This window comes from Streptomyces gardneri, from assembly GCF_006539185.1.
Taxonomy (GTDB): Bacteria; Actinomycetota; Actinomycetes; order Streptomycetales; family Streptomycetaceae; genus Streptomyces; species Streptomyces gardneri.
In genome coordinates this window covers 1-56,999 of record NZ_BJMN01000038.1, presented here as the reverse complement: position 1 = coordinate 56,999, position 56,999 = coordinate 1, and the positions used below count along the sequence as shown (strand labels likewise).

The following is a 56,999-nucleotide window of genomic DNA, read 5'->3' as shown; positions in this document are numbered from 1 at the left end:
CTGACCCCGGCGAGCTCGGCGAGCTCGACGCTGGACAGGAAGGGCACGTCGGCGGCGCGCCGCACCATGCAGTGGGCGATCCGCCGCTGCGTCGGCGTCAGCCGGTGCCCCTCGAAGAGCGCCTGCAGCCGTCCGGCCGGGCTGTCGCTCATGCCGCCCCCTCACCTATTCACCCGCCAATGACTCTGCATAAGGATATGCAGTCGGGCGGAGGGAGGGAAAGGGAAGGTGTAGCGCGGGGACCGCCGCACCCCCGGTGAAGGGGGGCGGGACGACGGCGGTCCCCGCGAGGGACACGGGCCCGGGTCAGGGCCGGTCTCCGCGTCCGCGGCGTCCATGGAGGCCCGGGAGCCGCTCCGGAAGTCCTTGACGCCGACAAGCACCAATGTGCCGGACGCGTGTTAAGCGGGTGCTGCGCGTACGTGTCACGCTCGTACCGGTTGTACGAAGTACCGGTTTCACGTCCGACGGAGCACCCGCTCCCCGTCCTACTTCGAGCCGCCGTTGGCCAGGAAGGCCAGCAGGTCCTGGCGGCTGACGACGCCGGTCGGCTTGCCCTCGACGAGGACGATCGCCGCGTCGGAGGACTCGCCGAGGACGGTCATCAGGTCGGCGACGGGCTCGCCGGAGCCGACCTGCGGCAGCGGCGCGCTCATGTGGCGCTCCAGCGGGTCCTCCAGGGAGGCGCGCTTCGTGAAGAGCGCGTCGAGGAGCTCGCGCTCGACGACCGAGCCGACGACCTCGGCGGCCATGACGTCGGGGTGACCGGCGCCGGGCTTGACGATGGGCATCTGGGAGACGCCGTACTCGCGCAGCACCTCGATGGCCTGGCCGACCGTCTCGTCCGGGTGCATGTGGACGAGGGAGGGCAGGACGCCCTCCTTGTGGCGCAGGACGTCGGCGACGGTGGCGGAGGAGGTGTCCTCCAGGAAGCCGTGTCCCGCCATCCACTCGTCGCTGAAGATCTTCGACATGTACCCGCGGCCGGAGTCCGGCAGCAGCACGACGACGACGTCGTCCGGGCCGAGCTCCCGGGCGACCTCCAGGGCGGCCACGACGGCCATGCCGCAGGAGCCGCCGACGAGCAGGCCCTCCTCCTTGGCGAGGCGGCGGGTCATCTGGAACGAGTCCTTGTCGGACACGGCGACGATCCGGTCCGTGACGTTCCGGTCGTACGCGGTCGGCCAGAAGTCCTCGCCGACGCCCTCGACCAGGTACGGCCGGCCGGAGCCGCCCGAGTAGACGGAGCCCTCGGGGTCGGCGCCGATGACCTTCACGGAGCCGCCGCTGACCTCCTTGAGGTAGTTGCCGGTGCCGGAGATGGTGCCGCCGGTGCCGACACCCGCCACGAAGTGGGTGATCTTCCCGTCCGTCTGCTCCCAGAGCTCGGGACCGGTGGTCTCGTAGTGGGAGCGCGGGTTGTTCGGGTTGGAGTACTGGTCGGGCTTCCAGGCACCGGGGGTCTCGCGGACGAGCCGGTCCGAGACGTTGTAGTACGAGTCGGGGTGCTCGGGATCCACGGCGGTGGGGCAGACGACGACGTCGGCGCCGTACGCCCGCAGGACGTTGATCTTGTCGAGGGACACCTTGTCAGGGCAGACGAAGATGCACTTGTAGCCCTTCTGCTGGGCCACGATCGCGAGGCCGACGCCGGTGTTGCCGGACGTGGGCTCGACGATGGTGCCGCCGGGCTTGAGCTCTCCGCTCTGCTCGGCCGCCTCGATCATCCGCACGGCGATCCGGTCCTTGACCGAGCCTCCGGGGTTGAAGTACTCGACCTTGGCCAGGACGGTCGCCTGGATGCCCGCTGTGACGTTGTTGAGCTTCACCAGCGGGGTGTTGCCGACGAGGCTGATCATCGAGTCGTGGAATTGCACCGTAATCTCCGGGGTCTCCGTAATGGTGTGGCCAGCGTATGCGTAGTCGGAGCGGGTTACGGGGCAGTTAGACCCTGAACGGCTTGAAGGGTCTCTGCGACCCGGAGGAGGTGACGGCCCCCATGTCGAGGGCGAGGGTGGCACGGCGGATCGCGGCGGGTGCGGCGTACGGCGGCGGGAGCATCGGTCTCCTCGGTGTGGCGGCGGTCGGACTTCTGCTGACCGAGATGCAGCTGGCGAAGCGGTCCGTGGGGAACGGGACGGCGCCCCTGCCGCCGGTGGCGGACGGCCTGTACGGCCGGGCCTTCGGTACGGAGGAGCCCCTGCGGCTGGCCCTTCTGGGTGATTCCACGGCGGCGGGCCAGGGCGTGCGCCGCACGGGGCAGACGCCGGGCGCGCTGCTCGCCTCGGGGCTCGCGGCGGTCGCGGAGCGGCCGGTGGTCCTGCGGAACGTGGCGCTGTCGGGGGCGCGCTCGGACGACCTGGAGCGTCAGGTGTCGCTGCTCCTCTCCCAGCCGATGGCGCCCGACGTGTGCGTGATCATGATCGGGGCGAACGACGTGACGCACCGGATGCCGCCGACGGAGTCGGTGCGGCACCTGGCGGCGGCGGTGCGGCGGCTGCGGACGGCGGGCGCGGAGGTGGTCGTCGGGACCTGTCCGGACCTGGGGACGATCGAGCCGGTCTACCAGCCGCTGCGCTGGCTGGCCCGGCGGGCCTCGCGGCAGCTGGCGGCGGCGCAGACGATCGTGGTGGTGGAGCAGGGCGGGCGGACGGTGTCGCTGGGCGATCTGCTCGGCCCGGAGTTCGCGGCGAACCCGCGCGAGATGTTCGGGGTGGACAACTTCCACCCGTCGGCGGAGGGGTACGCGACGGCGGCGATGGCGGTGCTGCCGACGCTGTGCGTGTCGCTCGGCGCCTGGCCGGAAACCGACCGGCTGGAGCCGGCGCGCCGGGAGAACATCCTGCCGGTGGCGAAGGCGGCGGCCGAGGCGGCGAAGGAGGCCGGCACCGAGGTCACGGGCGCACGGGCGCCGTGGGCCCTGCTGAAGCACCGGCGGCGGAGGCGGCTACCCCTGCCCACCGGAGGCGGGCCGGAAGGGACGGCGGAGGACGAGGCCGAGGGGACGGCGGAAGGGACGGCCGTGGGTACGGCCGAAGGAGCGGCCGGCGTCACGGCCGAAGGGGCCGCCGCGAGGAGCGCCGAGGGGCCGACCGGGACCACCGCGACAGCAGCGCCTCCCACCAACTGAGCGTACGCTTAGAAAAGAGGTCCGCATCACATGCCCGGGCCGGTGACCCCGTGCGGTACGTACGGGTAACTTCCCTTTCAGTCCGCCCCCTCCGCACCCTCATGGAGCCGTGATGCCCGAAGCCGTGATCGTCTCGACCGCCCGCTCGCCCATCGGCCGGGCCTTCAAGGGCTCCCTCAAGGACCTGCGGGCGGACGACCTCACCGCGACCATCGTCCAGGCCGCCCTGGCGAAGGTGCCGGAGCTGGACCCGCGCGACATCGACGACCTGATGCTGGGCTGCGGTCTGCCCGGCGGCGAGCAGGGCAACAACCTGGGCCGGATCGTGTCCGTGCGGATGGGCATGGACCACCTGCCGGGCTGCACGATCACCCGCTACTGCTCCTCCTCGCTGCAGACCTCCCGCATGGCGCTGCACGCGATCAAGGCGGGCGAGGGCGACGTCTTCATCTCGGCCGGTGTCGAGATGGTGTCCAGCTTCGTCCGCGGCAACTCGGACTCGCTGCCCGACACCCACAACCCGTTCTTCGCCGAGGCCGAGGCCCGCACGGCCGAGGTCGCCGCCTCCGAGGGCTCCACGTGGCACGACCCGCGCGAGGACGGCATCGTCCCGGACGCGTACATCGCGATGGGCCAGACCGCCGAGAACCTGGCCCGCCTGAAGGGCATCAGCCGCCAGGAGATGGACGAGTTCGGCGTGCGGTCGCAGAACCTCGCCGAGCAGGCCATCAAGAACGGCTTCTGGGAGCGCGAGATCACCCCGGTGACGCTGCCGGACGGCACCGTCGTCTCCACGGACGACGGCCCGCGCGCCGGCGTCACCCTGGAGGGCGTGCAGGGCCTCAAGCCGGTCTTCCGCCCCGACGGCCTGGTCACCGCCGCCAACTGCTGCCCGCTGAACGACGGCGCCGCGGCGCTCGTCATCATGTCGGACACGAAGGCCCGCGAGCTCGGCCTGACCCCGCTCGCCCGCATCGTCTCCACCGGCGTCTCCGGCCTCTCCCCCGAGATCATGGGCCTCGGCCCGGTCGAGGCCTCGAAGCAGGCCCTCAAGCGCGCCGGCCTGACCATCGGCGACATCGACCTGGCGGAGCTCAACGAGGCCTTCGCCGCCCAGGTCATCCCGTCCTACCAGGAGCTCGGCCTGGACCTGGACAAGGTGAACGTCAACGGTGGCGCCATCGCCGTCGGCCACCCCTTCGGCATGACGGGCGCCCGGATCACCGGCACGCTCATCAACAGCCTGCAGTTCCACGACAAGCAGTTCGGCCTGGAGACCATGTGCGTCGGCGGTGGCCAGGGCATGGCGATGGTGATCGAGCGCCTGTCCTGACGACCCGGGGCTAACCCCGCCGCGTCCGAGCCGTGACCGAATCTCCCCCAGGATGTGACCTACGTCCCGGGGGAGTTCGTTTTCCCAGGTCAGAGCCGTTTCGGGACTAAACGCCTGGCAGAAATACCTGTCCAATTCGTGACGTAATGCACTGACAGCGAGCACCACCCCAGGACAAGCTGATGTAGGAAGTCGGGGGATCGACTCGGAATCGGGAGTACGTCAGTGAGCGCCATGTCTCTTGCCCTGCTGCTGACCACGGCCGCTGCCACGGCCGTGGGCGCTGCTGCCCTGCACGCCGTCCACGGTCTCCGCAAGGAGGTCACCGGCCTCCGCACCGAGCTGGCGGCCGCCCGCGGCGTCACGGTCCCCGCGGCGCGCGCCACGCCCGCCGCGGAGATACGGGCCGCGGTCGCCGAGGCGCTGGCCGAGGAGCGCGAGCGCGAGCTCGCGGAGGCCCGTGCCTTCTGGGCCGCCCAGGAGGCCCGTGACGCGGCGGACGCCCCGTCCCTGCTCGGCGGGCTCGGCGGCCCGGCCGAGGACGGCACCTTCTTCGTCCCGCGCCAGGCCGACTTCGCCGGCCTGGAGGCGATGGCCCTGGAGGCCATGGAGGCCGAGGCCGCCGCGCTCGACGGCGTCGCCGACCTCGCCGACCCGCTGGACGAGTTCCCCGAGGACTCCGCGGAGCTGGCCGCGGCCCGCCGCCGCCACCCCTCGCACCCCGACTTCGTGCCGGTGCAGACCCCGGTCGTCACCGACCACGAGCGGACGGTGGCCCGCCTCGAAGAGCTCGCGGACACCCGTACGGCACTGACCGACGTGCGCCCCGGCCCGCTGGGCACCCTGGACGTGTACGTCTTCGCGGACGGCACGACGCTCTGTATGACCCCCGGGCACCGCGAGACCGCGGAGCGCCTCGCCGAGGCCCTGCGCTCCGGCCGCTCCCCCGTGCTGCTCGGCGGCTCGGGCGTCTCGGGCGCCTTCGCGCTCACCTTCTCGTACGGCGACACGGACGAGGAGAACGTCTACATCCTGGCCGACCGCGTCATCGCCTCGCTGTAGCCCCCACAGGCCCCATAGGGCCCCGCAGGACACCCTCCCGGCGCCCCGGTGGTCGCGCGCCGGACCGGGTCTAGAGCCCCGAACGCTCCCCGGCCTCCCGTACCAGCCTCACGGCCTCGTCCAGCTCCCCCTCGCGGGAAGCGGCCGGGGCCGTTCGCAGGATCTCCGCCAGGTCGTTCCCGGCGACGACGAGCTGGTCGGCGACGGTGAAGACCCCCGCGTCCGGCATCGTCAGCGGCTCCCGCTCCGGGTTCTCGGCGCGCTGGGCGCGCACCGCGAGCTCCCGGGCGAGCGCCAGCCCCTCGGCCGCCGCTCCGCGCTGGAGGCGGCTCTGCGGGGCGGCCCGCAGCCGGTCGGCGAAGCGCTCGACGGCCGCGGTCAGTTCACTCGTATCACGCACCCCGCGACCCTACGTCACTTCACGTGCCGGCCGAGGAAGTCGCGGACGAGCGCGGCGATCTCCTCCCCGTGGGTCTCCAGGGCGAAGTGCCCGGCGTCCAGGAGGTGGATCTCGGCGTCCGGCAGGTCCCGCGCGAAGGCCTCGGCGCCCGCGGGTCCGAAGATCTCGTCGCCGCGCCCCCAGGCCGCGAGGAGCGGCGGCCGGTGGGTGCGGAAGTACTCCTGGAAGGCCGGGTAGCCGTCGAGGTTGAACTGGTAGTCCCAGAAGAGCTGGAGCTGGATCTCCTTGTTGCCGGGCCGGTCCAGGCCGGCCTGGTCCAGGGTCCAGGTCTCCGGGGCGATCCGGTCGAGCCGGTCCGCGGGCACCCCGTGGGTGTACTGCCAGCGGGTGGCCTCGGCGGTGAGCAGCTCCCGCACTCCGGCCTCGTTCGCCGCGCGGTCCTCGGCGTGGGCGAAGAGCACGTCCCAGAAGGGCGTGAAGCCCTCCAGGTAGGCGTTTCCGCTCTGGCTGACGATCGCGGTGACCCGCTCGGGGTTCCGGGAGGCGATCCGCAGGCCGATGGGCGCCCCGTAGTCCTGGATGTAGAGGGCGAACCGCTCCACGCCCAGCCGGTCGAGGAGCCCGAGGGTGATCTCGGTGAGCTTCTCGAAGCCGTACGCGAAGTCCTCGACGGCCGGGGCCGCGGAGGCGCCGAAGCCGATGTGGTCCGGGGCGATGAGGTGGTACGAGTCGGCCAGCTCGGCCATGAGCCCGCGGTACATGTGCGAGCTGGACGGGAAGCCGTGCAGCAGCAGGAGCGTGGGGTTGGCCGGGTCGCCGGCCTCCCGGTAGAAGACGTCGAGCCCGTCGACGGTGACGGTGCGGGCGCGCAGGGCGAAGGCGGACATGGTGTTCCCCGTTTCCGGTGCGGTGTTCCCGGACGGGAGAACGATCGTTCTCCCGATGCCCTGTAGGCTACGAGAACGATGGTTCTCTACGCAAGGGGTGATCGGCAGATGGACGCGGAAGCCGCCGAACTGAAGGTGCTCGACACCGCCGAGCGGCTCTTCGACGAGCGCGGAGTGCAGGCGGTCGGCATGGACGCGCTCCGCACTGCCTCAGGGGTCTCGCTCAAGCGCCTCTACCAGCTCTTCCCCTCCAAGGACGTCCTGGTCGAGGCGGTCCTGCGGCGCCGCGACGGGGCCGTCCGAGACGCCCTCGCGGCGCACGGAGCGCGGGTCGCCGACGGCCCCTACGAGCGGGCGCTCGCGGTCTTCGACTGGCTCGGCTCCTGGTTCGCCGAGCCCGGCTTCCGCGGCTGTGCGTTCATCAACACCTTCGGGGAGCTCGGCGGCGTCGCCCCGAACGTCACCACGCTCGCGCGCGACCACAAGGAGGCCCTGCGGGCGTACCTCGCCGCGCAGACGGACGCCCTCGGCGCCCCGCCCGCGCTCGCCGACCAGCTCGCCCTGCTTGCCAACGGCGCCATGGTCGTCGCGGGCATCACCGGTTCCCCGGAGCCCGCCGCCCAGGCGAAGGCCGCGGCCCGCGTCCTCCTCGACGCCGCCGCGCGGTAGGCCCTGTCCGGCGGACAGGACTTAGGGCCCGTCCGGGAAACGCGGAAAGGGCCCGCCCGGCACGAAGCCGGACGGGCCCTTCCCCCGAGCTCAGACGCGTCAGTCGTCGCCCTGCAGGATCGACAGCAGACGCAGCATCTCCAGGTAGATCCACACCAGGGTCATGGTGAGACCGAAGGCGGCCAGCCAGGCCTCCTCGCGCGGCGCGCCGTAGTTCACGCCGTCCTCGACCTGCTTGAAGTCGAGGGCGAGGAAGCAGGCGCCCAGGATGACGCCGATGACACCGAAGAGGATGCCGAGGCCACCGCTGCGGAAGCCGAGGCCGTCACCGCCGGCGAAGACGGCGAACAGCAGGTTGACGACCATGAGCAGCATGAAGCCCATGGCGGCGGCCATCACGAAGCCGTAGAAGCGTCGGTTGACCCGGATCCAGCCCATCTTGTAGGCGATCAGGACACCGGCGAAGACCGCCATCGTGCCCAGGACCGCCTGGATGACCACGCCGTCGGCGATGTACGTCGAGACGGCGGCCGAGATCACACCGAGGAAGACGCCCTCGAAGGCCGCGTAGCCCAGGATCAGCGCAGGAGACGGCTTGCGCTTGAAGGACTGCACCATCGCCAGGACGAAGGCGACCAGGGCGGCGCCGATGGCGATGCCGTAGGACTTGCCCAGGTTGGCCGAGTCGACCGGCAGCAGGAACCAGGACAGGACGGCGGTGAGCACGACCGTGCCGAGCGTCATGGCCGTACGGCTCACGACGTCGTCGATCGTCATCACGTTGCCGCGAGCCTGCTGCGGGGCGCCGACCTGCGCGTCCTGCGGGGCGTACGGGTTGGTGGCGTAGGGGTTCGTCGCGCCCTCGGCGTACGGGTTGCCGGTGGCGTACGGGTTGGTTCCTACGGCGGGGCCCCCGGCCTGCGGCTGCTGGCCGAAGCCCGCGGTGCCGTTGTCGCGGCTGAACCCCCGTCGCGAGAAGACCGGGTTACTGCTCCTCATCTCACTCCTCCATGGCGGACCGCACGGCGCGGCCTTGCGTCAAGAGTAATGCGTAGGCAAAAGAAACTCCCTAGTGCTCGGGGAGGATCTTTTCCCGCCCGCCGGGAAGGCCCGTGAGGAGAACCGTCGGGGGAACCGAGCGGGACCGAAGCCACCGGGCCCCAGGCACTCGCCTGCGGCCCGGGTTGGTGCCCGGAACCGGACTTGAACCGGTACGGCCCGAAGGCCAGCGAGGTTTAAGCTCGCCGTGTCTGCGTATTCCACCATCCGGGCGTTGCGCGAAGCTCCGCGTTGGCACTGGAGCCTATCGGGGCCCTATCCCTCGTTCAGCGGAACATCGACCCGATGTTGTCTTATTTTATTGACGCCTGAGGGTGCGTCAGTGCAGGTGAGGGGCTTTTTCGCCCAACTGTGACAGGGGTCGCAGGCGCAAAGCCGAGCCCATCGGAATGACGAAAAGTCGCCGAACGTCTGTCACCTCGGCTCGATGCCGACTCTCAGGGACGCCGTCATACCTCAGGAGGAGGGGAGAGGGCTCCGGTCCGACTCGAGACTGCCCCGAGAACGGGCACGTGGACGGACGTCCCGGGCCGGAACGCTCGAGACGATGGAGTGGTTCCCGCAGCAGCCCCGCAGTGACAGGAGTCCCCCTCGTGACCACCACCCCCACCGTGTCCCGCGCCACCGCGGTGGCCGCCCGCGCCACGGATCTCTCGAAGGTCTACGGCCAGGGCGAGACCCAGGTGGTCGCGCTCGACCACGTCACCGTCGACTTCCGGCAGGGCGAGTTCACCGCGATCATGGGCCCCTCCGGCTCCGGCAAGTCGACCCTGATGCACTGCGTCGCCGGTCTGGACTCCTTCTCCTCCGGCTCGGTGCGGATCGGCGAGACGGAGCTCTCCACGCTGAAGGACAAGCAGCTCACGCAGCTCCGCCGGGACAAGATCGGCTTCATCTTCCAGGCCTTCAACCTGCTGCCGACGCTGACGGCGCTGGAGAACATCACGCTGCCGATGGACATCGCCGGCCGCAAGGCCGACAAGCAGTGGGTCCAGCAGGTCATCGACATGCTCGGCCTCTCCGCCCGCCTCAGCCACCGCCCCACCGAGCTCTCCGGCGGCCAGCAGCAGCGCGTGGCCGTCGCCCGCGCCCTGGCCTCCCGCCCCGAGATCATCTTCGGTGACGAGCCGACCGGAAACCTGGACTCGCGCTCGGGCGCCGAGGTCCTCGGCTTCCTGCGCAACTCGGTCCGCGAGCTGGGCCAGACCGTCGTCATGGTCACCCACGACCCGGTCGCCGCCTCCTACGCGGACCGCGTGATCTTCCTCGCGGACGGCCGGATCGTCGACGAGATGCTGAACCCGACGGCCGACGGGGTGCTCGACCGCATGAAGGCCTTCGACGCCAAGGGCCGTACGAGCTGACGCCTCAGGGGGTGCCTTGCCGATCAGGCCGGGCTCGCGACGCCTGGCACCGCACCTCGCCGCGTTGTCGTCACTCGCCGACGTCCCCCGTAGCCCTTCGGGCACGGGAGGTGCCCCCACCGCGTCGACTCCCTCCTCCGCCTTGCGATGCACGGCACCAGACGCCGCTCCCTGATCCGGCCTGATCGACAAGACACCCCCTAGCGCGGCCTCCGACCCCTCCGTCCGCCCCACCCTCCTTCAGGACACACCCATGTTCCGTACCGCCCTGCGCAACGTCCTCGCGCACAAGGCGCGGCTGCTGATGACCGTCCTCGCCGTGATGCTCGGCGTGGCCTTCGTCTCCGGCACCCTCGTCTTCACCGACACCCTCGGCCAGGCCTTCCGCAACCAGTCGGCCAAGAGCTACGACGACGTCGCCGTCGCCGTCGAGATGTACCCGAACCCCGAGCAGGCCCGGAAGGCCCCCGGCCTCTCCCAGAAGGACGTCGACAAGGTCGCCGGGCTCGACGGGGTCGCCTCCGTCACCCCCCGCGTCGACGGCTTCGCCGGTGTGCCCGACAAGAACGGCAAGCTGATCGGCGTCGGCTGGTCCAACAAGGGCACCAACTTCGCCCCCGGCAAGGACGGCAAGGACCGCGCGTACACCTTCGCCACGGGTGCGGGACCCGTCCGGGACGGGCAGGTCGCGCTCGACAAGGACACCGCGGACAAGGGCGGCTACAAGGTCGGCGACACCGTCCGCGTCGCGACCACGGGACCCGTGAAGGAGTACGAGCTCTCCGGCGTCTTCACCACCGAGGACGGCGCCGTCAACGCCGGCGGCAGCCTCGTCGTCTTCGACTCCTCCGTCGCGCAGCAGCTCTACCTCAAGCCCGGGTTCTACCGGAGCCTGACCGTCACCGCCGCGCCCGGCACGAACGCCGACAAGCTCCTCGACGAGGTCCTCAAGGTCGTCCCGAAGGCCGCCACCGCGCAGACCGGCGAGGCCCTCGCCGAGCAGCAGGCCAAGGACATCGAGGCCGGCCTCGGCGCGCTCAACCAGGTGCTCCTCGGCTTCGCGGGCATCGCGCTCTTCGTCGGCATCTTCCTGATCTCCAACACCTTCACCATGCTGGTCGCGCAGCGCACCAAGGAACTGGCGCTGATGCGCGCCGTCGGCGCCTCGCGCAAGCAGATCACCCGCTCCGTCCTCGCCGAGGCCGGTCTGGTCGGCCTGGCCGCCTCCGCCGTCGGCTACGTGTTCGGCATCGGCCTGGCCGTCGGACTCCGCTCGGCCATGAGCGCCTTCGAGATGAAGGTCCCCGGCGGCGATCTGGTCCTCACCGCCACCCCGGCCGTCAGCGCCTTCGCCGTCGGCGTCCTGATCACGATGCTCGCCGCCTGGCTGCCCGGCCGCCGCGCCGCGAAGATCCCGCCGGTCGCCGCCATGAGCAGCGTCCACGCCACCGCAAGCACCAAGTCGCTCGTCGTACGGAACTCCATCGGCGCCGCGCTCACCGCGCTCGGCGCGGTCCTGATCGTGCTCGGCGCCGGCCAGGGTGGCGACGAGGGCCGCATGCTCATCGCGGGCGGCGCGTTCCTCACCCTCATGGGCGTGATCGTGCTGATCCCGTTCCTGTCCCGGCCCGTGATCGCCGTGATCCGCCCGCTCTTCGTGAACGTCTTCGGGGTCTCCGGCAAGCTCGCCGGCCTCAACGCGGTCCGCAACCCGCGCCGCACCGGCGCCACCGCCTCCGCGCTCGCCATCGGCCTGACCCTCGTCACCGGCCTCTCCGTGCTCGGCGCGACCGTCGGCACGGCCCTCGACAAGGCGACGACCGACCAGGTCAAGGCCGACTACATGGTCTCCATGGCCAGCGGCAACAGCCTCAGCAAGGAGGCGCTGACCGCCCTGGAGAAGGCTCCGGGCGTCACGGCGATCTCCCCGCAGCAGGCGGGCGCGCTCGACATCAAGGGCTCGTACGTCTCGGCCTCCGGCGTCACCCCCGGCGACGTCGAGAAGGTCCTCAAGCTCACCGTCGTGGACGGCTCGCTGTCCTCCCTCGGCAAGGGCGGGATCGCCGTCGACGAGAAGACCGCCACGAAGCGCGGCCTGAAGGTCGGCGACACCGTCCCCGTCGAGTACCTCGACAAGCAGAAGGGCAAGCTCACCGTCGGCGCGGTCTTCGAGCCCAACGAGTTCCTCTCGCCGGTCCTCATCGACCACAAGCTGGTCACCGCGCACGAGGAGCGGGCGGAGATCCGTCAGATCTTCGTCTCCACCGAAGGCGGCGCGAGCGCGGCCAACGAGCGGGCCCTGGCCAAGGCCATGGGCGACAACCCCGACATCACGGTGCTGGACCACAAGGGCATCCGTGACTCCTTCGGCGGCCCGATCAACCTGCTCCTCAACATCATGTACGGGCTGCTCGGCATGGCCCTGATCATCGCGGTCCTCGGCGTCGTCAACACCCTCGCGATGTCCGTCTTCGAGCGCCAGCAGGAGATCGGCATGCTGCGGGCGATCGGCCTCGACCGGCGCCGGGTGAAGCGGATGGTCCGTCTGGAGGCCGTGGTCATCTCGGTGTTCGGCGCGGTCGTCGGCATCGGCCTCGGCTCGTTCCTCGGCTGGGCGATCGGCGAGACCATCAAGGAGCAGATCCCGGGCTACGCCCTGGTCCTGCCCTGGGACCGGATCGGGATCTTCCTGATCCTGGCCGCCCTGGTCGGCGTCCTCGCCTCCCTGTGGCCGGCCCGGAGCGCGGCGAAGCTGAACATGCTCTCCGCGATCAAGGCCGAGTAGTCCCGTACGACAGGAAGGGCCGGTCTCCCCGCTCGGGGAGACCGGCCCTTCGCCGTATCCGCGTCAGGCCGTCTTCTCGTTCCAGACGCGCGGCCGCAGCGCCGTCCCGCTCCTCCCCGATACCGGCGTCTTCACCGCGAGGAACTGGTTCACGCCGATCCGGTTGCGTTCGAAGGAGACGGCGGAGGCCGCCATGTAGAGCCGCCAGATGCGGGCCCGGCCGGGCGAGGTGAGCCGGACCGCCCGGGTCCAGTCACGCTCCAGGTTGGCCACCCAGCGGCGCAGCGTCAGCGCGTAGTGCTCGCGGATCGCCTCGACGTCGCGGACCTCGAAGCCGGCGTCCTCCAGGGTGGACAGGGTCCGGCCCATGGGGGCGAGCTCGCCGTCGGGGAAGACGTACGCGTCGATGAAGGGGTCGATCTCGTAGGCCGTCTCGTCGGGTTCGGGGCGGCGCGAGATCTGGTGGTTGAGGAGCCGTCCGCCGGGCCTGAGGAGCCCGTACAGGGTGTCCGCGTACTCCCGGTACTTCACGGCCCCGACGTGCTCGGCCATGCCGATCGAGGAGATCGCGTCGTACGGGCCGTCCGTGACGTCCCGGTAGTCCTGGACCCGGATCTCGACCAGGTCCGTCAGGCCCTCGTCGGCGACGCGCTTGCGGGCGTACGTCGCCTGCTCGCGGGAGAGGGTGATGCCGACGACCTTGGCGCCGTACTCGCGGGCGGCGTGGATGGCCATGGAGCCCCAGCCGCAGCCCACGTCGAGGAGCCGGTCGCCCTCCTTCAGGTTCAGCTTGCGGGCGATGAGGTCCAGCTTGTCGCGCTGGGCGTCCTCCAGGGTGCCGTCCGCCGTCCAGTAGGCGCAGGAGTAGACCATGGACGGGCCGAGGACGATCTCGTAGAAGTCGTTGCCCACGTCGTAGTGGTGACTGATCGCCTGCTTGTCGCGGCGTCTGCTGTGGCTGTGCCCGCTGCGGCCGCGCATCTCCTCGGCGGGCGGCGGCGGGGGCGGCAGGGGTCCGGCGAGCCGCAGCAGGGCGCGGGCGGCGGAGCGGAGCTTCGGGTCGCGTACGGAGTCGCGCAGGGCCGTGAGGCGGCTCCTGGTGTCCTCGGGGCGCTCCCAGAGGAGGCCCGAGATCCGGTCCAGTACCTCGTACAGGTCCCCGTCGACGTCGAGCTCTCCGGCCACCCAGGCGCGGGCCAGGCCCAGTTCGCCGGGCTTCCAGATCATTCTCCGCAGGGCGCGGCGGTCGCGGACGATCAGTACGGGGGCCCCGGCGGGGCCGGCTTCGCTGCCGTCCCAGGCTCGCAGTCGCACCGGGAGCGGTCCTCCGAGGAGCTCCTCGGCGAGAGTCGTCAGCCGCGACGCGGCGTCGGCCATGATGCACACCTCCGTGATCTCGTGCCCCAGAAATGCTCGTCACCAAGGGAACACCCTGTGTAGGTGTTTCCCATCCCGGCACAGCGCAACGCGTTGGCAAAACACGCGAAGGGCCGTCCGCACCACGGATGGCGGACGGCCCTTTGCGGGGTGTTGCTGTACTGCTGGTGGTGCTGGTGCTACTGGTCCTACGAGTACGGCGAGTGGTGCGGGTACTGCTGTGCCTCAGGAGGCCTTGGCCTTCTCCTGCGCCGGGGCGGCCGGGGCGGGAGCGGGCTTGGCGGCCTCGTAGAACTCCTCGCGCGGCGTCTCGATGGCGCCGAGCGAGACGACCTCGCGCTTGAGGAACATCGCGAGGGTCCAGTCCGCGAAGACGCGGATCTTGCGGTTCCAGGTCGGCATGGCCATGCCGTGGTAGCCACGGTGCATGTACCAGGCGAGACGGCCCTTGAGCTTGATCTTCACCTTGCCCATGACGATCATCGCGACGCCCTTGTGCAGGCCGAGACCAGCCACCGCGCCCTTGTTGGCGTGGCTGTACTCCTTCTGCGGGAAGCCGCGCATACCGGCCACCACGTTGTCGCCGAGGACCTTGGCCTGGCGCAGCGCGTGCTGGGCGTTCGGCGGGCACCAGGCGTTCGGGTTGCCGGCCTTGCGGCCGACCATGTCCGGGACCTGGGCGTTGTCGCCGGCGGCCCAGGCGTAGTCCAGGCCGTTGATCTGGAGCTTCTCGTTGCAGTCCACGTGGCCGCGGGGGCCGAGCGGCAGACCGAAGCGGGAGAGCGCCGGGTTCGGCTTCACGCCGGCGGTCCACACGATCGTGTTGGAGTCGACCTCGAGGCCGTTCTTCAGCACGACGTGGCCGTCGACGCAGGAGTCCATCGAGGTCTCGAGGTAGATCTCGATACCGCGGCCCTCGAGGTGCTCCTTGCCGTACTGGCCGAGCTTGGGGCCCACCTCGGGGAGGATCTTGTCGGCCGCGTCGACCAGGACGAAGCGCATGTCCTCGCGCTTGACGTTCTGGTAGTACTTCGACGCGTCACGGGCCAGGTCCTCGACCTCGCCGATGGTCTCCGCGCCGGCGAAGCCGCCGCCCACGAAGACGAAGGTCAGCGCCTTGCGGCGGACCTCCTCGTCGGTGGTCGAGTCGGCCTTGTCGAGCTGCTCGAGGACGTGGTTGCGCAGGCCGATGGCCTCCTCGATGCCCTTCATACCGATGCCCTGCTCGGCGAGGCCGGGGATCGGGAAGGTGCGGGAGACCGCGCCCATCGCGATGACGAGGTAGTCGAAAGGCAGCTCGTACGCCTCGCCGACGAGCGGCGAGATCGTGGCGACCTTGCGGTCCTGGTCGATGGTGGTGACCCGACCGGTGAGCACCTCCGCTCCGCGGACGACGCGTCGCAGCGGGACGACGACGTGACGCGGCGAGATGCTGCCGGCGGCGGCTTCGGGCAGGAAGGGCTGATAGGTCATGTACGACCGCGGGTCGACGACCGTGACGGTCGCCTCCGCGTAGCGCATCTTCTTGAGGATGCGCCGAGCTGCGTACAGGCCTACGTACCCGCCGCCTACTACGAGGATCCTGGGACGCTCCGTGGTGCTCATGGGATCGAGTATCCACCCAGCACTGGGGGGGTGCTCGTGCGCCCCTTCACAAGGTCCTGGCGGACCTCTGCTACACTCCGCCGCCCACGTGATCCATGTCATGGCGCTGCAAAGGAACCGGGGTGCGGCGGTGAACGTTGTTCACCCCTTGTGAACTGGCCTGGAGAGCCCTCGTTAACGCCGAACCACCAGATGCGTTCACGCGATGGAAACAACGAGCGAAGTGGCCTCCGGACCTGCGAAAGGGCCCCGAGACACCCCTCGGAGGGGCTAAAGACCCTCCTCGGGCGCCCTCAGGGCCCTTTTCCTTGTGAAGAACTTCACGAACCTTTTCCGACAGGCTGTCGCCGGAGGGCTCGATAGGCGCCCACTATGCGACGGATAGGGCGATCCCATCGAGAATGTCGTGCTCGCTGACGACGACCTCGCTCGCTCCGACGCGCTCCATGATCTCCCTCAGGACCAGCGCACCGGCGATGATCACGTCGACCCGCCCGGGGTGGATGACGGGGATCGCGGCCCGCTCGTCGTGCGTGGAGGCGAGCAGCCGGTCGGTGACCTCGGCGACGCGCTCGGCGGAGATCCGGGAGTGGTGGATCTTCTCGGAGTCGTACTCCGGCAGCCCGAGGGCGATCGCGGCGACGGTGGTGACCGAGCCGGCGAGCCCGACGAGGGTCTCCGCCGTGCCGATCGGCACGGTCTCCGCGGCCAGGTCGAGCGCGGCCCGGATGTCGGCGCGGATCGCGGCGACCTCCTCGGCGGTCGGCGGGTCGTGGCGGACGTGCCGCTCGGTCAGCCGGACACAGCCGATGTCGACGGAGCGGGCGGCCTCGACGTGCTTGTTGCCGGTGACGAACTCGGTCGAGCCGCCGCCGATGTCCACGACGAGGTACGTCTCCGTGCCGTGCAGCTCGCCGGTGGCACCGGTGAAGGAGAACGCGGCCTCCTGGTCGCCGGTGATCACCTCGGGCTCGACGCCCAGGATCTCCACGACCCCGTTCACGAACTCGTCGCGGTTCTCCGCGTCGCGCGAGGCGGAGGTGGCGACGAAGCGGAGCTTCTCGGCACCCAGCTCCTTGATGACCTCGGCGTACTCGCGGCAGGCCGCGAAGGTCCGCTCCAGCGCCTCGGGCGCGAGGCGCCCCGTCTTGTCGACGCCCTGGCCGAGCCGGACGATCGTCATCCGCCGGTCCAGCTCGACGAGGTCGCCCGTCGACCCCGCGCCGGAGGCGCTATCGGGCACAGTGACGTCGGCGACGAGGAGGCGGATCGAGTTCGTACCGCAGTCGATTCCGGCGACCCGGGTCATTCCGCGGACTCCTTCTCTTCCTTGTCCCCGCAGGCGGTCACGCACGCGCCCTTCGCCCACCACTCCGGCAGCATCGCGAGGGCCTCGTCGCCGAACGGGTTGACGCCCGGGCCCGCGACCAGCGAGTGGCCGACGAGGACGTGCAGGCACTTCACGCGGTCCGGCATGCCGCCGGCGCTCGGGAAGCCCTCCAGGACCTCGATCGCGTCACGGCGGGCGAGGTAGTCCTCGTGCGCGGCCCGGTAGGCGGCGGCCAGCTCCGGGTCGGTGGCGAGCCGGGCCTGCATCTCCTTCATGACCCCGTTGGCCTCGAGGGTGCCGATGGCGGAGGCCGCCCGGGGGCAGGTCAGGTAGTACGTCGTCGGGAACGGCGTGCCGTCGGGGAGCCGCGGCGCGGTCTCGACGACGTCCGGGTTGCCGCACGGGCAGCGGTGCGCGATGGCGCGCAGGCCGCGGGGCGGCCGGCCGAGCTGCAGCTCGAAGGCGGCGATGTCCGTCGCGGTGGGCTCGGTGCGTTCGGTCTGCGGAGGGGGCGTTTCCATGTCTTCGGTTGCCTTGCTCGTTGTCGCGGAGGAGGGGTCAGGGGCGGTCGGCGTGGTCGACGCCGTCCCAGAGGTTGTCGTACCAGGGGCGCTCGGCCGCTCCCTGGTCGTCGCGGGGCCGCTGCTCCGCGTCGGGGTCGTTCACGGTGAAGCCGGTCTCGCCGGGCAGCAGGTAGTGCAGGTGCTCGCGGGCGAGGCGGCGGACGTAGGCGGGGTCCTGGAGGCGGGCCTTCTCGTCCCGCAGCTCCTCGACCCGCTGGGCGGTCTCGGCGGCCCGGCGCTCCTGGTCCTCGATCTCGCCCTGCTGGGAGACGTAGCTCCGCATCGGGTAGGCGAGCGCCACGACGAGGGAGCAGACGACGAGGGCGAGGAAGGCCGCGCGGCCGGTGAGCCGGGAGCGGCGTGCCTGACGGCGGGTCTGGGAGCGGTAGACACGAGCGGCGGTCTGCTCGCCGAGCAGTCTGATCCGGGTCGCGGTCGAGAACCGGTCCCGGTCCTTCGCGGCCATGTCGTGTCGCCTCCCCTGTTCATACGTACGTCCCCGCACACGGTACGGGACCGAGTACGGGGACGTACGGAAGCTGCCCTACGGGGCCGGTGTCAGCCCCTGGGGTCGGGTCAGCCCTTGAAGCGCGGGAACGCGCTGCGGCCGGCGTAGACCGCGGCGTCGTCGAGGATCTCCTCGATGCGCAGGAGCTGGTTGTACTTGGCGACGCGGTCCGAGCGGGCCGGGGCGCCGGTCTTGATCTGGCCGCAGTTCACCGCGACGGCGAGGTCGGCGATGGTGACGTCCTCGGTCTCGCCGGAGCGGTGGGACATCATGCACTTGAAGCCGTTGCGCTGGGCCAGCTCGACGGCGTCCAGGGTCTCGGTCAGCGAGCCGATCTGGTTGACCTTGACCAGGAGGGCGTTCGCGGTGCCCTCCTCGATGCCGCGGGCGAGACGCTCCGGGTTGGTGACGAAGAGGTCGTCGCCGACGATCTGGACCTTGGCGCCCAGCTTGTCGGTGAGGACCTTCCAGCCCGCCCAGTCGTCCTCGAACAGCGGGTCCTCGATGGAGACCATCGGGTACGCGGAGACGAGCTCCTCGTAGTACTCGGTCATCTCGGCGGCCGAGCGGGACTTGCCCTCGAACTCGTACTTGCCGTCCTTGTAGAACTCGGACGCGGCGACGTCGAGCGCGAGCGCGACATCGGTGCCCGGGGTGTAGCCGGCCTCCTTGATGGCCTCGACGATGAGGTCGAGGGCGGCGCGGTTCGACTCCAGGTTCGGGGCGAAGCCGCCCTCGTCGCCGAGGCCGGTGGAGAGGCCCTTGCGCTTCAGCACGCCCTTGAGCGTGTGGTAGATCTCCGCACCCCAGCGAAGGGCCTCGGAGAAGGACTCCGCGCCGATCGGGGCGATCATGAACTCCTGGATGTCGACGTTGGAGTCGGCGTGCGACCCACCGTTGAGGATGTTCATCATCGGAACGGGCAGCAGGTGCGCGTTCGGGCCGCCGAGGTAGCGGAAGAGCGGGAGGTCGGAGGCCTCGGACGCGGCGTGCGCGACGGCGAGGGAGACACCGAGGATGGCGTTCGCGCCGAGCGAGCCCTTGTTCTCGGTGGCGTCCAGGTCGAACATGGCCTGGTCGATCAGGCGCTGCTCGGTGGCGTCGTAGCCGACGAGCTCCGGGCCGATCTGCTCGATGACGGCGAGGACGGCCTTCTCGACACCCTTGCCCAGGTAGCGGTTGGGGTCACCGTCGCGAAGCTCGATGGCCTCGAACGCACCGGTGGAGGCGCCGGACGGAACAGCAGCACGGCCGGTGCTGCCGTCGTCGAGGCCGACCTCGACCTCGACCGTGGGGTTGCCTCGGGAGTCCAGGATTTCCCGGGCTACGACGACGTCGATGGACGGCACGAGCATCTCCTTTTTGGGATGTGACGCTGGATGTGACGCATGGCCGGTGCAGGGTCGATCGGCCTTGCGACATGAGCCTAACCGGCTCGGGGGCTCCGGTCGGCCGCGCGCCCGCCCCCTGGGACGAAAAAGGACCCAAGGGCATGCAATAAGGGACGAAGGGCCCCAGATCTACTGGACGGTAACCGTGAAGTCGCCCCTGACGGGCGGAGCTCCGGCCCGATAAGCGGAACCATGGATACGCGAAACCCCGGATGCGCGGAACCCCGGTCCGGCGCGCACGGGGGAGAGTGCGCCGGACCGGGGTGGTCACCGCGGGAGGGTCGTCGGGGTCGGGCGAGCCGCCGGACTCACCCGAGCCGCCGGGGTCACTTCAGGTGGAGCTGCTGGCCCACGTAGATGAGGTCGGCGTTCTCGACGACGTCCTTGTTCAGCTCGAAGAGCTCGGCCCAGCCGCCCTTGACGCCGTGCGCCTCGGCGATCTTGCTGAGGGTGTCGCCGGCGACGACCTTGTACTCGCCGTCGCCCTTCTTGACGACCTTGCCGGTCGGGGTGGTGACCGTCTTCTTGGTGGCGGCCTTCGGCGCGGCGTACTGCTGCGTCGACTTCTTCGGGGCCTGACGCTGCTCGCTGCGGGTGGTCGGCTGCTCGGCCTTCCGCTCCTGGCGCGGCTGCTGCGTCTGCTGCTGCGGGGCGCTCTGCTGCTGCGGCGCGCTCTCGGCGGAGCCGCCGTCGTACGAGGCGCCGGAGAGGCCCACGCCACAGCTCGGCCAGGCACCCTTGCCCTGGCCCGCGAGGACCTTCTCGGCGATGGCGATCTGCTGGGACTTCGACGCCTGGTTGGCGGTCGAGGCGTAGGCGGTGCCGCCGTACGCGGCCCAGGTGGAGGCGGAGAACTGCAGGCCGCCGTAGTACCCGTTGCCGGTGTTGATGGACCAGTTGCCGCCGGACTCGCACTGGGCGACGCGGTCCCACTCGGAGGCCGTGGCGGCCGAGGCGGTGCCCGCGGTCATCAGCGGGGCGGCCACGGCGACACCGGTGACGCCGACGAGCGTGGCGACCTGGGTGGCCTTGGAGGGACGGCGGTGTTTGCCCTTGCCGGAAAACAGCATGGAGATTCTCCTCACCGACGCCTGTGAGGTGAGCTGTCGGGTTCGGGCCGGAAAGTTGCCCGGCCGCGTGTCCTAGCACGCGGCTTCACCCCAAGCCGGTCTTCGGCCGTCTGTCTCAACGGCCGGGACCGGCACTTACCTTGGGTCCCCCACTCCTGCCTTCGGCGCTTACGCGACGACTGTTCCCATCGGCCGACGGCAGGATTCGGCGTTTCGGTCGACGGGGCCCGCGGTGGCGAGCGGTTACGACCGTAGACACAGACCCACCGGAAGTTCAAAGAGGCGTATTGCGGAAATATCGCCCCTACTTGCCTTCCGGTGGGGGGTGTTTGTGCAGGTGGGAGGTGACGGAAGCAAAGTTCGCGGACGTGACACGCCAGTTGGGGCGAAGAGACCCATGTCTCACTTACCCAGAACCGGACATAAGCCCTCGAACTACTCCGCCGCCGCTTCCGAACCGACCGTCAGGTCGAGGCTCTGACCAGGGACGATGAGGTCCGGATCGACGCCCACCGTCCCGCGGTTGGCGTCATAGAGGGCGTTCCAGCCGCCGGGGAGTTCGTTCTCCTGTGCAATCTCGGACAGGTTGTCACCGGGCCGCACGGTGTACGCGCCCGAAGTGTCCTGACTGTCCGTTGCGCCCGAATCCTTCGCCTCGTCAGCCACGGGCTTGGCGTCGGAGTTTTCCGCCAGCTTGTCCGTCGATGAAGCGTGTCGACCCGATTCAGCCGGAGTGTCCGCCTTGCCGGTTTCCTCCGGAGCTGCCTCACCCCGGTGCTTGCCGGTGCCGGGCGCGGCCGACGAGGTGTCATCCGTCGGCGTCTCGGGCGATACGGGCGTAAGGGACGAGTCGGGCGTGACCGGCGTGGTCGGGGTGCCCGGCGTGCCCGGCGTGGTCGGGCTCACCGGCGCGGTCGGGGCGACCGAGCCGCCCGGGGTGGTCCCCGTCGTCGGCGCGGTCGGGCTGACCGGCGTGGCGGAGCCGTCGGGGGTGGCGGGCGCGGTGGGGGCTTCCGAGGCCTTACGGGGCGTCTCGGCGCCCGGGGCGACCCGCGTGGGCGCGGCGGACTTCTCCGCCGCCTTCTCGGCGGCCTTCTCGGCAGCGGCCCCCGAGGGCGCGACCGGGGTGCCCGCGGTCCGGTTCGACTCCGCCACGGGCCCCGTGGGCGCCTTCGTGGCGGTGGCCGGGCCGGGGTTGACCCCGGTGGCCTTGCCGTCGTCGGTCAGACCGGCGATGGGCGCGCAGGTGGCCCAGTCGGTGCCGCCGGCGGTGAACGCCTTGTCGGCGATCGCGATCTGCTGGGCGCGGCTGGCCAGATCGGGGCTGGGCGCGTAGGCGAGGCCGCCGTTCCGCTCCCAGCTGTCCTGGGTGAACTGGAGGCCGCCGTACATGCCGTTGCCGAAGTTGGCACTCCACTGGCCGCCGGACTCGCATTCGGCGACCCGGTCCCAGGTCGCGCCGTCGGCGGCGGAGGCGGAGCCGGTGGCGAGCAGCGGCAGCGCCAGGGCGGAGCCGGTCACACCCGCGGCGACGACGATGGCGGGGGCCTGACGGGGGCGGCGGTGTCTTCCGTTCCCGGATCGCATAGGAACGCCTTTCGCGTGACGGCTGGAAACTGCCGGGAAACGTAGCGGCATTCGAACACTCATCACAAGTCGATGGACCCCCGATCACGTGAAGATCACATTTCTGACGGTCCGTCAACTCACAACAGGCGTACGGAAGGGGTGAAATCCACCGGAAGTGTGCGCAATCCCCGCATGATGAGCCCTCCGCGCCACCGCAGTTCGGCCGGATCTGCCGCAAGTCGCAGGTCGGGCAGACGCGTCAGCAGGGTGGCCAGCGCGGCCTGACCCTCCAGGCGGGCGAGCGGCGCCCCCAGGCAGTAGTGGATGCCGTGCCCGTACCCGAGGTGCTGGCTGTCGCGCCGCGAGAGGTCCAGCGTGTCCGGCTCCGCGAAGCGCTCCGGGTCCCGGTTGGCCGCGGCCAGGACCACGAGCACCGGGTCGCCCGCCGGGATCTCCTGCCCGCCGACGGTCAGCGCCTGCGTCGCGTACCGCCAGGTGGCCATCTCCACCGGTCCGTCGTACCGCAGCAGCTCCTCGACGCCCGTCTCCAGGAGCCCGGTCTCCCCCGCCGCGATCGACGCCTGGAGCCGCTCGCGCTGCTCGGGGTGACGCAGGAGCTGATAGGTGCCATTGCCGATGAGATTCACGGTCGTCTCAAAACCGGCGAAAAGGATGATGAAGGCCATCGCCGCGGCCTCGTTCTCGGTGAGGTGCTCGCCATGGTCGGAGGCCCTGATGAGCCCCGAGATGAGGTCCTCGCCGGGCTCCTCGCGCTTGCGGTGGATCAGCTCCGCGAGGTAGCCGCGCATCTTCTTCACCGACCGGGCGACACCGCCGCGCGGCCCGCCGCCGTGCCGGATCATCATCCCGGCCCAGTCACGGAAGTCGTCCTGGTCCTCCGGCGGCACGCCGAGCAGGTCGCAGATCGCGTAGATGGGGAGCGGGAACGCGAACTCGTGGATGAGGTCGGCGCTCCCCCTCTCCACGAAATCGTCCATGAGCCGGTCGGTCAGCTCCTGCACGCGCGGCGCGAACTCCGCGACCCGGCGCGGGGTGAAGGCCTTCGACACGAGCCGGCGCAGCCGGGTGTGGTCGGGCGGGTCGATGTTGAGCAGATGCGTCATCAGCTCGGCCTTGCGCTCGCCCGGGATGCCCGTCTTCCCCTTCGCGTGCGGGGACTCGTCGTGGTGCGCCGGGTTCTTGGACAGCCGCTGGTCTGCGAGGGCCTGCCGGGCGTCCGCGTACCGGGTGACGAGCCAGGCCTCGACGCCGCTGGGCAGCTTCGTGCGGTGCACGGGCGCGTGCTCCCGCAGCCAGGCGTAGGCGGGGTAGGGGTCGCTGGCGAACTCCCAGGTGAAGAGCTCGGGGGCGGGGCTGGTACTCACTCCCCGACCGTACAGGGAGGACTTGACCCCTCAGCCGGGGCACGGGCGGGGCGCGTGCGAGGCGCCGACGGGGCTCGGGCGGGACCCGGACGGGCTCGGGCGTGGCCCATGTATGGAGAACCTGTGATCAAGTAATGCCGGACGTGCCCTAGATTCATGCCAGTGGATCCCCAGCTGATCAGAAGCACGTTCGCGATCGTCGAGAGACGGGCCGAGCATGCCGTCACCTTCTTCTACTCGCACCTCTTCTGGAACAACCCGGGAGTGCGCGAGCTCTTCCCCGAGGACATGGTCCCCCAGCGGGACCGGCTCTTCGCCGCGCTGACGCATGTGGTGACGCACCTGGAGGATCCCGCCCTCGCCGCCTATCTGGGGCACCTGGGCCGCGACCACCGCAAGTTCCTGGCCTCGCCCGCGCTGTACGCGGCCGTCGGCGAGAGCCTGATCGGCGCCTTCGCGCACGCCGCGGGATCGGCGTGGACCATCGAGGCGGAGAAGGCCTGGACCGAGGCGTACGGGCTCGTGGTCGAGCTGATGCAGGCGGGCGCCGACGAGGCCGCCGGGGCCGGGGAGCCCGCCTGGTGGGACGCGGACGTCGTCCGCCACGAGCGGTACGGCGACAGCCTGGCCGTCCTGACCCTGCGGCCCCGGCAGCCCTTCCCCTATGTTCCCGGCCAGTACGTCAGCGTCAGCTCGCTGCGCGTCCCGCGCGTCTGGCGCACCTACTCCGTCGCGAACGCGCCCCGCGACGACGGCACGCTCGACCTCCATGTGAGCCGGATCCCCGGCGGCGCGATGAGCACGGCGCTCGTCGAGGAGACCGGTCCCGGCGAGGTCCTGCGGCTGAGCGCCCCCGGGGGCGGCCTCACGGCACGGACGCCCGCGGGCGGACTCCGCACGTATATATGCGCCGGTACGGGCTGGGCCCCCGTGCGCGCCCTCCTGGAGGAGGCCGCCGAGGCGGAGCCGGACCTCGAAGGCCGACTGTTCGTCGTGGCCCGCGCGAAGGACCACCTGTACGGACGTCCCGACGCCGAGGCCCTGAAGAACCGACTCCCCGGTCTGAACGTCACCTACATCACCGCGGCCCCCGGGCGCCGGCGCGACCAGGCGACCGAGCGGCTGATCCACGCGCTCCAGGCCTGCGAGCAGTGGCCGGCCCACGAGGTCTACCTCGCCGGGCCGCCCGGCTTCCTGACGGAGACCGTCGAGGTCCTGACGGAGCTCGGTACCGACCCGGACCGCATCCGCCACGACACGCTCCCGGCCGTGGGCCGCTTCACGGTCCGCCCGAGCACCTCGGCCGAACGCCTCCTCGGCCCGCCCCAGCTCCTCTGGCACAACCCCGAGGCCCGGGCCCCGCGCGAGGACTGAGGCAGCCGGCTTCTCAGGCCCGGCGGAAGCGGGCGACGCGGGCGCGGACGCGCGGCACGACGAAGGTCCCGAGAAAGCTCCCGAGGAAGGCGAGCGCCAGCAGCCCGCAGACGACCCGCGCCCACGCGGGCGAATCGTCGCGCACCGCGATCCCGCCCATCAGCAGGACGAAGAGGGACGCGCCGAGCGGAGTGTCGGGGAACTCCGGCTTCCGGCCGCGCGGACCCTTCACGCGAGCCCCTCCGCCGCGCGGATCGCGTCGCGGTACGTCCGGGCCGCCGCGCGCAGCGCCGCCTCCGGGTCCACGCCGGCCTCCTCCGCACGGGCGGCGAGGCCGAGGAGCTCGTACCCGATGCCCTCGCCCTCCGGCAGGGCCACGTCGAGCCCCGCCGTCCGCACGCGGCCCGCCAGCTTCGTGGCGAGCGCGAGCCCCGGCTGACCGAGCGGCACACCGTCGGTCACGGACTCCCGCTGCTTCTCGACGGCCTTGGTCCGCAGCCAGTGGGCCTTGACCTCCTCCGGCGTCTCGGCGGTCGCGTCCCCGAAGACGTGCGGGTGCCGGTGGATCAGCTTCTCGACGATCGTCCCGGCGACGTCGTCCACGGAGAACGGCTCCTCCGGGTCCTCCTCGGCGATCCGGGAGTGGAACACGACCTGGAGCAGAACGTCCCCGAGCTCCTCGCGGAGCTCCTCGCGGTCACCGGCCTCGATCGCCTCGACGAGCTCGTACGCCTCCTCGATGCCGTACTTCGTGAGCCCCTTGTGCGTCTGCTGCGAGGACCAGGGGCACTCGCGCCGGATCCGGTCCATGACCTGCACCAGGTCGAGGAAGCGGGAGCCGGGCAGGTCGTACGAGCCGGGGAGCAGCTCCAGGTCGGGCATGGAGACCCGGCCGGAGCCGGCGAGCCGGGCGAGCCCGTCGGTCAGGGCGCGGTCGCCCTCGCCGGAGGGCAGCAGCACGATCGTCCGGCCCCCGGCGCAGTCCTCGACGAGCTCCTGCGCGGTGGGCAGGACGTGCTCGACGACGACCCCGGCGTCCTTCAGGTACGGCAGCTGGGGGTGGTGCTCGTCGGGACAGAGCACCCGGTCCGCGCCGTGCAGTGCCTGCCACGCGGGCCAGGACAGCAGTCCGGGCGCCACGCGGTGGCTGGCGGTCAGCAGGACGATGCGGCCGGGGCTCTCAGATGTCACCCCTCGAACCTACCGCCCCGGGCGTCGGCGCCCGGGGTCGGCCTCGGGCCTCAGGCCCCGGCCTGGGCCGCGCCCGGGTCCTGGCTGACCTGCCGCAGCCACGGTCCTCCGTCGTAGCCGCCGTCGAGCTGGACCTGCGCGTCGTCCCAGGCGCCGAAGCGCGGGTTCACGTCGATGTCGAGGGACCTCGAGGCGGCGGTGAAGACGTCCGTCAGCTTCTTCTGGCCCTCGGGGGTCTCGGTGATCCCCAGCTTGGTGGCGATCTTGTTCATGAGGACGTTGCGGCGTACGACGTCGTCGATCTGGTCGGGGGCCACGCCCTGCTCCTGGAGCAGCACGGCCGCCAGCTGGTCCTCGCCGCCGCTCTGGCGGACGAACGCCTCGCGGGTCTGCTGGAGCTCGGCGCGGGTCGCGGTGACGCCGTTGTCGGCGGCGACCTTGTTCACGACCCGGTCGAAGATCAGGCCGTTGAGCTTGCGGCGGTTGAGGTCGCCGCTGGTGCCGAGCAGCTGGGCGGCCTGCGGCGAGGCGGCCTGCGCGGCCCGCACGTCCTTGACCTGCGCCTGGAGCGTCGAGACCTCGATCCGTTCACCGCCGACGACGGCCGCAGCTCCTGGATGGGCGTCGCTCCCGCAGGCGGTGAGCAACGGCGCCGCGAGGAGCGCGGCGGAGACGGAGAGAGCAATGCGGCGATCGCGGCGGTGCACAGGAGCCTCCCGGGCGGGTCGTGCGTCAGTTGGACGACCTTGCGGTGATCGATGGTAGGGAGTCGCCGGGGCCGTAGCCACTACTTCGGAGCGACTGTTTCCCACAACGAGTCACCGGACCGCCGGGTGTCGGCCCGCAACTCCTTCTCCTCCTGCCCCGTCTCCGTCTCCTGCACCAGGTAATGGGGGCGTCGCTTCACCTCGTAGTAGATGCGGCCGACGTACTCGCCGATGAGGCCGACCATCACCATCTGGACGCCGGCGAGCGCGGTGACGGCGACGAGGAGCGTGACGTAGCCGGGCGTGTCGACGCCGCTGACCAGGGCGTCGACGACGATCCAGGCGGCGTGGACGGAGGCGAGGGAGACGAGGAGCAGGCCGAGGTAGACGGCGGCCCGCAGAGGCTTGTTGTTGAAGGACAGGAGGCCGTCGAGCCCGTAGTTGAGGAGCTTGCCGAAGGTCCACTTGGAGCGGCCCTCCTCGCGCACGGCGTTCTCGTAGGAGAAGGTCGTGGTGCGGAAGCCGACCCAGGCGAAGAGGCCCTTGGAGAAGCGGTTGTACTCGCCGAGGCCGAGGAGCGCGTCGACGGTGCGGCGGGACAGCAGCCGGAAGTCGCCGACGCCGTCGACGAGCTCGACGTCCACGAGCCGGTTGATCGCCCGGTAGTAGAGGCGGGCGGTCAGGGTGCGGGTGACCCGGTCGCCCTCGCGGGTGCGGCGGGCGACGACCTGGTCGTACCCCTCGGCGTGCAGGGCGACCATGCGGTGCACGAGCTCGGGCGGGTGCTGGAGGTCGGCGTCCATGATGACGACGGCGTCCCCGACGGCGTGCCGGAGCCCGGCGAGCATCGCGGCCTCCTTGCCGAAGTTGCGGCTGAAGGAGACGTAGCGGACGCGGCCGGGGTCGGCGGCGGCCAGCTCCTGGAGGAGCGGGAGGGTCCGGTCCCGGCTCCCGTCGTCCACGTAGACCAGCTCGAACTCCCCGTCGAGACGGGAGAATTCCTCGGTCACGCGGGCATGGAAGCGGGTGAGGACGTCGTCCTCGTTGAAGCACGGGACCACGATCGAGAGCAGCACGCGGACCACGACAACGGAGCCCGGTGACCCGGCCGGTCCGGGTGGATGGCGGGCAGGCGACGATTGAGTGAACTGGCCTGCCGGGCCCGGTTCTTCCCGGGGACTCGCTGGCATATTCGACCCGTCATGCCGAACGCCCCGCGCTCCCTGTCGCTCTCCGCCCTCCTCGCCGCGGCCGCCGTCTGCGCCGGTGACGCCGTGGCCCGCGTCTTCCCCTTCGGGCCGCGGCACCGGGCCGTCAACGACCTCGCGAACCAGTTCGTGCCGTTCCACGCGCACCTCTGGGACCTGCTGCGGGGCCGCGCGGACGGCGGGCTGCTGCTCGACTGGCGGGCGGGCTGGGGCACGAGCTTCCTCCCCGACTACGGCACCTATCTGTCGAGCCCCTTCGCCCCGCTCGTGGCGCTCCTCCCGCGCGCGGACATCGAGTACGCGGTGTACGGGATCACCGTCCTGAAGACGGCGGTCGCGGCGGCGGCGATGACGTTCCTGCTGCGCCGGATCGGGCCGGGGGGCGTGTGGTGGTGGGCGGCGGTGCTGGGCGCCGCGTACGCGTTGTGCGGCTGGTCGCTCGCGGAGGGCACGTACAACCCGATGTGGCTGGACGGCCTGATCGCCTTCCCGCTGCTCTGCCTGGTCGGCGAGTGGGTACGGGAGGGCCGCAGGCCGCTCCTGGGGCCGCTGGTGGTGGCGGTGTGCTGGCTCGCGAACTTCTACACGGCGTACATGGCGACGCTCGGCGCGGCCCTCGTGCTCCTGGTCCGCCTGGCGACGACGGGAACTTCGGCACGGGCTCCGGTACGGACGCTGCTGCGCGCCGCGCTGACGACAGCGCTCGGCATCGGTCTCGCCGCCCCCGTCCTCGTCCCCGTCTTCCTCGGCTCCCGCCACGCGTACCCCGGTGTGGTCAGGGAGTTCGACCCGGCGGCCGGTACGGACGTCCTCGCCCGGCTGCTCCCGGCGACGTACAGCTTCGCCACCCCCGCGGCCTTCGTCTGCACGGCGGTGCCGCTGCTCGCGGCCACGCTCCTCTTCCGCCGGGACGTCCCGGGCCGTGAGCGGTGGCTGTGGACGGGTCTGTGCGGGGCGGTCGCGCTCTCGATGCAGTGGGGGCCGACCCATCTCGTCTGGCATGTCTTCGCCACCCCGAACGGCAGCCCGTACCGGCAGACGTTCGTCCTCTCCGGCGTCCTCGTGCTCGCCGCCTGGACGGCCGTCTCCCACGGCCTCCCGGACCGGCGGTCGCTGTCGGCGGGGGTGGCGGTCGTCCTCGCCCTCGCGGCCGGGGCCCTGCCGAGCCGCCTCCTCACCCCCACCTCACTGCTCCTCGCGGGCGCGGGCCTCGCGGCGGTGGCGGGCGCGCTCCTCCTCCCCCGCCGGGGCCGGTACGGGATCCTGGCCGCGCTCCTGGTCACGGGCACGCTGCTCGGGCAGGCGGCGGCGACGACGGCCCACGCGGACCGGGAGCGGGCGGCCCGGCTCGACGACTACCCGCCGCTGGGGGCGGAGCAGGAGCGGCGGGCGGCGGCCCTGACGGCGGCCGACGGCTGGCCCGCGTACCGCACGGACCCGGGTCTGCCCCGCTTCGCGGGCAACGACCCGCTGCTCCTGGGCGGTCAGGGCGCCGCGTACTACAGCAGCCACACCCCGGCGGTCCTCACGGAGACGCTGACCGCGCTCGGCGGCGGCTGGACCTCACGGGGCCGGAACCTGCTGAGCCTGGACAACCCGGTGACGGACGCGGTGTTCGGGGTGGGGGCGCGCTGGCGGGACGGCTCCGTGGAGCGCACGGAGACGTACCTCCCGCTCGTGACCGTGCGCCCGCCGGGCCCGCCCCCGGTCTACGGCCCGTCGCCCTTCCGCAACCAGGAACTCCTGCTGGGCGCCCGGGTGTACGAGGCTCCGCGCGCGGGCGCCTGCCCCGTCGGCACCGAGGTCTTCCTGTGGGCCCCCGACGCCACGGGCCCGGCCCGTCTGGGCGGGCGCACGGCGGACCTCCTGGGCGGCCGGCCGAAACGCAGCGCGGCCATGACGTCGCTGGGGGTCCAGCGGACGGCGGGCACGAGGGTGGAGGTGCCGGGCGGCGGGCGGGGCGAGGTCGGCTGCCTGGACCACGCGCGGCTGCGGGAGGCGGTGGCGTCGCTGCGCGCCGAGGCGGCCACGGCGGTCCGCCCCACGCCGGACGGCATCAGGGCGACCGTCCCGGCGGGCGCGGGCACGGTGGTCATGGCGGCCCCGCACATCGCGGGCTGGTCCTGCGCGGACTCCGCCACGACCTCGTACGGCGGCCTCCTCGCCCTCCCGGTGCCGGCCTCCGGCACCGTCGACTGCGCCTTCCGCCCACCGGGGCTGCGGGCCGGCCTGGCGGTGGGAGCAGGCGCCCTGGTGGCGCTGATGCTGTCCCGCCTGCCCTCCGCCATCAGGCGTTTCCGGGAACGGCCTTAAGGTCGTCGCATGCATCTGGACGAGGGACGAAAGGCCGCCGAGGCCGGGGAGTGGGTGGCGGCCGGGCACGCGTTCGTGCGGGCCGCCATGGAGGGCAGCGCGGAGGGCGCCGAGCTGGCGACGCAGGTGACCGTCGGCCTCGTACCGCTCGCCGACGCGGGGTCGGCGGAGGCCGCAGCGCTGCTGGCCGGGATCTACCTGGAGTACTTCGACGAGTCGGCGCTGCCCGACGCCGTGCGGTACGCCCGCGCGGCGGCCGGGGCCGGACACCCGGCCGGGCAGCGCACCTACGGGTACATGCTGCTCGAAGGGATCGGCGTCCCGGAGGACCACGAGCGCGCCGAGGGGCTGTTCCGGTCGGCGGCCGAGGCGGGGGACGCGTACGCCTGCCTCAACCTCGCCCAGCTCGTCGACGACCCCGACGAGTCCCGGCGCCTCCTGGAGAGGGCCACCCGCGAGGGGATCGACATCGCCGGCGCCCTGCTCGCCGACCGGCTGTCGGAGCTGGACCGCGACGAGGAGGCGCTGACCTGGTACCTCTGGGCGGCCGAGCGCGGCCACACGGGCGCGATGCACGCCGCCGCCTGCTGGTACCGCGACGGCTTCGGCACCGATCCCGACCCGGTGCAGGCGGTGCGCTGGTTCCTCGCCATGCTCGCGCACGACGAGGGCGACGGCGTCCACGAGGCGATCGAAATGGCGAAGTCCGGGGCCCTGGACGCGGACCAGGTCCGCGAGGCGGGCCGCCTGGCGGGGGCCCCCGAGGCGGCGAAGTCCCTCATCGCGACGGTGTGGGGCGAGAAGTAGGCGCCCGACGCCAGGTCACTCAGGTCACTCAGGTCACTCAGGTCACTCGGGTCACTCAGGTCACTCGGGTCGCTCGGGTCGCTCGGGTCGCTCGGGTCGCTCGGGAAGGTCCAGCCGCCAGCGGACCTCCCCGTCCTGCTCCTCCCCTGTCGGGGCGAGTCCGGCCGCGCGGGCGACGGCGGCGGAGGCCGTGTGCTCGGGGTGGACGTGCGCGAGGACGGTCCGTACGCCCTGGTCGGCGAGCAGGCCGACGAGCCCGCCGGCGGCCTCGCGCGCGATCCCCCGCCCCTGCCAGTCCGTGCCGACGACCCACGCGATCTCGGCGACCCGCCCGCCGTCGGTGACCGTGGCCTGCACCGTCCCGGTGAGCCGGTCCTCGTCGCGCAGCCGCACGACCCAGTTGCACCAGACGACCGAGGGGTCCGGTGACCCGGTGGCCAACCGCTCGTAGCGGGCGTGCAGTTCGGGCGCGGTCAGCGGGGCGCCCCCGATGAAGGCGTGCAGGGCCGGATCGGCCAGGACGCCGGCCATCTCCTCGGCGTGCGCGACGTCGAGCGGTTCGAGGTCGAGCCGCTCGGTCCGTACGGTCGTCCCGCTCACAGCGCCCCCAGGAATCCGGGGTCGACCTCGTCGAACTGCACGCTCGTCTCCCTCTCCAGATCCAGCAGCTCGGCCATCTCCACGACCCGCCGGCTCGTGGCCCCCAGGTCCTGGTGCGCCTCGGCGGACCACAGCGGCGGGTAGAGGGTGAGCCCCCGGTCCGCGTCCAGGTCACGGACCTCGTCGCGCCAGCCGGGCCAGCGGAGGTTCTCGTAGAACTCCTCCGTGCCGCCGGCGAGCATCCACGAGAGCCAGGCCCCGTACCCGGAGCCCAGCGCCTCCCACCGGAGGGAGTCCGGCGCGAAGTAGATCACTTCCCCGGGCTGTCCCGGCAGACCGACCTGCTCGGCGGGCCCGCCCTGGACGACGAACGCCCCGCCCAGGATGTCGTGGGCGACGATGAGGCCGGACTGCGGCCGCCAGTCGGGGACGGTCACGGGCGGGTAGTTGTTGACCCGTGCGAGAGAGGGCAGCCGCCGGGAGTTGTCCGCGGCCGGACTGCCGTACACCCGCAGCCAGCCGTCGTCGACGAACGCCCCGCCGGTGCGCAGCAGGAACGCGCCCAGGAACGACCGCACGGTCACCTGCGTCTGCACCAGCGCGGCGGCCCCACGTCCCGGATCGGCGTCCAGCACGTCGACGGGCACGGCCGCGCCCCGCAACTCCTCGCCGAGCACCGGCCACGCCGGGTCCTCGACCTCGATCAACTCACTCAGTTCACGCACCGCAGCATGCTCGCACGCGCGACGCCGGGCGGCGTTGCGCGCGACTCGGCGCCGGAAGCGGCGGACCAGGAATCCCTGCCCCGGAACCGGGTCACCCATCGAACTGGTGAGCGGCTGTACCATCCGGCGGATGATCAGTCAGGGGTGGCGGGCAGCCGTGCTGACGCTGGGCCAGGAGCCGCGGCACCGGGTCGCCGCCGCGCTCCTGTGGGCGGCCGGGATCGCGGCGCCGCTCGTGCACCGGTTCTGGGGCCGCCACCATCCCGTCCGGGACGCCGCCTGAGGCACGCGGCACGCGCGCCCCGGCCGCCGAAGGGCCCGTTCACGTTTCCGGACACGCCCGATGTCGCCGCACGCGAGAAGGGCCGGGACCCCTTGGGGGTTCCGGCCCTTCTCGGTGCGCACGTCCGCCGTGTTACTTCGCGGGGACCTCTTCGAGGCACAGCACGAACTTGATGGTCTCCAGCTGCTGCGCGAGGGCCGACAGCTCCTCGCCGCACTTGGTCACGTCGAAGGTGTCGTCGACGACCTTGACGACCTTGAAGGTGTCCGCCTTGCCGGCCGCGCAGTCGACGGTGTCGACCTTCGGGTCGTTGTCCGGACCGGTCACCGTGACGCACTCGCCCGCCTCGGCGTGCACCGGGGCCTCGCCCGTGAGGTACGGGACGCCGAACTTCCAGGCGAGGACGGCGACGATCGCGACGAGGACGGCGCCGATCTTCTTGAGGATCTTCTTCCCCTTCGAAGGAGCCTGGGGGGCGCCGAAGTCGGCGGGCTGCTGCTCGGGGGTGAGGGGCGCGGACGGCGTCGTCATGAGGATTCCTTGCGGGACGTGGACATGATCAGACGCGAACCATACATTTGCCAAAACGCGCAAAAAGGATGCGGAAGATCCACTTCCCTATGAGATGCCGAGTCGTGATCCTGGCGCCCCGTCAGGGTCACGCCCGGATCACGTCAGGGGCGTGGGCCCAGCTGGCGATGGCGCTCCAACGCCCTTCGCAAGTCCACCGGAAGCGGGTGATACGGGCCGTACGCGCGCTCCGCGTCGAACAACAGCCGCTGGAGCTCCGCCTGTCCGACCGCGTGCTCCCCCGTCGCCAGGTGCAGCAGGCCCGTCCGGTGCCGGATGTCGAAGGCCCGGGCCGGGTCGGCGGCCTGTTCGTAGAAGGGCAGGACCGCGCGGAACTCCGTGAGCGCCGCGGCCGTCTCGCCCAGCTGCTCCAGGCACACCGCCGCGTCGTACCGGAACTGCAGCGTCTGCGGGTCCGCCGGGCCCGCCTCCGCCGCGCGGTCCTCCGCGAGGCGGCGCAACTCCGGCAGCGCGCGCCGGTACTGGCCGTCGTCCATCAGCGTCGACGCGTACTGCTTGCGCAGGATGCGGACGACCGGCGAACCCTCGCCGTGCTCGGCCGCGGCGGCGGGCAGGATGCCGCCGAGGATGTCCACGGCCCGGGTCAGCGAGCCCTCCGCGAGCAGCCGCTTGACCTCGTCGACGGCGGCGGCGACATCGGGCCTGGGAGGCCGGGGCGGCGGGGTCGTCGCGTACATCCGGGGGTCGGCGGGCGCCGGCGGCTGTACGGGCACGGGCGGAAGTACCGGTCCCGGCAGGGCGGTCCGCGGCGCGGGAGGCGCCTGCGCCGCGCTCCGGTCCGGCCAGGGGGCGTGCGGGCGCAGGAACGGACGGGTCGGGTCCATCGGTCCCGCCGGGGCACCGCGCGCGGGCAGCAGCGGGAGGAGGTGCTCGTACACCTCCTGCGCGCCCGACGGCCGGTCGCGCGGGTCCTTGGCGAGGAGGCGCAGCACGAGCGCTTCGAGCACCTCGGGGACCTCGGGGCGCAGCTGGCGGATCGGGCGCGGCGGCTCGTACAGATGCCGGTGCAGCACGCCGAGTGCGGTCGAACCGGAGAAGGGCACGTCCCCGCTGAGGAGTTCGTGGAGGAGGGCCCCGAGCGCGTACAGGTCGGTGTACGGGCCGACGGCGCCGCCCATGGCCTGCTCGGGCGCCATGTACGCCGGGCTGCCGATGGGGGAACCGGTGTGGGTGAGGCGGGTGGTGTCCGTGTCGAGGACGGAGGCGACGCCCAGGTCGAGGACGGTGACCGTGCCGTCCGGGCGGATCATCACGTTCCGCGGCTTGAGGTCGCGGTGGACGATCGGCACCGCGTGGACGGCGGCGAGGACCGCGCACAGCTGCGCGGCGACGCAGACGGCCCACTCCCAGGGGTACGGGTCGTTCTCGGCGAGGTGGTCGGCGAGGTCCGCGCCCTCCACGTACTGCATGACCAGGTACAGGTCCTCGCCGTCGCTGCCCGCGTCGTGGACGGTGACCAGGCCCGGGTGGTCGACCTGCGCCGTGACCCGGCACTCGCGCACGAAGCGGCGGCGCAGCTCGTCGGCGGCGGTCGCGGGCCCGGCGATGCCGGCGGGGTGCAGCAGCTTCACCGCGACCCGGCGGTCGAGCCGTCCGTCGTACGCCGTCCAGACCTGACCCATGCCGCCCTGCCCGATGACGGTGGCGAGCTCGTAACGCCCGCCGATGACACGTCCGTTCACCTGCGGCCTTCGCCTTCCCCGCCGTCCCTGCCGTCCCTGCCGTCCTTGCGCAGCAGATCGCTCAGCTCGTCGAGCTCGGCGCGGACCTGCTCGATGCGGGGTGCCGTGGGCGGCTGGACGGGCTGCGCGGGCTGAGGGGCGGCGCAGATGTACGGGGCCGGGGCCCCGCTCGGTGTCGTCGTGGCGGCGGAGCCGTTCGGCCCGTACACGTACCCGGGCGGCCCGTACGGGGGCGGCACCGGCATCGCACGGCGGCGGTCGTAGTACCGGATCTCCCCGACCAGGTAGTAGGCGACGGAGCCGGCGCCCAGGGCCAGGATCGCGCCGACCCCGATGACGGCCTCCAGGTCGGTGGTCTCCTTCTCGCCCGTGACGCCCATGTAGACGAAGAGCGCGGTGGCCGCGACGAAGGCCAGCCCGAAGAACACCCAGTCCCGCACCGCGCGCGTGAGGATCGCGAGGCGCAGCATCGGCGCCCAGGCCAGGAAGCCGCAACTGAGCAGCGGCAGGGCGACGAAGAGGACGCGCAGCGCGATCAGGCCACCGGAGGCGGGGCCGTTCTGGGGCTGCGGGGCCTGCGGGGGGCCGTACATCTCGGCTGCTGCTCCTGCTCGAACGGATCGGAACGGATCGGGACGAGCGTATACACCGTCGCCGACAACGGTTCCGGGTTGTACGGAACCGTTGTCGAACCGATCAGGCCGATCGGGCCCTCAGGGCGCCACCGTGCCGTCCGACAGGCCGTCGTACAGGCCCTGGACGAGCTGCTCGCCGAGCCGGGAGGCCTGCCGCAGGGTCTCCTCGAACTCCGCGAGGGCGCGGAACCGCTCGCCGAACCGGCGTTGCTCGGCCAGGGGCAGCCGCGGCAGCTGGAGGCGGCGCACGTCGAGCCGGGTCGCGGTGGAGGCGTAGCTGCTGGCCTGCCGGGTGTTGGCGGTGGCCCGGAGGAATCCGGCCAGGAACCACGGGTCGAGGGCGGCCGGGTCGGGGCGGAGGAGCTGGAGGTTGCGGCCGAGGGCGGCGCCCGCGGCCGGGGTGTCGACGACGCGGACGGCCGCGCCGCCGCCGAGGACCGGGACGACGACGTCACCGGCGGCGAGGAGGACCGGATCCTCGGGCGGGCCGTCGGGGAGCGTGCCGGAGGGCGGCTGGGCGGCGAGGACGTCGTGGTCGGTGAGGACCGCGACGGGGGCGCCGGCGGGGGCCGTGCCCGTGCCGCCCGCGTGCAGGGTCAGGGCTCCGGCGCGCGCGAGTTCGCCGACGGTGGTCGTGCCGGCCGTGGCGCCCGCCGGGCCTCCCCCGGCCGTGGCGGGCTCGGTCACGGGCGCGGGCGTCAGCTCGCGGGTCCGGTGCAGGGTCTCGGCGAGCCGCTCGCGGACCAGGGCCAGTTGGGTCGCTCCCTCGGCGGCGGCCCGGGGCGGGAGGTGGCGGGCGGGGGCGAGGTCGACGTCGTCGTCGAGGAGCTCGATGACGGGGACGGCGCGGCTCTCCCCGGGGGTCGCGGCGAGGGTCCCGTCCCGGTCGAAGGCCGTCCAGGCGTCCAGTACGGCGGTGTGGACGGCCGGCCAGTCGAGGCGGTCCCTGCTGTCCCTGCCGTCCCGGCCGCCCTGTCCGTCCCGGCCGCCCTGGCCCGTGTGCTCGGACGCGGTGTCGACGAGGAGGAGTTCGCCGGCGGGGCGCTCGCCGGGGACGGGCCTGCGCAGGACCCAGAGGTGGAGCGGGATGCCGTACGGGGGCGCGGCGCCGGCCGGGAGGGCGACGACCGCGCGGAGGGCGCCCCGGCGGAGCAGGTCGGCGCGGATCCGGCGGCCGGAGCGGCGCGAGGCGGCGGCGGGCGGCATGAGGAGGACGGCGGTGCCGCCGGGGCGGAGGCGGGCCAGGGCGTGCTGCACCCAGGCGAGCTCGGACTCCGTGCGGGCCGGGAAGCCGTACTCCCAGCGGGGGTCGTAGGCCAGTTCGTCGTGGCCCCAGTTGCGCTCGTTGAACGGCGGGTGGCAGAGGACGGCGTCGGCGGCGAGCACCGGGAACGCGTCGGCGCGGAGGCTGTCGCCGGAGCGGACGCGGATGTCGGCGGCGGTCTCGGCGGAGAGGGCCAGGCGGAGGGCGGTGAGCGCGGCGAGGTCGTGGTCGGCGTCCTGGCCGCAGACCGCGCCGGGCCGCTCGACCGCGCTGAGGAGGCCGCCGGTGCCGCAGGCGGGGTCGAGGACGGTGAGCGGGGCACGGGTGTCGTCGGCGGCCGGTGACGCCGTGCCGCCGGTGGCGAGGGCGGCCATCAGGGAGGCGGGGCCGGGCGGGGTCAGCGTGTACTGCCGGGGATTGGCGTCGAGGTGACGGCCGAGCAGGAACTCGAAGGCCGGGCGGACCCCGTCCATCTCGGCCGCGAGCTCGGCGGCCCCGCGGAGGAGGGAGACGGAGGGGGCGAGCGCGGCGACGGTGGGGGTGAGGACGGGCCGCTCGGGGCCGAGGCGCTCCGTGAGCGTCTCCTCCAGGGCGACGGGGAGCACGCCCGCGAGCCGCTCGTCCGGCAGCGCGGCGAGCGCCGGCCAGGCCGCCGACCTGTCCCGTACGAGAAGGAGGGCGCAGCCCGCGTGGACGAGGGCGGTGACGGCGCCGGCGGGGTGGCCCGCGATCTGCTGCCAGACGCGCTCGCGCAGGGGGACCTCGGCCAGCTTGCCCTGCTCGCGGAGCCACCGCTCGACGTCGGCGAGGGCGAAGGAGGGGCTGGCCTCCGTGCCGCCCACGGGCTTGGGGAAGTCGGCGTGGCGGCGGCGCCAGTTGCTGACGGCGGCCCGGCCGACGCCGGCGAGCCGGGCGATCCCGGCGGCGGTCACCTCTGCCGAGCCGATGTCGCCCGTGTCTCCGGTCTCTCCTACGTCTCCTGCGTCTCCCGCGCGCTCCTCTGGCACCTGACTCATCTCCCCTGACTCGCCTCGCCCACGTCCTGGTGTGACATCGATCTTACCGAGGAACACGCGCGGCACCACTTCACAGCGTGAGCGGACTCGTTTTCCGTGAACCGTGTTGACTCGGTTCACAAGCTCTGCTGTGATTGACCCATCGCTTCAGACAGCTTCTCTGTCCGGGAGGACACACCCATGTCGTACGACACTCAGGTCCCGGCCGCCGCCCCGCGGCAGGTCATGCGCAACGGCCTCGGCACCGCGGCCCTGATCCTCGGCATCATCGGCACGGTCTCCGGCCTCATCCCGCTGCTCTTCTGGCTGGCCGGCACGCTCGGTGTCATCGCCCTGGTCCTGGGCCTCGTCGGCAAGGGCCGGGTGAAGCGCGGCGAGGCGAGCAACAAGGGCGTGACGATCACCGGCGCGATCCTCGGCCTCGTGTCGCTGATCCTCGCCACGGTCGGCCTGATCATCACGGTCACGGCGGTCAGCGACGCGGTCGAGGAGATCGACAAGACCATCAAGGACTCGGCGCCGAAGGACCCGACGAAGGCCGGGGCCCCCTCGGGTGACGCCGGGACCTCGGACAAGGGGACGGCGGACAAGGGGAAGGGCCTGGCGGCCGGCGACACCTCGGTCTACGACGACGACCTGAAGGTCACGGTCTCGGCCCCGAAGCCGTACACCGCCGGCGAGTACGCGGTCGGCCACACCAAGGGCAACAAGGCCTACCAGGTCACCGTCGTCGTCGAGAACGGCGGCAAGAAGAAGTTCGACGCCGTCGGTGTCCTGATGAGCGCGCGGGCCGGCGCCGAGGGCGTCGAGGCCGAGCAGATCTTCGACGAGAAGGTCGGCGCGGGCTTCCAGGGCAGCGTCCTGCCCGGCAAGAAGGCCACGGTCACCGTCGCCTTCGACGCCCCGAAGGACGCCAAGAGCCTCACCGTCGAGGTGAACCCCGGCTTCGACTACAACGCCTCGCAGTGGGAGCTGAAGGTCGGCTGACCACGCGGCACACGCCACGCACCACCACGCACCATCAGGACCGGGGGCCCCACGGGGCCCCTTCCTCCGTTCCTCCCCCTCGGAGAGACTGCCCCCCATGCGCGCCTTACTCCGCCGCCCCGTCGCCGCCGTCTTCCTCTGCACGGCCCTCACCCTCTCCGCCACCGCCTGCGGCCGGTTCGTGGGGGACCTGACCAGACCCGAGATTCTCGGCAAGGCGATCAGGGCGACGGAGTCGGCGGATTTCGTGACCGTGTACTCCGACGGGCTCTCGTTGGCGGTGCCGATGAAGAACCGCACCTCCCGCGACAACCGGGGGAACTGCACCACGACGCTGTCCCACGGCGCGTCGGACACGGTCGACGTCATCAAGCTCGACGGGGACGTGTACGTCCGCCGTGACGAGGCGCGCCTGCGCAGGGAGGAGAGCCACCGGACTCCGGAGGAACTGGAGGCCCTGATCGGCAGGCTCAAGGGCCGCTGGACGAAGTATCCCGCCGGCGGCCCCGACGCCCCGGAGGGGCTGGGGACCTGCGGCCGGAAGATAGGTTTCCACTGGGTGGAGAACGGCTGGGACGACGACTCCATGGAGCCCACGGCGACCACGGTCGACGGCCGGAAGGCGTTGAAGCTGGCGAAGCCGGTCGGCGGCGACGGCGAGACGACCACCCTCTACATGGCCGCGGAAGGCCCCCCGTACTTCCTGAAGATCGTCATGACGGGCGGCGAGACGCCGGGGACCACCACCTACGACTACGACAGGCCGGTCGAGGTGAAGGCCCCGCCGGCCGAGGACGTCGTCGTGGTGGACTGATCCGTTCTCAGATGCGGTGGCGGACCCACACGTTGGGCTCGACGTAGACCGCGTAGCCGCGCGAGACCTCGCAGTGGACCGGGACGAGGGCCTTGTCGACCTCGACCGGGCCGTCCGTGTCGAACGGCAGCCCCGTCCACTTGCGCCACTGCTCGACGGAGCCGCTGACCGTCATCGACGCCGGGGCCACCGCCTCGACGACACCGCCCGCGCGGACGTGGACGCGCAGCCACGGGTCGACCGGCAGGCCGTCGGACTCGCGGGTGCGGAAGGCGTACTCGTGGATGGAGGACTCGGCCTCCAGGTGCTTGCCGTTGGGCCGGACCGGGGCGACGAGCTCCGAGAAGCCGAGCCGCTTCGTGTTGTCCCGCATCGCGGCGAGCATGTGGTGCGAGACGCCGTTGCCCAGCGCGCTCGTGTCGACCGTGATCTCGATCGCGCTGACGGTGTCCGGCTCGCGGCCGGCACGCAGGTCCGAGAAGGCCCAGAGCAGCACCTCGTCCCAGCCCCGGGGCGGCAGCTCGCGGCGGCCGTCGACGTCCATCCGGAAGGGGACGCTGAAGCCGCGCGCGACGAGCTTGCCGTCGGTGTCGGTGGCGACGAGGACGTACTCCGGCAGCTCGCGCACGATCCGGCCGATGTTCGCCCAGCCCACCGGGTCGTACATCATGAACTCGGGCCAGAGGTCGAGCATGCTCCACATCGGCCCTTCCAGCTCGGGGCGTGCGGCGAGGGTCGATATGTTCAGGTCCATGCGAGCAGGATAAAGATCGTTTCCGAGGGGACGAAACGATTTTCCCGACCGGCGGGCCGCCTACGGGAGCTTCTGCTGCGGGCAGCCGCCGAGGACCTTCTTCATCGCGTCCCGCTCGGCGCCGGTCACCCACACCTCGTACTTCTTCTTCACGGCGACCTGCCGCGCCACATACGCGCAGCGGTACGCCCTGTTCGGCGGGAGCCAGGTCGCGGCGTCGCCGTCGGACTTGCGCCGGTTCGCCGAGGAGTCGACGGCGAGGAGGTTGAGGGGGTCGTTGGCGAAGCGGCGGCGGGTGTCCGCGTCCCACTTCCGGGCGCCCTTCTGCCAGGCGTCGGAGAGCGCCACGACGTGGTCGATGTCGACCTTGCTGCGGCCCCGGACGTACTCGACGGTGGTGCCGGTGTACGGGTCGTCGGTGAGGGTCCCGGAGGCGACCTTGCAGCGGCCGTCCGTGAGGCGGACGCCGGTCAGGTCGCGCCGGAGCACGTCGTCGCGGGTGCCGCAGCCGTTGCCGTCGACGTCCGCCCAGGCCCGGCCGAACTTCTCCCGCTCGTAACCGGTCTTCGGGGCCCGGCCCTTGACGGTGAGGGTGTCCACGGCGGCGAGCGCCGACCCCCGCGCGGCGGGCCTGCCGCCCGGGCCCCCGTCGGACCCGGGGGTGTCGGAGCCGGGCGAGCAGGCGGCGGTCACCAGGGCGGCGACGGCAAGCGCCGCTCCGGCCAGCGGCCTTCGATATATGTGGAACGTCCGTTGTGTGAACACCCCCGCATCCTAGGTTCCGACCGGGAGATAGCGTTCCCCCCTTCCGACGCGACTCCATGGGGGGAATACGCATGCGAAGGTTCGGACTGCTCCGAGCCCTTTCGGCCTCACTGGCCCTGCTCTGTGCGGGACTGGTGCTGACGGCGCCTCGGGCGCAGGCGGACACGGTGAGCGTGTCGACCGCGCCGCCGGTCAGGACGTACACGTACAACATGTGCGGCAGCGGCGGGACCGTCGAGTGCGATGTCAGCGCCAAGGGCAACGAGGAGCGCTACAGGACGATCGTCAACGAGACGGCGGCCGGGGTCTGGAACGCCGACTACATCTTCCTCGTCGAGGTCTGCAGGTACCAGTTCGACGAACTGGCCACCCGCCTCGGCACCCGGGGTTACACCGGCAGGTACGCCGAGACCGTCCCCGCCGGCGGGATCGGACCGTACTGCGCGGACACGGGCGGGAGGCAGACCGTCCCGAGCTACGGGATGGCCCTGTTCGTGCGGGGGGTCGTGGTCGATCAGCTCGACCTCGTCCTGGACACGAAGGCCGCGATCCTGCAGACCGTCCCGGGAACACCGAGGCAGCGGGTCAACGCGGAGGACATCACCTCCCCCTGCCTCAAGGCCTGGGTGCAGTCCAGGCTGACCTGGTCCTGCTCGGTCCACCTCTGGTGGGGGACGCCGACCGTCCCCGCCTACCCCGACCCCGCGACGGCCGACGCCGTGGAGGACTACGACGACTCCGTGAACCGGAACGAGGTGATGGTCAGGGAAGCCGACATCCTGGCGGGCAAGGCCAAAGAGTGGGAGGACGCGGGCATCCCCGTCGTCCTCGGCGGTGACTTCAACTCCTCGCCCTGGGGAGACGTGCTCGACCGGTTCTACGAGTCCGGCGCGGGCCAGGGAGCGTACGGGAGGTTCGCCGAGGCCGACGAGACCGACTCCGAGCGCTTCCAGGCGCCGTTCACCGCCTGCACCGGCGTCCCCGCCCCTTCGCGCTGCCGCAGCGGCGCCCCGACCAAGTCCGGGGTGCAGAAGCTCGACTACACCTTCTTCGGCTCCCGGTACTTCCGCGGCGAGGTGGGCGACGTGCCCGCCGGGCCGGTGGCCCCGACCGCCGGCAAGGTGATCTCCGACCACCTGCCGATCCGCGGCGCGGCCTACTGGGAGGACTGCGGGCCCTACGGCGCCACCCCGGGAGCCGTCTTCCGGCGGGACGCGGTCGGCGGGCTCTACCGCTACGAGGGCCGCGCCAACGGTGAGAGCGCCGCCCTGGCCAAGCCGTGCAAGGTCGGCACCGGCTGGCTGGGGATGAAGCAGGTCGCCCGCCAGGGGACGACCCTCGCGGCCGTCGACACCGCCGGCAACCTGTGGCACTACCCCGCCGGCACCAGCGACGGCTCGTACTCCGGGGGGACCGGCCGCCACCTGGCAGGCACCGGCTTCCAGAACGACAACCTCCTGGTCGCCCCCGGCGACTTCGACGGCGACGGCCGGGCCGACCTGATCACCCGCGACACCTCCGGCAATCTCTGGCTCCACAAGGGCACCGGTGAGAACTCCTACGCCGCGCGCGTGGAGATCGGCGACGGTACCGACTGGAACACGTACAAGTCGCTGGTCTCCCCCGGCGACTTCGCCCCGGACGTGAACGAAGGGGCGGGCAGGGCCGACCTCGTCGGCAGCGATGCCGCGGGCGGTCTCTGGCTCCACAGGCGCACGAGCGGCGGAGACCTCGCGGCACGTCAGGCCGTCGGCACCGGCTGGCAGGCCTACAACGCCGTCGTCGCCCCCGGCGACCTGAACGGCGACGGGAACCCGGACCTGATCAGCCGTGATCCCGGCGGAGGCCTCTACTTCTTCAAGGGCGACGGCGCCGGCGGCCATGCCGCTCGCGTGAAGATCGGATCGAGCTTCCCCGCGGGAGAACTGCTCTTCTGACACGGAAGCGAGGGGCCCTCCCCGGCGGCCCGGGGCATCGCGCGAGCGACGCCCCGGGCCCCTTCGTTCCCCCACCTCACGGAAGGCACCGCCCCGCCGCCGTCACACCTTGCCGATGCCGAGGGTGTTCTCGCCGGGGAGCAGGCCGGAGCCGATCGCGGACAGCCAGGGGCCACCGAGCAGTTCGGCGAGACGGGCGGTGCCGTCCGGGCCGAGGGCGTCCCAGGGCGCGGCGGCGAGTTCGTCCGTGCGCGACTCGACCTGGGCGCGCAGCGCGCGGCCCTCCTCGATGACGGCCCCGTCCGCGCCCAGGACCCCTCGGGCCACGAGCCGGGCGCGGGCGGCGGACCACTCCGCGGCGGACCAGCCGCGGCTCTCGAAGACGGCCTCGGGGGCGGCGCCGACCGCCGCGAAGGAGACGAGCGCCTCGACCGGGTCGAGGCCGGCGACGAGGAGCGCGGCGAGGTGCCCGTCGCCGCGGTGCTCGCGGAGGATCGTCGCGGCCTGCCAGAGGACGAGGTGCGGGGCCTCGGGCCAGGGCAGGGCGGCGTTGGCGGCGGCGAGGGGGCGCCCCTGCGTCCCGGCGGCCTCGGCGGCGCGGCGGGCGAGGGCGGCGGCCTCGGCGAGCTCGGGGCTCTTGACCGTGTCCTCGCCGAGGACGGCCCGGTAGGTGCGGTCGACGGCGCGGAGGCGGGCGGCGAGGACGTCGGCGGGGGTCGCGGCCGCGCTCTCCCCGGCGTCCGGCACGTACCGGGCGACCATCCCGGGGCTGAAGCTGTAGAAGGCCGAGGTGACCTCGACCGGGCCGGCGGCGCTCAGGGGGGCGGAGCGCCAGGCGAAGTAGGAGGGCCAGCGCTCGGCGGTGTCGTAGCCGAGGGCGGCCGCCTCGTCGAAGGCTTCGGGGGCGTAGTAGAGCAGGGCGTGCAGGGGTTCGAGCAGGTGCCACATCTGACGTACGCGTCCGGATTCCACGGCGGCGTCCTTCCTCGTGATCGATCGACTCGCCCATCAACTTGACACTGACAAGATTGCCTCCCGGCCGCAAACTTGTCAATGCCTAGATACCGGCTAGGCTGCTGCCATGACAAGCCGGAAGACCTACCACCACGGCGACCTGCGGCAGTCCGTCCTCGCCGCCGCCCTCGACGTGATCGCCGCCGAGGGCCCCGGGGCTCTGAGCCTGCGCGACCTCGCCCGCCGCGCCGGCGTCTCCCACGCCGCCCCCGCCCACCACTTCAAGGACCGCACCGGGCTCCTCACCGCGATCGCCGCCGAGGGGTACGACCTCCTGGCCGCGGCCCTCGCCGGGACGCCCGAGCTGCGCGAACGCGGCGTGCGCTACGTACGGTTCGCGACGGACCACCCCGCCCACTTCCAGGTGATGTTCCAGCCGGACCTGCTCCGCGCCGACGACCCCGAGCTCCTCGCCGCCAAGGAACGGGCCTCCGCCGAACTCCGCGCGGGCGTGGCCGGCCTGCCGGACGTCCCCGACGCCCGCACGGCGGGCATCGCCGCCTGGTCACTCGCCCACGGCTTCGCGACGCTGTTCCTCACCGGGAACGTCGACGCGGCGCTGGGCGGCCGGGAGCCCGAGGAGTACTTCCGCTCCCTCACGGGCCTGCTCTTCACGGGCCAACTCCCGGCGGAGGAACAGTAATCGTCATCGACCGGGGAATAGCCCGCGCCTGCCCGTAATTGACGCAAGCATGCACACGACGAACACCCTGCGCCGCGCCGCCATAGCCGTCCTCACCGCCGCCACCCTCGGATTAGCCCCCACCGCACTCGCCGACACCGGCCACCAGGGCTCCTCCTGGCGCGCCGCCTGGGCCGCGTCCCCGCAGGCGCCGACCGCGCCCTTCACCCCCAACTGGTCGCAGCAGGGCTTCGAGAACCAGACGGTCCGCCAGGTCGTCCGGGTCACCACCGGAGGCACCCGGGCCCGGATCGAGCTGACGAACCGTTACGGCTCCACTCCGCTGCGGATCACGGGCGCGACCGTGGCCCGTACCGCCGAGGGCGGCGCGGTGCGCCCCGGCTCCGTGCGCCAACTCCGCTTCGACGGCCGAGCGTCCGTGACGATCCCGGCCGGCGGCACCCTCCGCAGCGACGCCGCCAACCTCCCCGTCGAGGCCTTCGGCTCGCTCACCGTCACCCTCTACCTCGCGGAGAAGACCGGCCCCGCCACCTTCCACCACTTCTCCTCGGCCACCAGCTACCGCGCCGACGGCGACCACCGCGGCGACCTCACCGGCACGGCCTTCCGGGAGACCAGCGCGTCCTGGTACTTCCTCTCCGGCGTCGAGGTCACCGGCGGCCGGGACTCCGCACGCCGGAACGGCGTCGTGACCTTCGGCGACTCCATCACCGACGGCGTCGGCTCCACGGTCGACGCCAACGGCCGCTACCCCGACGAGCTGGCGGAACGCCTCGCCGAGGCCGGGCGTCCGCGGGCCGTCGTCAACCACGGGATCGCCGGCAACCAGGTCGTCAACGACACCACCTGGGCGGGCGAGAAGGCCCTCACCCGCTTCCGTCAGGACGTGCTGGCGGAGCCCGGCGTGCGGACCGTGATCGTCCTCGAAGGCATCAACGACATCGGCGGCAGCACGGCGACGTTCCCCGCCCCGCCCACCCCCGACGTCTCCGCGGCACGGCTCATCGCGGGCCACCGCACCCTGATCCGCGAGGCGCACGCGAAGGGTCTCAAGATCGTCGGCGCGACCCTCACCCCGATCAAGGGCTCCTTCTACGACAGCCCGGCGAACGAGGCGAAGCGGGAGGCCGTCAACGACTGGATCCGCACGTCCGGCGCGTACGACGCGGTCGTCGACTTCGACCGCGCGGTCGCGGACCCGGCGGACCCGGACCGCATCCTCCCGGCGTACGACTCCGGCGACGGCCTCCACCCGAACGACGCGGGCTACGAGGCGATGGCTGGCGCGGTGGACCTGAACGAGCTGTAGCCACCCGGTGCGGCACCCCGCGTTCTACGGCGCGGGGTTCCGCACCAGCCATTCCTGGAACTCCCGGTGCCGAAACTGGTAGGCGACCCCTGAGGTCCGCATGAGCCCGGCGGAGACGGACCAGTCGAGGAAGCGGGCGAGGCGGAGGGGGACTCTGCGGACGTTCAGGAATAGGTAGAGCAAGTACGCAAGGCAGGGCGCTTCCATCAGCGCTCCAACACTCAAAAGCATGCCCAGGCAGGTAAGCATCAGCGGATCCTGTGACTTGGCGTAACCCACCAGCGTCAGAGCAGCGCCGCCGGCAAAGTAGGCGCCCAGCCACAGAAAGGCCCTCAGTCCACCCACAGGGCCCGCTGTCGTCCGGTCGAGTTCGGCCACCGCAGCGATGGGGAAAGCCAGCACGATCAATATCGCCCCGGCGCACAGAGCCAGCATGAGGCCAAGCGCGTTCGGGCTGCGGGCCAGGATTGCCCCCAGCAGGAACACGAGCAGGACGAGCAGGTACGCCCCGGACCACGACCTCGGCATCTTCCGCACATAACGCCGCATCCCGATGCTCCACAGCGCGCTACCAAGCCGCGGAACGCCCGGAGGCCGAAAGTATGTCGCGGGCAGGCTTCCGACCGTCAACCCCATGACAATCGCGATCAGCAGACCCAGACAGGTCACCAGCCTCGCGGGACCCACCAGTTCATTCCACCGCAGTAGCACCAAGACGTGTAGCAGCGCAGCTCCGGTCAAGGCTCCCACCACCACTGCCCCAACACCCCACCGTGGTACCAACCGCCCAAGATCGAGAGGCACTAGGTCTGTCTCTGCACCGTGCCCCGAGCCAAGACCGAGTGCCAGGGATCTAAGCGTGCGGTGCACTCGTTCAGGGGCATAGTGGCTCACACCCTTTGGCACGTTGACCGTTGACGCCCAGATGAAGCGGGCCAGCAGCCTGTCCGCCACCTCCCCCTCCGAGGTCGCCGCAAGCAGCTCCGCCGGGTCGCCGTCCCGCTCGTACGCCACCGCCGCCAGTGTCAGGCGCCACGGCGTGGACAGGGCCCCGGCCAGCACCCCGGAGGGCCTGTCGCGGAGGTCGTCGAGCAGCGGCTGCCAGCGGTCCGGGCGGCGGGCCCCGCGCAGGGCGAGGAAGTCGCGGGCCCGCTCCGGGGTCACGGGAGCGATCTCCAGGCGGGCCGCGTCCAGGATGTGGCTGCCCGCCGCCTCCAGGGCGTCGTACTCCGACGAACGACACGTGAGGACGAGGGGCGCCGGGTCGGTGCCGTCCTGAAAGTCGCCCAGCGCGGTCAGCGCGCGGGCCGCCCGGGAGCCGTCGGGGGCGGTCCCCGTCGCGTCCATCTCGTCGAGTCCGTCGAGGACCGGGAGGACCATGCGGGCGGCGACGACCCGGCGGGCGGAGGCGGGCGGCAGGCCGTAGTCACGCTGGAGGTGACGGGTCAGCCAGTCACGGAAGGGTTCACCCGCGTCCCAGTCGGCCAGGGCGACCAGCACCGGCACCGGCTCGCTCTCGGCCCGCACCCGGTTGAGCTCCATCACGAACTTCCGGGCCAGGACGGTCTTCCCGGCACCCGGCGCGCCGGTGATCACCATCCGCCGGGGCCGCAGTCCGCGGTAGTCCTCGACGACCTGCTCCAGTCGCCCCGCGGGCGAGGCCGGAAGCGCCGCCGCCCGGGCACCGGCGTACGGCCGGAAGGCGAAGGTGACGTCGATGGCCTTGAGGTCACCGCCCAGGGAGCTGGTCCACTGGGGCTCGCCGATCGCCTTCACCTCCCGGGCCAGCCGGGCGACCGCCTCCGCTTCCGCCTCCTCAGGCCGCCGCCACAACGTCGCGAGGACGGCCACCCCACCGAGCACCGCGCAGACCATCGCGATCAGGTCCGTCCGCTCCGACAGCTCCATCGGACCGGCCGCGTCCTCGCCGTCCAGGGCCCACAGGACGCCCGCCACCGCCAGGGCGAGCAGGCCCGCCCACCGCAGCCACCCCGGCACCATCCAGCTCCCCCGTCCCCCGTCCGGCATGGGGACATCCTGCCGGACGGGGGACGGTCAAAGCGTCACGAGCCGAGGATCGTCGTGAGGAACTCCCCAGTCCAAGCCAGCAGTTCGCGCCCCACCACCGGCTTCCCCCCGATCTTCCCGCTCGTCGGCCGCGGCACCAGGATCTGGTGGACCGCCGGCTTGATGACCGTCCGCGGGTACAGCCGCTTCAGCCGCAGTTCCTGCGACTCCCTCAACTCCACCGGCGCGAAGCGGATGTTCGGGCCCTGGAGGACGATCTCGCCGACCCCGCACGCCCGCGCCAGCATCCGCAGGCCCGCCACCAGGAGCAGGTTCTCCACCGGCTCCGGCAGCTTGCCGTAGCGGTCGGTGAGTTCCTCGCGTACGGCCCTGATGTCCTCCTCCGAGTTCGCGGAGGCGATCGAGCGGTAGGCCTGGAGGCGGAGCCGCTCGCCCGGCGCGTAGTCGTGCGGCATGTGGGCGTCGACCGGGAGCTCGATCTTGACCTCCAGCGGCACCTCCTCCTCCGCGCCGCCCTCCATCTGCGCCCGGTAGTCCGCGACCGCCTCGCCGACCATGCGGACGTACAGGTCGAAGCCGACGCCCGCGATGTGGCCGGACTGTTCGCCGCCGAGGAGGTTGCCCGCGCCGCGGATCTCCAGGTCCTTCATGGCCACGTACATGCCGGCGCCCATCTCGGTGTGCTGGGCGATCGTCGCGAGCCGCTCGTGCGCGGTCTCCGTCAGGGGCTTCTCCGGCGGGTACAGGAAGTAGGCGTAGCCGCGCTCGCGGCCACGGCCGACGCGGCCGCGCAGCTGGTGGAGCTGCGAGAGGCCGAAGTTGTCGCCGCGCTCCACGATGAGGGTGTTGGCGTTGGAGATGTCGATGCCGGACTCGACGATCGTCGTCGAGACGAGCACGTCGAACTTCTTCTCCCAGAAGTCGACGACCACCTGCTCCAGGGCCGATTCCGACATCTGGCCGTGGGCCGTGGCGATCCGCGCCTCCGGCACGATCTCGCGCAGCCGCGCCGCCGCCCGGTCGATCGAGTCGACGCGGTTGTGGATGTAGAAGACCTGTCCCTCGCGCAGGAGTTCACGGCGGATGGCCGCGCCGATCTGCTTCTCCTCGTACGGGCCGACGAAGGTGAGGACCGGGTGGCGCTCCTCGGGCGGGGTGGTGATCGTCGACATCTCGCGGATGCCGGTGACCGCCATCTCCAGGGTGCGCGGGATCGGGGTGGCGGACATCGTCAGCACGTCGACGTTGGCGCGGAGCTTCTTCAGCTGCTCCTTGTGCTCGACGCCGAAGCGCTGCTCCTCGTCGACGATGACCAGGCCGAGGTCCTTGAACTTCGTCTCCGACGAGAAGAGGCGGTGGGTGCCGATGACGACGTCGACCGAGCCCTCGTGGAGCCCTTCCAGGGTGGCCTTCGACTCGGTGTCGGTCTGGAAGCGGGAGAGCGCCCGGACCTTCACCGGGAACTGCGAGTACCGCTCGCTGAACGTGCCGAAGTGCTGCTGCACGAGCAGCGTCGTCGGGACGAGGACGGCGACCTGCTTGCCGTCCTGGACGGCCTTGAAGGCGGCGCGCACCGCGATCTCCGTCTTGCCGTAGCCGACGTCGCCGCAGATCAGACGGTCCATGGGGACGGTCTTCTCCATGTCCTCCTTGACCTCGGCGATCGTGGAGAGCTGGTCGGGGGTCTCCGCGTACGGGAAGGCGTCCTCCAGCTCGCGCTGCCACGGGGTGTCCTGGCCGAAGGCGTGGCCGGGGGCCGCCATCCGGGCCGAGTACAGCTTGATCAGGTCGGCGGCGATCTCCTTGACGGCCTTCTTCGCGCGCGCCTTCGTCTTCGTCCAGTCCGCGCCGCCGAGCCGGTGCAGGGTGGGCGCCTCGCCGCCGACGTACTTGGTGACCTGCTCCAGCTGGTCGGTGGGGATGTACAGCCGGTCGCCGGGCTGGCCGCGCTTGGCGGGGGCGTACTCGACGAGGAGGTACTCGCGGGTCGCGCCCTGGACGGTCCGCTGGACCATCTCCACGTACCGGCCGACGCCGTGCTGCTCGTGGACGATGTAGTCGCCGACCTCCAGGGTCAGCGGGTCGATGGTCTTGCGGCGCTTGGCCGGCATCCGCTGGCCGTCCTTGCCGGCCGCCTTCTGGCCGGACAGGTCGGTCTCGGTGAGGACGGCGAGCTTGAGCGCGGTGTCGACGAAGCCGTAGTCGATGGAGCCGGTCGCCACGTGCACGACGGACGGGGAGATCTCCGCCAGGTCCGCGTCGAGGCGGGCGGCGATGCCCTCGCCGCCGAGGACCTCGACCGTACGGGTCGCGGGGCCGTGGGCCTCCGTCACGTACACCGTGCGCCAGCCGTCGGCCAGCCAGCCCTTGGTGTCGGCGAGCGCGCGGGCGGTGTCGCCGCGGTACGACTCGGGGGCGCGCATGCCGAGGGTGAGGGTGTCCCCCGTCAGGACCTCGTCCGCCGCGAACGGCGATACCGACCACCAGGCGATGTCCAGCTCGCGCGCCCGGTCGCGGACGTCCGCGATCCCCCACAGGGAGGCCGCGCCGACGTCGATCGGGGCCTCGCCGCCGCCGGCGGTCGCCGCCCAGGAGGCCTGGAGGAACTCCTGCGAGGTCGCCACCAGGTCCGACGCCCGGGTCCGGACCCGCTCCGGGTCGCAGACGACGGCCATGGCGCCCTTCGGCAGTACGTCGAGCAGCAGCTCCATGTCGTCGACGAGGACGGGGGCCAGGGACTCCATGCCCTCGACGGCGATGCCCTCGGCGATCTTGTCGAGGAGTTCGCCCAGCTCGGGGTGGGCCTCGGCCAGCGCACGGGCGCGTGAGCGCACCTCGTCCGTCAGGAGCAGCTCGCGGCAGGGCGGCGCCCACAGTCCGTGCTCGGCGACTTCGAGGGAGCGCTGGTCCGCGACCTTGAAGTAGCGGATCTCCTCGACGTCGTCGCCCCAGAACTCGATGCGGAGCGGGTGCTCCTCGGTGGGCGGGAAGACGTCCAGGATGCCGCCGCGCACGGCGAACTCGCCGCGCTTCTCGACGAGCTCGACCCGGGAGTACGCGGCGGCCGCCAGGCCCTCGACGATCTCGTTCAGGTCCGCCGTCTGGCCACTGCGCAGCGCCACCGGCTCCAGGTCGCCGAGGCCCTTGACCTGCGGCTGGAGCACGGAGCGGATGGGTGCGACGACGACGCTGACGGGGCCGGCGGCCGGGTCGTCCTCGCGGGGGTGCGCGAGGCGGCGCAGCACGGCGAGGCGGCGGCCGACGGTGTCGGAGCGGGGCGAGAGCCGCTCGTGCGGCAGGGTCTCCCAGGAGGGGTACTCGGCGACCGTGTCCGGGTCGAGGAGCGAGCGCAGCGCCGCCGCCAGGTCCTCGGCCTCCCGGCCGGTCGCGGTGACGGCGAGGACGGGGCGCCCCGAGTCCCGGGCGAGCGCGGCGACGGCGAACGGCCGCGCGGCGGCGGGCCCGACCAGGTCCACGTGCGGGCGGTTCCCGTCGGCGGCGGCCTTCACCGCTTCGGCGAGGGCCGCGTCCTTGACGACTACGTCGAGCAGGCCGTGCAGGCTCATGGAGCTTTCCATCCCGGGTTCGGAGTACGGGGCGCGGTGGCGCGGGGCGGGCAACGCGAACAGCCCGACACGTCGTACGGGCCGGGGTGTCCAGCGTACGACGGGGTAACGACAGTCGCTTCCGAAACACCGGGCGGCGACGCGGTGCGGCCCCGGCGGACACCCCTTTCGGGGGTCCGCCGGGGCCGCACTCCCCCGTTGCCGTCCCGCGACCGCTACTCGCTGGCGATCGCGTTCAGGACGTTCATCCGGCCCGCCCGGAAGGCCGGGACGAGGGCCGCGAAGAGGCCCACGAAGGCCGAGCCGACGAAGACGGTGAGGATCGTCGGCCAGGGGATCTCCAGGACGCCGAGGCCCTCCAGGGCCAGCAGCTTCTGGGCGGCCGTGCCCCAGCCCATGCCCAGGCCGAGGCCGAGAAGGGCGCCGAAGAGGGCGATGACCACGGACTCCAGGCGGATCATGCGGCGCAGCTGGCGGCGGGAGAGGCCGATGGCTCGCATGAGGCCGATCTCGCGGGTCCGCTCGACCACCGAGAGGGCCAGGGTGTTCACGACTCCGAGGATCGCGACGACGATCGCCAGGGCGAGGAGCCCGTACACGATGTTGAGGAGCTGGCCGACCTGGTCCTTGAGGGCCTCCTTGTAGTCGGCCTGGTTGCTGGCCTTGTACTGGGGGTAGGGCGCGAGGGCCTTCTTGATCGCCTCGTAGGCCTGGGTCTCCTGGCCTTCCTTCGCGCCGGCGAGAAGGATCAGGCTGTTCGGCGTCCGGTCGGCGGGGACGTACCGGGTGAGGGTGGGGATGCCGGTGTACATCACGCCCGAGTCGATGCCGCCGGCGTCCTCGGTGATCGCCACGACCTTGAGCTTCGCCGTCTCGCCGCCCTTGAAGGCGATGGTCAGCGCGTCGCCGACCTTCACTCCGTGCTCGGTGGCGTACTCGCTGCCGACGGACATCGCGTCCGTGCCGTAGGCGTCGGCGAGCGTGCCGGAGGTCGTCTCCCGGCGCACGTCCTTCATGTACGACGGGTCGGTGGCGGCCAGGTCGGCCGTGTCCGTCCGGCCGCGCGGGTCGGTGACCTTGGCGTCGACCCACTTGTACTCGCTGACGTGGTCGAGGCCGGGGACCTTCTCCAGGGCGGCCTGCGCCTGCGGCACGATCGGCTGGCCGGTGCCGGACTGGACGATGAAGTCGGCGCCGACGGAGCGGTCGAGCTCTTCGGTGGCCGAGGCGACCATCGAGGAGCCGACGACCGACAGGCAGGCGACGAGGGCGAGGCCGATCATCAGGGCGGCGCCGGTGGCGCCGGTGCGGCGGGGGTTGCGCAGGGCGTTGCGCTCGGCCATGCGGCCGACCGGGCCGAAGACCCGCAGGACGACGACGCCGAGGGCGCGGACCACGCCGCCCGCGAGGAGCGGGCCGATGACGATGAAGCCGAGGAGGGAGAGGACGACGCCGAGGCCGAGCCAGAGCGAGCCGGGACCGGCCTCGTCGGCGCGGGTCGCGACCCACAGGGCGGCGGCGCCGGCGGCGGTGAGGGCGAGGCCGAGGCCGGCCCGGACGCGTCCGGCCTTGCCGTCGGCGGGGGTGCCGGCGTCGCGGAGGGCGGCCATCGGGGAGACCTTGCCGGCCCGGCGGGCCGGGATGTAGGCGGCGAGGACGGTGACGACGATGCCGAGGGCGAGGCCGACGGCGGGGGTCGTCCAGGCGACGGTGAGGTCGCGGGTGGAGAGCTCCATGCCCATCGAGGACATGAGCTTCATGAGGCCGACGGCGAGGCCGACGCCCGCCGCGACACCGGCGACCGAGCCGACGATGCCGAGGAGCAGCGCCTCGACGAGGACGGAGCGGTTGACCTGCTTGCGGCTGGAGCCGATGGCCCGCATGAGGCCGATCTCGCGGGTGCGCTGGGCGACCAGCATGGAGAAGGTGTTGACGATGAGGAAGATGCCGACGAGGAAGGCGATCCCGGCGAAGCCGAGCATCGCGTACTTCATGACGTCGAGGAATCCGGCGACGTCCTCGCGGCCCGCGTCGGCGGCCTCGGCGGCCGTCTGGAGCTTGTAGCCGTCGCCGATGGCTGCGGCGATGTCCGCCTTGAGGGCGTCGTCGCTGACGCCGGGCTTCGCGTCGACCTGGACCTGCGTGAACAGGCCTTCCTTGCCGAGGAGTTCGCGCTGCGCGGTGGCGGTGTCGAAGTAGACGAGGGTGGCGCCGGGGTTGGTGACCTTGAAGTCGACGATGCCGGAGATCTTCGCGGTGAAGTCGCCGTCGACGGCGATGGTCCGCAGCTCGTCGCCGATCTTCAGGCCGTGCTTCTCGGCGGTGGCGCCGTCGACGACCACGTCGGTGGGGCCGCGCGGCTCGTGGCCGTCGACGAGCTCCACCGAACGGAGCTCGTTGGAACTCCAGTTGAGGGCGATGGTCGGGGCGCCGCTGGTGGGCCCGACGTTCTTGTTCTCGGCGTTGACGACGGTGACGCTGGTGGAGGCGATCGCGCCGTGCGCGGCCTGGACACCCTCCGTCTTCCCGACCTGCTCGACGAGCGAGGCGGGGAGGGACTCGGGACGGCCGGTCTGCGGGGACTCGTCGTCCGCCGCCGCGCCCTTCGGGCTGACGCTGACGTCGGAGGCGGTCGACGCGAAGAGCTTGTCGAAGGTCGTGTTCATGGTGTCGGTGAACACGAGGGTGCCGGAGACGAAGGCGACGGAGAGGAGGACGGCGACGGCGGAGAGCGCCATGCGTCCCTTGTGCGCGAGGAAGTTGCGCAGCGAGGTCTTGAGGACGGTCATGACGTCCGCCCGCGCGCGTCGAAGTCCTTCATGCGGTCGAGGACGGCGTCGGCGGTGGGCCGCTCCATCACGTCCACGATGCGTCCGTCGGCGAGGTAGAGCACCCGGTCGGCATAGGAGGCGGCGACCGGGTCGTGGGTGACCATGACGATCGTCTGCCCCAGCTCGTCGACGGACTGCCGCAGGAAGCCGAGGACCTCCGCGCCGGCCCGGGAGTCGAGGTTTCCGGTCGGCTCGTCGCCGAAGATGATCTCGGGCCGGGCGGCGAGCGCGCGGGCCACGGCGACGCGCTGCTGCTGACCGCCGGAGAGCTGGTTCGGCCGGTGCTTGAGGCGGTCGGAGAGCCCGACGGTGTCGACGACCCGGCGCAGCCACTCGGCGTCCGGCTTGCGCCCCGCGATGTCCATCGGGAGCGTGATGTTCTCGATGGCGTTCAGGGTCGGCAGCAGGTTGAACGCCTGGAAGATGAAGCCGATCCGGTCGCGGCGCAGCTGCGTGAGCTTCTTGTCCTTGAGCCCGGTGATCTCTGTGTCGTCGAGGAAGATCTCGCCGCTGGTGACGGTGTCGAGCCCGGCGAGGCAGTGCATCAGGGTCGACTTGCCGGAGCCGGAGGGGCCCATGATCGCGGTGAAGCGGCCGCGGGCGATGTCCACGTCGACGGAGTCCAGCGCGACGACCCGGGTCTCCCCGGTGCCGTACGCCTTGACGACCTGACGCGCCCGCGCGGCGACGGCCGTGCTCTCTCCCGTACCCCCGTGCCTGGGGATGGTCACAGCCGAAGTCACGGTCTTCTCCTAGGGAGTGTGTGCGGGTGGGTCGGTCTGGCTTTGTAAGTTCAAGTTAAGAAGCGGGAGCCGTGCTTCTCGTCCTCCGCCGGGACGAACGACCCCTGGCCCGTATGGGGGAGATCCCCCTAGGGGATGTCCGCCTGAGGCACACCCCCGTCCTGCCACCGACCCCGCTGACCGCGCCGGACACGGCTGAGGGCCTCCACCCGAAGGTGGAGGCCCTCACCTGTGACTCAGAAGGCGCCGTTCAGGTCCCACCAGTCGCCGCCGCCCAGCCAGTCGCCCGCTCCGAGGCGGCCCGTGCCGGTGCCCTCGTACACGTACAGCATCCGGGATTCGACCTGCGTCGCGATGAGGTCCGCCTTGCCGTCGCCCGACCAGTCGCCGTTGCCGATGAGCATCGTCATGCCGTTCCAGCCGCCGCTGCCGACGAGGACGCGCGAGCCGAGCGCGCCGGGCTTGCCCGGGTAGAGCCAGAGCTTGCCCGTCGACGCCTCGCGGGCGTAGAGGTCGGCCCGGCCGTCGCCGTTCATGTCGCCGACGCCGGTCAGGGCGTTCATCCCGTTCCAGCCGCCGTTGCCGAGCAGCTTGCGCGCGCCCAGGGTGCCGGTGGAGGTGCCCGGGTACAGCCACAGCTTGCCGGTGGCCCGCTCGACCGCGAGCAGGTCGGAGCGTGCGTCGCCGGTCAGGTCACCGAAGGCGGCGATCCGGCTCATCGCGTTCCAGCCGCCCGCGCCGATCAGCTTGCGCGCGCCGAGAGCGCCGGTGCCGGTACCGGGGTAGAGCCACAGCTTGCCGGTGGCCTTCTCGCGGACGATCACGTCCTCGCGGCCGTCACGGCTGAAGTCGCCGTGCCGGACCATGGCGTCGAAGACGTTCCAGCCGCCGGAGCCGACCAGCTTGCCGTTGCCGTCACCCGGCAGGAACCAGAGCCGTCCGACCAGGTCGCGGACGAGGACGTCCGACCGCCGGTCGCCGTTCATGTCACCGAATCCGGCGGCGGTGGGCGAGGTCTCCGAGATCCAGTGCGGGTACGCGGGCCCCGAGCACTCCCGGATCGTGGGGACGATCTTCACCGAGCTGACGGAACGGCTGGCGATGCTGGTGGTGAGGCCGTCGTTCTCGTACCGCCCCGCGCCGTCCTCGAAGTTGGGCTCGTCGAAGGTGCAGGCGAACCCCGGCGTGCGGTTGATGATCAAGCGGAACTTGTTGTCCCACGTGCCCAGCGTCGCCTTGCTCGTCTGCGTCTTGAACATCGGACCGGTGGAGCTGGTGTCCCCCCAGGCGCAGAAGTAGCCCGTGGGGCAGTCGCTCACCGCGGCCTGGGCGGGCGCGGCTCCGGCGCCGAGCAGGCCGAGCGAGGTGAGTCCCAGCGCGACGGCCGTGGAGGCCAGTCGCCGGAACAGGGGTGTGCGCATCAATTCCCTCCCGAAACGCGGCGCGTACGCATTTTCGAAGCGCGCCGCCGGCAGGAACGTACCCGTCTCCGCCTCACCGCTGCCACGTGGTTCCCGAGCGGAGTTCGACCCGCGCCCGGCACGCTGCGCCCTGGTGCCTGTCCGGCGGATCATGTGATCGTCGCAGCTTTGGATCGCCGGCAACTCCCGGGCCGTGGCCACGAGGTTCGACAAGCGGGCCTACGTCTTCCACGGAACAACCACCGTCGCGGCGACCCGCTCATGGCTCCGACCATGACCCCTCAGGCAGACCCAGGGCAGGCCC

Annotated in this window: 47 protein-coding genes, 1 tRNA gene, 1 pseudogene and 1 riboswitch (1 of these 50 running past the window's edge); of the genes and pseudogenes, 16 read left to right on the top strand and 33 right to left on the bottom strand. The window is 72.0% G+C overall.

The features are described 5' to 3' along the window. Positions 1–152, bottom strand: the 5' end (the start) of a protein-coding gene (locus SGA01_RS27670; RefSeq protein ID WP_141299473.1) for a MurR/RpiR family transcriptional regulator. Its footprint begins 715 nt before the window's first position; only the first 152 of its 867 coding nucleotides appear in the window; its start codon is at positions 150–152; its stop codon lies off the left edge, out of view. Positions 153–488: 336 nt separating this feature from the next. Next, positions 489–1,877, bottom strand: a complete 1,389-nt coding sequence (locus SGA01_RS27665; protein ID WP_141299471.1) for a cystathionine beta-synthase — start codon at positions 1,875–1,877, stop codon at positions 489–491. A 122-nt stretch (positions 1,878–1,999) separates the two neighbouring features. Between SGA01_RS27665 and SGA01_RS27660 the strand changes: the two genes are divergently transcribed. The 3 genes from SGA01_RS27660 to SGA01_RS27650 all read left to right on the top strand — a co-directional run bounded on the left by SGA01_RS27660 (position 2,000) and on the right by SGA01_RS27650 (position 5,525). Continuing rightward, entirely contained in the window at positions 2,000–3,130 is a 1,131-nt protein-coding gene (locus SGA01_RS27660; protein WP_229918507.1) for an SGNH/GDSL hydrolase family protein, read from the top strand. A 112-nt stretch (positions 3,131–3,242) separates the two neighbouring features. Then, on the top strand, positions 3,243–4,463 hold the full coding sequence (locus SGA01_RS27655; protein WP_141299469.1) for an acetyl-CoA C-acetyltransferase: 1,221 nt from the start codon (positions 3,243–3,245) through the stop codon (positions 4,461–4,463). A gap of 234 nt (positions 4,464–4,697) precedes the next feature. Next, the gene (locus SGA01_RS27650) at positions 4,698–5,525 is read left to right on the top strand and encodes a hypothetical protein (RefSeq protein WP_435841466.1); all 828 of its coding nucleotides are present in this window, start codon (positions 4,698–4,700) and stop codon (positions 5,523–5,525) included. Between the two features lie 70 nt (positions 5,526–5,595). On the opposite strand, the gene SGA01_RS27645 is transcribed toward SGA01_RS27650, so the two are convergent. Together SGA01_RS27645 and SGA01_RS27640 are read right to left on the bottom strand one after the other, a co-directional pair. Next, entirely contained in the window at positions 5,596–5,925 is a 330-nt protein-coding gene (locus tag SGA01_RS27645; protein WP_141299466.1) for a hypothetical protein, read from the bottom strand. Positions 5,926–5,939: 14 nt separating this feature from the next. After that, positions 5,940–6,812 (bottom strand): alpha/beta fold hydrolase, encoded by an 873-nt coding sequence (locus tag SGA01_RS27640; protein ID WP_141299464.1) that lies wholly within the window; start codon positions 6,810–6,812, stop codon positions 5,940–5,942. A 108-nt stretch (positions 6,813–6,920) separates the two neighbouring features. On the opposite strand from SGA01_RS27640, the gene SGA01_RS27635 reads away from it, so the two are divergent. Continuing rightward, a complete protein-coding gene (locus SGA01_RS27635; RefSeq protein WP_055643095.1) occupies positions 6,921–7,481 on the top strand; it encodes a TetR/AcrR family transcriptional regulator in 561 nt (186 codons plus the stop codon). 99 nt (positions 7,482–7,580) lie between these two features. Here SGA01_RS27635 and SGA01_RS27630 read toward each other — a convergent pair whose 3' ends face one another. Together SGA01_RS27630 and SGA01_RS27625 are read right to left on the bottom strand one after the other, a co-directional pair. Next, positions 7,581–8,480, bottom strand: coding sequence for a Bax inhibitor-1/YccA family protein (locus tag SGA01_RS27630; RefSeq protein ID WP_141299462.1), 900 nt, complete (start codon positions 8,478–8,480; stop codon positions 7,581–7,583). Positions 8,481–8,666: 186 nt separating this feature from the next. Then, positions 8,667–8,753 (bottom strand) — tRNA-Leu (locus SGA01_RS27625). Positions 8,754–9,133: 380 nt separating this feature from the next. Here SGA01_RS27625 and SGA01_RS27620 point away from each other — a divergent pair. Together SGA01_RS27620 and SGA01_RS27615 are read left to right on the top strand one after the other, a co-directional pair. Then, the gene (locus SGA01_RS27620) at positions 9,134–9,904 is read left to right on the top strand and encodes an ABC transporter ATP-binding protein (protein ID WP_055643093.1); all 771 of its coding nucleotides are present in this window, start codon (positions 9,134–9,136) and stop codon (positions 9,902–9,904) included. 253 nt (positions 9,905–10,157) lie between these two features. After that, entirely contained in the window at positions 10,158–12,689 is a 2,532-nt protein-coding gene (locus tag SGA01_RS27615) for an ABC transporter permease (protein ID WP_141299460.1), read from the top strand. A gap of 63 nt (positions 12,690–12,752) precedes the next feature. Here SGA01_RS27615 and SGA01_RS27610 read toward each other — a convergent pair whose 3' ends face one another. The 9 genes from SGA01_RS27610 to SGA01_RS27570 all read right to left on the bottom strand — a co-directional run bounded on the left by SGA01_RS27610 (position 12,753) and on the right by SGA01_RS27570 (position 23,487). After that, positions 12,753–14,066: a class I SAM-dependent methyltransferase gene (locus SGA01_RS27610; protein ID WP_141299458.1), complete on the bottom strand. Its 1,314-nt coding sequence runs from the start codon at positions 14,064–14,066 to the stop codon at positions 12,753–12,755. Between the two features lie 225 nt (positions 14,067–14,291). Continuing rightward, positions 14,292–15,671, bottom strand: coding sequence for an NAD(P)/FAD-dependent oxidoreductase (locus SGA01_RS27605; RefSeq protein WP_055643090.1), 1,380 nt, complete (start codon positions 15,669–15,671; stop codon positions 14,292–14,294). A gap of 370 nt (positions 15,672–16,041) precedes the next feature. Next, complete coding sequence (locus SGA01_RS27600; RefSeq protein WP_141299456.1) at positions 16,042–16,980, bottom strand: Ppx/GppA phosphatase family protein; 939 nt, start codon at positions 16,978–16,980, stop codon at positions 16,042–16,044. Continuing rightward, entirely contained in the window at positions 16,977–17,522 is a 546-nt protein-coding gene (locus tag SGA01_RS27595) for a DUF501 domain-containing protein (RefSeq protein WP_141299454.1), read from the bottom strand. Before SGA01_RS27595 ends, SGA01_RS27600 begins: the two co-directional genes overlap by 4 nt. Positions 17,523–17,559: 37 nt before the next feature. Beyond that, positions 17,560–18,030 (bottom strand): FtsB family cell division protein, encoded by a 471-nt coding sequence (locus tag SGA01_RS27590; RefSeq protein WP_141299452.1) that lies wholly within the window; start codon positions 18,028–18,030, stop codon positions 17,560–17,562. A 110-nt stretch (positions 18,031–18,140) separates the two neighbouring features. After that, positions 18,141–19,427, bottom strand: coding sequence for a phosphopyruvate hydratase (gene eno / locus SGA01_RS27585; protein ID WP_055643086.1), 1,287 nt, complete (start codon positions 19,425–19,427; stop codon positions 18,141–18,143). Positions 19,428–19,789: 362 nt separating this feature from the next. Beyond that, positions 19,790–20,533, bottom strand: coding sequence for a LysM peptidoglycan-binding domain-containing protein (locus SGA01_RS27580; RefSeq protein WP_141299450.1), 744 nt, complete (start codon positions 20,531–20,533; stop codon positions 19,790–19,792). Positions 20,534–20,536: 3 nt separating this feature from the next. Continuing rightward, a riboswitch (cyclic di-AMP (ydaO/yuaA leader) is annotated at positions 20,537–20,710 on the bottom strand. A gap of 258 nt (positions 20,711–20,968) precedes the next feature. Next, positions 20,969–22,120, bottom strand: coding sequence for a LysM peptidoglycan-binding domain-containing protein (locus SGA01_RS27575; protein ID WP_141299448.1), 1,152 nt, complete (start codon positions 22,118–22,120; stop codon positions 20,969–20,971). 119 nt (positions 22,121–22,239) lie between these two features. After that, positions 22,240–23,487 (bottom strand): cytochrome P450 family protein, encoded by a 1,248-nt coding sequence (locus SGA01_RS27570; protein WP_141299445.1) that lies wholly within the window; start codon positions 23,485–23,487, stop codon positions 22,240–22,242. A 156-nt stretch (positions 23,488–23,643) separates the two neighbouring features. Here SGA01_RS27570 and SGA01_RS27565 point away from each other — a divergent pair, with 156 nt between their 5' ends. Next, positions 23,644–24,861, top strand: coding sequence for a globin domain-containing protein (locus tag SGA01_RS27565; protein ID WP_229918508.1), 1,218 nt, complete (start codon positions 23,644–23,646; stop codon positions 24,859–24,861). Between the two features lie 13 nt (positions 24,862–24,874). Here the strand turns inward: SGA01_RS27565 and SGA01_RS27560 are convergent, their stop codons facing one another. From SGA01_RS27560 to SGA01_RS27545, 4 genes are all read right to left on the bottom strand, one after another. Continuing rightward, a complete protein-coding gene (locus SGA01_RS27560; RefSeq protein WP_141299441.1) occupies positions 24,875–25,093 on the bottom strand; it encodes a hypothetical protein in 219 nt (72 codons plus the stop codon). Then, positions 25,090–26,052, bottom strand: coding sequence for a nucleoside triphosphate pyrophosphohydrolase (locus SGA01_RS27555; protein WP_141299439.1), 963 nt, complete (start codon positions 26,050–26,052; stop codon positions 25,090–25,092). The genes SGA01_RS27560 and SGA01_RS27555 overlap by 4 nt, the downstream gene beginning before the upstream one ends. A 50-nt stretch (positions 26,053–26,102) precedes the next feature. Continuing rightward, complete coding sequence (locus SGA01_RS27550) at positions 26,103–26,759, bottom strand: SurA N-terminal domain-containing protein (RefSeq protein WP_141299437.1); 657 nt, start codon at positions 26,757–26,759, stop codon at positions 26,103–26,105. 80 nt (positions 26,760–26,839) lie between these two features. Continuing rightward, entirely contained in the window at positions 26,840–27,835 is a 996-nt protein-coding gene (locus SGA01_RS27545; protein ID WP_141299435.1) for a glycosyltransferase family 2 protein, read from the bottom strand. 126 nt (positions 27,836–27,961) lie between these two features. Here SGA01_RS27545 and SGA01_RS27540 point away from each other — a divergent pair, with 126 nt between their 5' ends. Continuing rightward, positions 27,962–30,280 carry a YfhO family protein gene (locus tag SGA01_RS27540; protein ID WP_141299433.1) on the top strand — a complete coding sequence of 773 codons (2,319 nt, stop codon included), beginning with the start codon at positions 27,962–27,964 and terminating at the stop codon, positions 30,278–30,280. A gap of 9 nt (positions 30,281–30,289) precedes the next feature. Beyond that, positions 30,290–31,087, top strand: a complete 798-nt coding sequence (locus tag SGA01_RS27535; RefSeq protein WP_141299431.1) for a tetratricopeptide repeat protein — start codon at positions 30,290–30,292, stop codon at positions 31,085–31,087. A 60-nt stretch (positions 31,088–31,147) separates the two neighbouring features. Here the strand turns inward: SGA01_RS27535 and SGA01_RS27530 are convergent, their stop codons facing one another. Both SGA01_RS27530 and SGA01_RS27525 read right to left on the bottom strand, forming a co-directional pair. Further along, positions 31,148–31,687: a GNAT family N-acetyltransferase gene (locus SGA01_RS27530; RefSeq protein WP_141299429.1), complete on the bottom strand. Its 540-nt coding sequence runs from the start codon at positions 31,685–31,687 to the stop codon at positions 31,148–31,150. Then, positions 31,684–32,412, bottom strand: coding sequence for a DUF2625 domain-containing protein (locus tag SGA01_RS27525; RefSeq protein WP_141299427.1), 729 nt, complete (start codon positions 32,410–32,412; stop codon positions 31,684–31,686). The genes SGA01_RS27530 and SGA01_RS27525 overlap by 4 nt, the downstream gene beginning before the upstream one ends. A 130-nt stretch (positions 32,413–32,542) precedes the next feature. On the opposite strand from SGA01_RS27525, the gene SGA01_RS41200 reads away from it, so the two are divergent. Next, entirely contained in the window at positions 32,543–32,695 is a 153-nt protein-coding gene (locus SGA01_RS41200) for a hypothetical protein (RefSeq protein ID WP_167534195.1), read from the top strand. Between the two features lie 132 nt (positions 32,696–32,827). On the opposite strand, the gene SGA01_RS27520 is transcribed toward SGA01_RS41200, so the two are convergent. The 4 genes from SGA01_RS27520 to SGA01_RS27505 form a co-directional block, all read right to left on the bottom strand. Next, complete coding sequence (locus SGA01_RS27520) at positions 32,828–33,226, bottom strand: LppU/SCO3897 family protein (RefSeq protein ID WP_141299425.1); 399 nt, start codon at positions 33,224–33,226, stop codon at positions 32,828–32,830. Between the two features lie 143 nt (positions 33,227–33,369). Further along, positions 33,370–34,968, bottom strand: a complete 1,599-nt coding sequence (locus SGA01_RS27515) for a serine/threonine-protein kinase (RefSeq protein WP_141299423.1) — start codon at positions 34,966–34,968, stop codon at positions 33,370–33,372. Then, a complete protein-coding gene (locus tag SGA01_RS27510) occupies positions 34,965–35,561 on the bottom strand; it encodes a hypothetical protein (RefSeq protein ID WP_141299421.1) in 597 nt (198 codons plus the stop codon). Before SGA01_RS27510 ends, SGA01_RS27515 begins: the two co-directional genes overlap by 4 nt. 120 nt (positions 35,562–35,681) lie before the next feature. Beyond that, complete coding sequence (locus tag SGA01_RS27505; protein ID WP_141299550.1) at positions 35,682–37,799, bottom strand: N-6 DNA methylase; 2,118 nt, start codon at positions 37,797–37,799, stop codon at positions 35,682–35,684. A gap of 264 nt (positions 37,800–38,063) precedes the next feature. Between SGA01_RS27505 and SGA01_RS27500 the strand changes: the two genes are divergently transcribed. Next, positions 38,064–38,870: a DUF4190 domain-containing protein gene (locus SGA01_RS27500; protein WP_141299419.1), complete on the top strand. Its 807-nt coding sequence runs from the start codon at positions 38,064–38,066 to the stop codon at positions 38,868–38,870. Between the two features lie 97 nt (positions 38,871–38,967). Continuing rightward, complete coding sequence (locus SGA01_RS27495; protein ID WP_141299417.1) at positions 38,968–39,684, top strand: hypothetical protein; 717 nt, start codon at positions 38,968–38,970, stop codon at positions 39,682–39,684. A 7-nt stretch (positions 39,685–39,691) separates the two neighbouring features. On the opposite strand, the gene SGA01_RS27490 is transcribed toward SGA01_RS27495, so the two are convergent. Both SGA01_RS27490 and SGA01_RS27485 read right to left on the bottom strand, forming a co-directional pair. Next, positions 39,692–40,438: an N-acetyltransferase gene (locus tag SGA01_RS27490; RefSeq protein ID WP_141299416.1), complete on the bottom strand. Its 747-nt coding sequence runs from the start codon at positions 40,436–40,438 to the stop codon at positions 39,692–39,694. Positions 40,439–40,498: 60 nt separating this feature from the next. Beyond that, positions 40,499–41,203 carry an HNH endonuclease family protein gene (locus SGA01_RS27485; RefSeq protein WP_174867517.1) on the bottom strand — a complete coding sequence of 235 codons (705 nt, stop codon included), beginning with the start codon at positions 41,201–41,203 and terminating at the stop codon, positions 40,499–40,501. Between the two features lie 71 nt (positions 41,204–41,274). Here SGA01_RS27485 and SGA01_RS27480 point away from each other — a divergent pair, with 71 nt between their 5' ends. After that, on the top strand, positions 41,275–43,140 hold the full coding sequence (locus SGA01_RS27480; protein ID WP_141299414.1) for an FG-GAP repeat domain-containing protein: 1,866 nt from the start codon (positions 41,275–41,277) through the stop codon (positions 43,138–43,140). A gap of 102 nt (positions 43,141–43,242) precedes the next feature. On the opposite strand, the gene SGA01_RS27475 is transcribed toward SGA01_RS27480, so the two are convergent. Further along, positions 43,243–44,088, bottom strand: coding sequence for an SCO6745 family protein (locus tag SGA01_RS27475; RefSeq protein WP_141299545.1), 846 nt, complete (start codon positions 44,086–44,088; stop codon positions 43,243–43,245). Between the two features lie 133 nt (positions 44,089–44,221). Here SGA01_RS27475 and SGA01_RS27470 point away from each other — a divergent pair, with 133 nt between their 5' ends. Together SGA01_RS27470 and SGA01_RS27465 are read left to right on the top strand one after the other, a co-directional pair. Next, the gene (locus SGA01_RS27470) at positions 44,222–44,797 is read left to right on the top strand and encodes a TetR/AcrR family transcriptional regulator (RefSeq protein ID WP_141299412.1); all 576 of its coding nucleotides are present in this window, start codon (positions 44,222–44,224) and stop codon (positions 44,795–44,797) included. Between the two features lie 49 nt (positions 44,798–44,846). After that, positions 44,847–46,106, top strand: a complete 1,260-nt coding sequence (locus tag SGA01_RS27465) for an SGNH/GDSL hydrolase family protein (RefSeq protein WP_141299410.1) — start codon at positions 44,847–44,849, stop codon at positions 46,104–46,106. A gap of 24 nt (positions 46,107–46,130) precedes the next feature. Here SGA01_RS27465 and SGA01_RS27460 read toward each other — a convergent pair whose 3' ends face one another. From SGA01_RS27460 to SGA01_RS27440, 5 genes are all read right to left on the bottom strand, one after another. Then, complete coding sequence (locus SGA01_RS27460) at positions 46,131–48,107, bottom strand: NACHT domain-containing protein (RefSeq protein WP_167534194.1); 1,977 nt, start codon at positions 48,105–48,107, stop codon at positions 46,131–46,133. Between the two features lie 62 nt (positions 48,108–48,169). After that, the gene (mfd, locus tag SGA01_RS27455; protein ID WP_141299406.1) at positions 48,170–51,700 is read right to left on the bottom strand and encodes a transcription-repair coupling factor; all 3,531 of its coding nucleotides are present in this window, start codon (positions 51,698–51,700) and stop codon (positions 48,170–48,172) included. 215 nt (positions 51,701–51,915) lie between these two features. Next, positions 51,916–54,489, bottom strand: coding sequence for an ABC transporter permease (locus tag SGA01_RS27450; protein WP_141299404.1), 2,574 nt, complete (start codon positions 54,487–54,489; stop codon positions 51,916–51,918). Next, complete coding sequence (locus tag SGA01_RS27445) at positions 54,486–55,274, bottom strand: ABC transporter ATP-binding protein (protein WP_141299402.1); 789 nt, start codon at positions 55,272–55,274, stop codon at positions 54,486–54,488. Before SGA01_RS27445 ends, SGA01_RS27450 begins: the two co-directional genes overlap by 4 nt. 236 nt (positions 55,275–55,510) lie before the next feature. Continuing rightward, the gene (locus tag SGA01_RS27440; protein ID WP_141299400.1) at positions 55,511–56,695 is read right to left on the bottom strand and encodes an FG-GAP-like repeat-containing protein; all 1,185 of its coding nucleotides are present in this window, start codon (positions 56,693–56,695) and stop codon (positions 55,511–55,513) included. 181 nt (positions 56,696–56,876) lie between these two features. Here SGA01_RS27440 and SGA01_RS42230 point away from each other — a divergent pair. Further along, a pseudogene (locus SGA01_RS42230) lies at positions 56,877–56,972 on the top strand (IS5/IS1182 family transposase); the annotation flags it as partial. Between the last annotated feature and the right edge of the window lie 27 nt (positions 56,973–56,999).

Bases quoted from the DNA above. Each gene is read 5' to 3' on its own strand.
- SGA01_RS27660 (WP_229918507.1), top strand. From the start codon at position 2,000: ATGTCGAGGGCGAGGGTGGCACGGCGGATCGCGGCGGGTGCGGCGTAC.
- SGA01_RS27655 (WP_141299469.1), top strand. From the start codon at position 3,243: ATGCCCGAAGCCGTGATCGTCTCGACCGCCCGCTCGCCCATCGGCCGG.
- SGA01_RS27650 (WP_435841466.1), top strand. From the start codon at position 4,698: ATGTCTCTTGCCCTGCTGCTGACCACGGCCGCTGCCACGGCCGTGGGC.
- SGA01_RS27640 (WP_141299464.1), bottom strand. From the start codon at position 6,812: ATGTCCGCCTTCGCCCTGCGCGCCCGCACCGTCACCGTCGACGGGCTC.
- SGA01_RS27635 (WP_055643095.1), top strand. From the start codon at position 6,921: ATGGACGCGGAAGCCGCCGAACTGAAGGTGCTCGACACCGCCGAGCGG.
- SGA01_RS27630 (WP_141299462.1), bottom strand. From the start codon at position 8,480: ATGAGGAGCAGTAACCCGGTCTTCTCGCGACGGGGGTTCAGCCGCGAC.
- SGA01_RS27615 (WP_141299460.1), top strand. From the start codon at position 10,158: ATGTTCCGTACCGCCCTGCGCAACGTCCTCGCGCACAAGGCGCGGCTG.
- SGA01_RS27610 (WP_141299458.1), bottom strand. From the start codon at position 14,066: ATGGCCGACGCCGCGTCGCGGCTGACGACTCTCGCCGAGGAGCTCCTC.
- SGA01_RS27605 (WP_055643090.1), bottom strand. From the start codon at position 15,671: ATGAGCACCACGGAGCGTCCCAGGATCCTCGTAGTAGGCGGCGGGTAC.
- SGA01_RS27600 (WP_141299456.1), bottom strand. From the start codon at position 16,980: ATGACCCGGGTCGCCGGAATCGACTGCGGTACGAACTCGATCCGCCTC.
- SGA01_RS27595 (WP_141299454.1), bottom strand. From the start codon at position 17,522: ATGGAAACGCCCCCTCCGCAGACCGAACGCACCGAGCCCACCGCGACG.
- SGA01_RS27590 (WP_141299452.1), bottom strand. From the start codon at position 18,030: ATGGCCGCGAAGGACCGGGACCGGTTCTCGACCGCGACCCGGATCAGA.
- eno (WP_055643086.1), bottom strand. From the start codon at position 19,427: ATGCTCGTGCCGTCCATCGACGTCGTCGTAGCCCGGGAAATCCTGGAC.
- SGA01_RS27580 (WP_141299450.1), bottom strand. From the start codon at position 20,533: ATGCTGTTTTCCGGCAAGGGCAAACACCGCCGTCCCTCCAAGGCCACC.
- SGA01_RS27575 (WP_141299448.1), bottom strand. From the start codon at position 22,120: ATGCGATCCGGGAACGGAAGACACCGCCGCCCCCGTCAGGCCCCCGCC.
- SGA01_RS27565 (WP_229918508.1), top strand. From the start codon at position 23,644: ATGCCAGTGGATCCCCAGCTGATCAGAAGCACGTTCGCGATCGTCGAG.
- SGA01_RS27540 (WP_141299433.1), top strand. From the start codon at position 27,962: ATGCCGAACGCCCCGCGCTCCCTGTCGCTCTCCGCCCTCCTCGCCGCG.
- SGA01_RS27535 (WP_141299431.1), top strand. From the start codon at position 30,290: ATGCATCTGGACGAGGGACGAAAGGCCGCCGAGGCCGGGGAGTGGGTG.
- SGA01_RS41200 (WP_167534195.1), top strand. From the start codon at position 32,543: ATGATCAGTCAGGGGTGGCGGGCAGCCGTGCTGACGCTGGGCCAGGAG.
- SGA01_RS27520 (WP_141299425.1), bottom strand. From the start codon at position 33,226: ATGACGACGCCGTCCGCGCCCCTCACCCCCGAGCAGCAGCCCGCCGAC.
- SGA01_RS27510 (WP_141299421.1), bottom strand. From the start codon at position 35,561: ATGTACGGCCCCCCGCAGGCCCCGCAGCCCCAGAACGGCCCCGCCTCC.
- SGA01_RS27500 (WP_141299419.1), top strand. From the start codon at position 38,064: ATGTCGTACGACACTCAGGTCCCGGCCGCCGCCCCGCGGCAGGTCATG.
- SGA01_RS27495 (WP_141299417.1), top strand. From the start codon at position 38,968: ATGCGCGCCTTACTCCGCCGCCCCGTCGCCGCCGTCTTCCTCTGCACG.
- SGA01_RS27490 (WP_141299416.1), bottom strand. From the start codon at position 40,438: ATGGACCTGAACATATCGACCCTCGCCGCACGCCCCGAGCTGGAAGGG.
- SGA01_RS27480 (WP_141299414.1), top strand. From the start codon at position 41,275: ATGCGAAGGTTCGGACTGCTCCGAGCCCTTTCGGCCTCACTGGCCCTG.
- SGA01_RS27475 (WP_141299545.1), bottom strand. From the start codon at position 44,088: ATGTGGCACCTGCTCGAACCCCTGCACGCCCTGCTCTACTACGCCCCC.
- SGA01_RS27470 (WP_141299412.1), top strand. From the start codon at position 44,222: ATGACAAGCCGGAAGACCTACCACCACGGCGACCTGCGGCAGTCCGTC.
- SGA01_RS27465 (WP_141299410.1), top strand. From the start codon at position 44,847: ATGCACACGACGAACACCCTGCGCCGCGCCGCCATAGCCGTCCTCACC.
- SGA01_RS27460 (WP_167534194.1), bottom strand. From the start codon at position 48,107: ATGGTGCCGGGGTGGCTGCGGTGGGCGGGCCTGCTCGCCCTGGCGGTG.
- mfd (WP_141299406.1), bottom strand. From the start codon at position 51,700: ATGAGCCTGCACGGCCTGCTCGACGTAGTCGTCAAGGACGCGGCCCTC.
- SGA01_RS27450 (WP_141299404.1), bottom strand. From the start codon at position 54,489: ATGACCGTCCTCAAGACCTCGCTGCGCAACTTCCTCGCGCACAAGGGA.
- SGA01_RS27440 (WP_141299400.1), bottom strand. From the start codon at position 56,695: ATGCGCACACCCCTGTTCCGGCGACTGGCCTCCACGGCCGTCGCGCTG.